Genomic DNA, 50,711 nt, shown 5'->3' with positions numbered 1-50,711 from the left:
GTGCGGCCTGAGCCGGCTTCGGGCTCACCGCCGCGCCGATCTGGGCGCGCTGCAGGCCCGAGGTGATGACCCGGTCGCCTGCCGCCAGACCCGAATCGACGATCCAGTTGCCGCCGTCGGCGCGCACCAGATTGATGTCCTTGCGCACGACCTTGTCGTCGGGACCGGCGACGAGCACGAAGGCGCTGGTCGCGTCGCGTTGCACCGCGGCCTGAGGCACCACGTAGATGCCGTCCTGGCGGCCCATGTCGGCGACCAGGGTCACGTAGGTGCCCGGCAGCAGGCGGCGGTCGGGATTGGGCACGGTGGCGCGCAGCGCGATGGCGCCGGTCGCCGGGTCGACGACGTCGGCCGAGAAGTCCAGGCTGCCGGTGTGCTCGTAGACCGTGCCATCCTGCAACCGCACCTGCACCGAGGCCTGCTCGCTGCGGTCGACCTGCTTGGCGCGCAGCGCCTCCATGTCCGACACGCTCATCGAGAAGTTCACGTACAGCGGGTCGATCTGGTCGACGGTGGTCAGCAGCGTCACATCGCCCTGTCCGACCAGCGCACCCTCGGTGACCTGCTGCTTGCCGGCGCGGCCCGAGATCGGCGCGCGCACGGTGGCGTAACCTAGGTTGATCTGCGCACTGCGCACCGACGCCCGCGCCGCTTCCAGCGAGGCCTGCGCGCTGCGCTCGGTCGCCAGCGCGTTGTCGAGGTCGGACTTGGAGATGAAGTCGGTGGGCGCCAGCTGACGTGCGCGGTCGGCGGCGGTCTTGGCGTTGGTGTACTGCGCCTGCGCCTGCGCTTCGGCGGCCTGGGCGTTACCGAGCGCGGCTTGCAGTTGCGCCGGATCGATCACGAACAGCACGTCGCCTTCCTTTACGTCGCTGCCTTCGGTATAGACACGACGCTCGAGCACGCCGGGGACACGGGCGCGCACATCGGCGCTGCGGAACGGCGCGAGCCGGCCGACCAGATCCTGGCGCAGCGGCTGCGCGCCCGGCTGGACAGTCAGCACCTCGACTTCGGGTGGCGGCGGCGCCGCCTGTTCCTGTTGATTGCCACAGGCGGAAAGCGCCGCGGCGAGCACGGCAATGGACAGGATTCGGCGCATGGGAGGACCTGGGGGAGGAGTCGAACGGGATTTACTATACCGGCCAGTATAGCTAATTAGGCAACCGATCTGCACCGTGCAGGAAGTCATTCCGCCACTCGGTCCCCCGAAGCGGACGTGAACCTTGCTCACAAAATGAACTTGATTCACAATGCGCCGCCGTTCGTGTTCAGGTTCCTCATGTCCGTCACCAGCACCACTGTCGCCCGGCGTCAGCGCGAGATCGCCGAGCGCGAGATCGCCTTGCTCGATGTCGCCCAGGCGCAGATCCAGCGCGACGGGCTGATGTCGTTGCAGATGGCGCGCGTCGCCGAGGAGTGCGGCTATGCGATCGGCACGCTGTACCGGCATTTCGCCAGCAAGGAAGATCTGCTGGTGGCCCTGGCGACACGCAACTGCATGAGCCGGGTGGAGCTGTTCGAGCGCGCGGCGCATTGGCAAGGCCCCACGCGTGAGCGGATGCTGGCCGTGGTTCTGGCCGACCTGCTGATCATGCGTGAGCAGCCGGAGCATTTCCGCCTGGCGCAGTTCGTCTGGACCGACATGGTCTGGGGCGCTGCGTCGGCGGAGAGCCGGCGCCGGGCGCTGGCGGCATTCGAGCCGCTGGGCGACCTGATCGACGGCATCGCGGCCGAAGCCCGCGCGAACGGCGAGCTGCCGTCGTCCACGCTCCCGATCCCGGCACTGACGATGGGCCCATGGATGATGTCGGTCGGGCTGCAGGCGCTGGTGCAGCAGCGCGATCTGATCGACACGGCCGTGATCGGCCACCCCTATCGACTGCTGATCCGCCATCTGCAGTACCTGTTCAACGGCTACGGCTGGCAGCCGCTGGTCGATGCCGGCGACGACGCCGCGCTCGACGCGCTGATCGACCGCGTCAGCCGCGACGTCTTCGGGACCGACTGGTCCAGCATCGCTCCCGCACTGCCCTGCCCTCCTTCCTACGCCTGACGGAACCCCCTATGTCCAGGACCGAGCCCCGACGCGCCCCGCGTCCCCGCCTCCGCATGTTCGTCGTGCTGCTGATCACCGTTCTGGTGTTCGGCGGCGTGTTCCTCGCCAAGTTTCTGTCGGGACGTGCGGTCAACGCCTTCTTCGACGACATGCCGCAGCCACCGGTGGCGATCACCACGTTCGATGCGGTCGAGCAGGCATGGACGACGCCGCTCGAAGCGGTCGGCACCCTGGTCGCGGTCAACGGCACCGATGTCACCACCGAGGCCGGCGGCGTGGTCCGCCGGCTGTCGTTCGAGCCCGGCCAGCCAGTCAAGGCCGGCACGGTGCTGGTTGAGCTCAACACCGACAACGAGCTGGCGGTGCTGCGCTCGAGCGAGGCGGCCGCCAAGCTGGCGGCGGTACAGCGCGACCGCTGGCGCGAACTCGGCAGCGATCAGCTCGTCTCGCAGGCCGAGGTCGAGCAGCGTGCCACCGAGGCGGCAACGGCGCAGGCCCAGGTCGATGCGCAGCGGGCGCTGATCGCGCAGAAGACCATCCGCGCACCGTTCGACGGCGTGCTGGGCATCCGCAAGGTCAACCTCGGCCAGTACCTCGCGCCGGGGGCTGCGATCGTCAGCCTGCAACAGCTCGACCCGATCTTCCTGAACTTCACCCTGCCCGAGCAGCAGCTCCCCCGCATCCAGGAAGGCGCGACCATCGAGGCGCGGGTCGACGCGCTGCCGGACGCGCGCTTCGAGGGCACCATCACCGCAGTCGAGCCCGCGGTCGACCCGAACACCCGCAACTTCCAGGTGCAGGCGACGCTGGCCAACCCGGATGGCAGGCTGCGTCCAGGCGCGTTCGCACGCGTCGGCCTTGCGGTCGGCGGTGCGCAGAATGTGGTCGTGATCCCGCAGACGGCGGTCAGCTTCAATCCCTACGGCAATGCGGTCTACGTGGTGTCGGAGCAGCGCGGCGACGAGAAGGCCGACGCACCCAAGGACGGTGCACAGGGCCCGACGCTGACGGTGCGCCAGCGCTTCATCACCACCGGCCCCACGCGTGGCGACCTGATCGCGGTGACCGACGGCCTCAAGCCCGGCGAGCGCGTGGCCACCAGCGGCCTGCTGAAACTACGCAACGACGCGGTGGTGACGATCAACAACCGCGTCCAGCCGTCCGCAGACGACGCGCCGACGCCCGAGAACCGCTGACGCCGCGCGGGCTCCGGCCCGCCCCGCTCCCTGACCCGCGCTGCGATGCGCGGGGGAGAACGAGATGACATTCACAGACATCTTCATCCGCAAACCGGTGCTGGCGATGGTCGTCAGCCTGTTCATCCTGCTGTTCGGCCTGCGCGCGTTCTCCGAACTCAATGTGCGTCAGTACCCCGAGCTGCAGAATGCGGTCGTCAACATCAGCACCACGTACTTCGGCGCCGACGCCGACCTGATCCAGGGCTTCATCACCACGCCGCTCGAGCGCGAAGTCGCCAGTGCCGAAGGCATCGATTACATCACCTCGACCAGTTCGGCCGGCGTGAGCGTGATCCAGGCCTACATCCGCCTGGACTACGATCCCAACCAGGCCCTCACCCAGATCGCGGCCAAGGTCAACAAGCTGCGCAGCGAACTGCCGGCCGAGTCCGAGAATCCGGTCATCGACCTGCAGCAGGGCCAGCAGGTCGCGGCGATGTATGTCTCGTTCGCCAGCGACACGCTCGACGACAACCAGATCACCGACTACCTCACGCGCGCGGTGGAGCCGAAGATCGCAACGATCCCAGGCGTGCAGCGTGCCGAGATCATGGGCCCGGGCGCATTTGCAATGCGGGTGTGGCTCAAGCCCGACCGGATGACCGCGCTGGGCGTCACCGCCAGCGATGTCCACGCCGCGCTGCAGGCCAACAACGTGCTCTCGGCCCTGGGCTCGACCAAGGGCCAGATGGTGGCGGTCGATCTCACCGCGCGCACCGATCTGCGCACGCCCGATGAGTTCCGCGCGCTGGTGGTGCGCGAGGCAGACGGCGCGATCGTGCGCCTGGGCGATATCGCCGATGTGGTGCTGGGCTCGGAGAACTACGGCTCGTCGGTGCGCATCAACGGGGCCTCGGCCACGTTCATGGGTATCTATGTCTCGCCCGACGCCAACGCGCTGGACGTGATCGCGGACGTGCGCCGCGCCTGGGACAACGAGATCGTGCCGCAGTTGCCCGAGGGCATCGAGGCGACGATCCCCTACGACAGCACCGAGTCGATCCAGGACGGCATCAACGAGGTCATCCGCACGATCATCGAAGCGGTGATCATCGTGATCGTGGTCATCTACCTGTTCCTGGGGTCGCTGCGCAGCGTGCTGATCCCGGCGATCACCGTGCCCCTGTCGCTGGTCGGCGCGCTGTTCCTGATGCTGCTGATGGGCTTCACGATCAACCTGCTCACATTGCTGGCGATGGTGCTGGCGATCGGCATCGTGGTCGACGACGCGATCATCGTGCTGGAAAACATCCACCGCCACATCGAGGAGGGCATGACGCCGTTCGATGCGTCGATCCGTGGCGCGCGCGAACTGGCGTGGCCGGTTGTGGCGATGACCACGACCCTGATCGCGGTGTATCTGCCGATCGGCTTCCAGGGCGGACTGACCGGAGTGCTGTTCACCGAATTCGCGTTCACGCTGGCCGGCTCGGTGCTGCTGTCGGGCGTGATCGCGCTGACGCTTACGCCGATGATGTGCGCCAAGATCCTCAAGCCGCATGGTCAGGGCAGCGGCAAAAGCCGCCTGGAAGCGTGGCTGGACCGCCGCTTCGACGCCCTGCAGCACGGCTATCAGCGACGCCTGCACGGCGCGCTGCAGACCCGCGGCGTGATCCTGGCCTTCGGCGCGGTCGTGCTGGTCTCGTGCGCATTCCTGTACATCGGCGCGCCCAAGGAACCGGCGCCGATGGAGGACGAGGGCTTCGTGTTCGCGATCGGCAGCGCGGATGCGGCAAGCACGCTGGACTATGTCGAGCGCTACACCGAAGAGATGTCCGACATCGTGGAGCAGATCCCCGAGATCAACGACTTCTTCCTGTTCAACGGCGGCTTCGGCGGCATGGGGGGCAGCAACAGCGCGATGGGCGGCTTCGTGCTCAAGCCCTGGAGCCAGCGCGACCGTTCGACCAACCAGGTGCTGCAGCAGGACCTGCAGCCCAAGCTTGCCGAGATCACCGGCTTGAACATCTTCGCGCTGGTGCCGCCGTCGCTGCCCTCGGCCGGCGGCGACGGCGGCGGCGAGTTCCTGATCGGCGGCATCGGTTCGCTGGCGCAGCTGTCGGAGATCGCCGACGAGGTCGTCGCGCGCGCGCAGCAGAGCCGGCGCTTCATCTTCCTGGACAAGGACCTGAAGATCGACAAGCCGCGCGTGGAGGTGCAGATCGATCGGGACAAGGCGGCGCTGCTGGGCATCGACATGCGCACGTTGGCGGCCGACATGAGCGCGCTGCTCGCCGGCGGCTACGTCAATCGCTTCGCGATGCAGAACCGCTCCTACCGGGTGATCCCGCAGGTGCAGCGCGCCGACCGGCTCAATGCCGAGCAACTCGGCAACTACTACACCCGTACCCGTAGCGGCGAGCTGATCCCGCTCTCGACGGTGGTCTCGTTCAAGGAAAGCGCGCAGCCGCAGTCGCTCAAGCGCTTCCAGCAGCTCAATGCGGTGGGCATCACCTTCGCGCCGCGACCGGGCGTGACCAAGGGCGAGGCGCTGCGGGTCCTCGACGAGATCGCCGCCGACGTGCTGCCGCAGGGCTACAGCGTGGACTACGCCGGCGAGTCGCGGCAGTTCAAGCAGGAAGGCACCACGATGCTGATCACGCTGGCGTTCGCGCTGGTGATCATCTTCCTGGTGCTGGCCGCGCAGTTCGAGAGCTTCCGCGATGCGCTGATCATGCTGATCACCGTGCCGATGGCGATCAGCGGCGCACTGCTGGTGCTCAACGCGCTGGGCCTGGTGTCGGGCATCCTGCAGTTCGCCGGCATCGAGGCCTTCCCCGGCATGTCGATCAACATCTACACGCAGGTGGGCCTGGTCACCCTGGTGGGTGTGATCTCCAAGCACGGCATTCTGATCGTGGAGTTCGCCAACAAGCTGCAGATCAACGAAGGTCTGAGCAAGGCCGAGGCGATCGAGCAGGCCGCCGCGATCCGCCTGCGACCGGTGCTGATGACGACGGCCGCGCTGGTGTTCGCGATGGTGCCGCTGCTGATCGCCAGCGGTCCGGGCGCGGCGGCGCGCTTCTCGATGGGCCTGGTGATCGCCGCCGGCATGTCGATCGGCACCGCGTTCACACTGTTCGTGCTGCCGGCGTTCTACCTGCTGCTGGCGCGTGACCACAGCCACGACCGGGGCGCGGTGGCCGCCACGGACGCCGACGGGCACGACGGCAACCCAGCGACGCCGGTGCCCCAGGGGCACTGAGCACGTCGGGCCTCCCCCGCGCCAGCCGCCGCTGCCCCCCCCCCCCAAAGCGCCGGCGCGGCCGCGCGGCGGGCCCGGCCCGCGCCAGCCCCCCGGCGTCCCCCGCCGCGCCCCCGGGGCCCCTGCCCGGCCCCCCCACGCCCCCGATCAGAGCCGGCGCGGCAGCGCGTCGATCCAGGCCGGATCGAGCACCAGGGCGCCCGCGTCGGCGCTGCCCCCGTCGCCGACGAACGGCAGCACGCCCAGGCACGGCGCCGGCAGCGCATCGGCAAGCAGGCCGAGATAGTCGTCTGCGCGCGAGAACTCTGGATCGATCCGGTTACCGACCCAACCCACAAGCCGACAGCCGTCGGCCGCGATCGCGCGTGCGCTCAGCCGGGCATGGCTCAGGCAGCCGAGCCGGAGCCCGACCACCAGCACCACTGCGCCGCCCAGCCACCGCGCCAGGTCCGCATGTTCGATGCCCTCGGCCAGCGGCGCGGCCCAGCCGCCGGCGCCTTCGACCAGCACCACATCGGCCGCCGCGGCGAGCCGCGCGTGCGCCGCGTGCAGATCGGCGGCATTGACGATCACGCCGGCTGCGCGTGCGGCCAGGGTCGGCGCGGTCGCTTCGGGCAGGGCCACCGGGTTGACGTCGGCGTACACCGGCCGGGGCCGGCTGGCGGCCTGCAGCGCCAGCGCATCCTCATTGCGCCAGCCACCGTCCTGCCAATCGCAGCCGCTGGCGATCGGCTTCATGCCGACCGCGCGGCGACCATCGGCACGCAAGGCCTGCAACAGCGCCACGCTGGCGTGGGTCTTGCCGATGCCGGTATCGGTCCCGGTGACCAGGCACGTGCGCGCGCTCATACCGGCGCGCCGATCGGGACGCCAGCGACGGCGCGGCCGGGCGGGTGCGACCCCGCTGCTACACTGCGCGACATGTTCACCTCCACACCTCTGAGCGGCAGCAAGGCCGACCAGTATGCCGCGCTCGCGGCACAGGCCCGCGCTCTGCTGCACGGCGAATCCGACCCCATCGCCAATGCCGCGAACCTCTCGGCACTGGTCTACCACGCCCTGCCCGACCTCAACTGGGTCGGCTTCTACTTCTACGACGGGACCGAACTGGTCGTCGGCCCGTTCCAGGGCCTGCCGGCCTGTGTGCGCATTCCGCTCGACAAGGGCGTGTGCGGCGCCGCAGCGCGCACCCGGCAGACCCAGCGGGTCGACGACGTGCACGCCTTTGCAGGCCATATCGCCTGCGATGCTGCGTCGCGGTCTGAAGTCGTCGTGCCACTGGTCGACGGCGACCGCCTGATCGGCGTCTTCGATCTCGACAGTCCGCTGCCGGCCCGGTTCGACGCCGACGATCAGGCCGGGCTGGAGGCGCTCGCACGGCTCTACGTCGAGCACGCGCGTTGAGCGCGCCGAAGCTGCGCAACCTCGGGCCGAAGTCGGCGGCGTGGCTGCGACAGGTGGGGCTGCGCACGCGCGAGGACCTCGAAGCGGCGGGCGCGGTCGAGGCCTTCGTGCGCGTGCGCCGGGCCGGCTTCCGACCCAGCCTCAACCTGCTGTACTCGATCGAGGGCGCGCTGCTGGACTGCCACTGGCAGGAGGTCCCCGAAGCACGGCGTCTGCAGCTGACCGAGGCCGCCGAAGCGGCGACCGCACAACTGCCCGACCCGCGCGCACGGACCGCGGGCGGCCCGGTCACCACGATCGTGCACGACGCGGCCGATCGCGACGACGCGATGCCGGGCGACCCCGACGCACGCTGAACCGGACGAGCGCTGGCGTACAATCGCGCCTGCTTCGCGGTGACCCGGCCTGCCTGGGTTGAAACGGGAAGCCGGTGCGGGCGCCGCGAGGCAACCCCATTCCGGCACTGCCCCCGCAACGGTAAGCGTGTGCAAGCGTCGCTTCTCGCCACTGTGCCCTGTGCACGGGAAGGCGCGACGCCTGGGCTCAGACCGCCCACGCGCAAGTCCGGAGACCGGCCTCGAAGTTCCACCTGATTGCGATGCGGCGGGCATTGCGACGACGTTCCGGGTGCGCCTTGCGCCTGGACGGCGGTCCGTGTGCGCCCGTTCCCGCGATCTTCGCCCGCCCGCCGCGCGTTCGATGCGCGCGCGCAAGGAGACCGCAATGCCGTTCCGCACCTTGACCGTGGCGATCGCCACTGCCCTGCTCGCTCCGTCGGCGCTCGCCGCTCCCGGCGAACTCGACGCCGTGCTCGTCACCGCCAATCGCACCCAGACCGCGCTGGCTGACACCCTCGTGCCGGCGCAGATCATCGACCGCGACGAGATCGAACGCAGCCAGGCGCGCGACCTGCCGGAGCTGCTGCGCGGCCGCGCCGGCATCCAGATCGGCAACAGTGGCGGCCCGGGCAAACTGAGTTCGATCTTCCTGCGCGGCGCCGAATCCGACCACGTACTGGTGCTCGTCGATGGCGTACGCATCGGCAGCGCGACCGCCGGCATGCCGGCGATCCAGGACCTGCCGGTCGACCAGATCGAGCGCGTGGAAATCGTACGCGGCCCGCGTTCGAGCCTCTACGGCTCGGAAGCGATCGGCGGCGTCATCCAGATCTTCACCCGCCGCCACGACGGCGCGATTGCGCCACACGCACGAATCGGCGCCGGCAGCCACGGCTTGCGCGAAGCCAGCGCCGGCATCGGCGGCCGCAGCGGCCGGGGCTGGTTCGGTGTCGATGCAGCGTTCCAGCGCACCGACGGCATCGATGCCTGCCGCGGCTCGTCGGCGTTGTTCCAGGGGTGCTTCGTCGAAGAGCCCGACCGCGACGGCTACCGCAACCGTTCGCTGAACCTGCGCGCCGGCGTGCAGCTCACCGACGCGCTGCGGCTGGAAGGTCATGCCTTGCATGCCGACGCGTTCAATCAGTTCGACGGCAGCCTCTTCGGCGGTAACGAGGCCGACATCGTGCAGCAGGTGGCAGGCGGAACACTGACCTACGCGCCCTCGGACGTCGTGCGCCTGACCGCGCAGGCCGGCCGCGCCTACGACAAGTCGAGCACCTCCTTCCGCGATGCCGACACCGGCACGCGCAGTCATGTCGGCCGCATCGACACCCGCCGCGACACCGCCTCGGTGCAGGCCGACTTCGGCCTGGCGCCGACCCAGGGCCTGAGCCTGGGCTTCGACTGGCAGGCCGACCAAGTCGACAGCGACACCCGCTACGCGGTGACGGCGCGTGACAACTACGCCACGTTCGTTGAGTACCGCGGTCGCTTCGGCGCGCATCGCCTGCAGGCGAGCCTGCGCCACGACGACAACGAGCAGTTCGGCGGCCACGGCACCGGCAGCCTGGGCTGGGGCATGGAGCTGGCCCACGGCCTTCGCGTGACCGCCAGCGCCGGGACCGGCTTCAAGGCCCCGACCTTCAACGACCTGTACTTCCCCGGTTCGCAGAGCCCGGACCTCAAACCGGAACGCTCCAAAAGCATGAACCTCGGCATCTCGCAGCAGGCGGCCCAGTGGCGCTGGTCGTTCGACGTGTTCGAGAGCCGCATCGACGACCTGATTGTGTTCGTCTACCCGCCGCCGGACTATGTCGGTCGCGGCAGCAACATCGACGAGGCCCGCATCCGTGGCGCCGAGCTGACGTTCGCGACCACCCTCGCCGGCTGGGACCTGTCGACCGAGTTGAGTCACGTCGACCCGCGCGACCGCAGCCAGGGCACCTACCGCGACAACCTGCTCGCCCGACGCGCGCGCAGCAGCGGCCGGCTCGACATCGATCGCAGCTTTGGCGACCTGCGCATCGGCACTACGCTGCGCGGCGCCGGCGGCCGCTACGACAACCCCGCCAACACGCTGCGCGTCGGCGGCTACGGCACCCTCGACCTGCGTGCGGCGTGGGCGTTCGCACCCGCGTGGACGCTCGAGGCGCGGGCGACCAACCTGCTCGACAAGGACTACGAGACGGTGGCGTGGTACCGCCAGCCCGGGCGCGAGTACGGGCTGGCGTTGCGCTGGCAGCCGCTCGCGCGCTGACGCGGTGGGGGGCGGGGGGGGGGGGGCCCCTTGGGCCCCCCCCCCCCCCCCGGCCGCATCGCCCGGCATCTGCGAGACTGTCGGCCGGCACCGGCTTGGCAGGGACAGCAATGCGCGTATTCGTCATGGGCGCGTCGGGCGGCGTGGGCACACGGCTGGTCGCGCAGGCGGTGGCGCGCGGCCACCGGGTCACGGCGCAAACGCGGTCGGCAGATCGGCTCACCGCCACAGCGGGCGTCGACATCGTTGTCGGCCGCCCCGACGACGCCCGCTTCCTGGCGCAACGCATGCCCGCGCACGACGCGGTCGTGATGAGCTTGGGCGTCGCCAGCCCGAGGCCGACGACGGTGTTCTCTGATGCGACCCGTGCAGCGATCGCCGCGATGCGCGACACCGGCGTGCGGCGCCTGATCGCAATCACCGGCGTGGGCGCGGGCGAGACGCGCGGGCACGGCGGCTGGCTGTACAACCGCATCGTCTTTCCGCTGGTCACTCGCCACCGCTATGCCGACAAGGAGCGCCAGGAGGCGCTGATCCAGGACTCAGGGCTGGACTGGACGCTGGTGCGGCCCGCGCCGTTCACCGCGCGCCGTGGACGCGGCGACTGGCAGGTCGCCCTGTCCGTCCCGCCGTCGCTGCAACTGCGCACGGTCACCCGGGACGAGGTGGCTGGCTTCGTGATCGATTGCCTAGAATCAGGCGACTTCCTCCACTGCACGCCGTTCATCGGGCGTCCGCGCTGAGGTCACGGCGCGGGGGGCGACGCTGCCCAGCCGGACGGGCACGGCCCGCCGCAGGTCAGCATCCCGCTTGGGCATCCGAATCGGCGATATGCGCCATCAACCCGCTTCGACCGGGCGCGACCTCCGCGGCCAGCACGTGGCGGTCGGGGTAATCGCCACCGTTCTGCGCCCGGAACGCGATCGGCGCCTGCTCGAACAGCCCCGCCAGCCGCGCCCGCCACGCCTGGGATGCCGACGCGAGGCCCTGCGCGTCGAGCGCACCCGCGCCGTAGACCGCGAAAGTGGGCAGCACCTGCATGCCCGGAAAGAACAAAGCACCGTGGGTGATCGGAAACAGCAACTGTTCCAGCGGGCCATTGATGCCGCGGGGCGAGTAGTCCACCTCGGGACCGCCGACCGACACCGCGAGCAATGCACGCTTGCCCGCAAACCCGCCCTCCCCGTACCGGTGGGCGTTGCCGGCATCGCCGTAGCCATAGGCCAGCCCGTAGGTCCAGACCCGGTCGATCCAGCCCTTCATGATCGCCGGCATGCCGAACCACCACAGCGCAAAATGCAGGATCACCGCATCGGCCGCCATCAGCTTGCGCTGTTCGGCCACCACGTCCGGCGTCTGACCATCATGAGCGAAGGCATGGCGCGACTCGGCCACGAACGACAAGCGCTCGGGGTCGAGGCGATGGGGAAAGTCGTCGGCGTCGAACACCGCCTTCCAGCGCGCCGCGTACAGATCGGATTGCGTCACCATGTGACCCTGCGCGGACAGGACGTCGGTCGAGATGTCGACCAGACGACGGGTCATCGAGGTCGGCTCTGGATGGGCGTGGACCAGCAGGACATGCATCGGCGCGGCTCGCAAGGACGATGCACACAAGGTAGCGATGGGAATCCTATAGTTGAAATGGATTCTCACCATTCCAGGTATCGTCATGCGCAATACCTTGCGGGGACTCGATCTCAACCTGCTGCGCACACTCGACGCGTTGCTGATCGAGCACAACGTGACCCGCGCCGCGCAGCGTCTGCATCTGGCGCAGCCGACCATCAGTGCCCAGCTCGCACGGCTGCGGGATTTCTTCGACGACCCGCTGCTGCTGCCAGGACCGCGCGGCATGCGCCCGACGGCACGCGCCGATGCGCTGCGCGAGCCGCTGCGGCAGTCGCTGGCGGCGCTGGCCCAGGCGGTCGCGCCTGCCCCGCCCTTCGCGCCCGCCCAGGCCCGCCAGACGTGGCGCGTCGCCGCCTTCGACTACAGCGTACTGACGGTCCTGCGCCCGGCCTTGGCCACGTTGCGGATCGCCGCGCCAGGGATGCGCCTGGCGGTCGTGCAACGGCCACCGGGGCAGATGGCCGCCAGTACGGCGCAAGATGAGGTCGACCTCGCGTTCCTGACCAACGCCGAGGCACCGCCCACGTTGCGCTGGCGCCGCATGTTCACCGAGCGCTACCTGCTGGTCGGGCGCGCGGGACATCCTGGATTGAAGCGTCGCCCGACACTGGCGCAGTTTTGCAAGCTCGACCATGCGATCGTCTCGCCGGACGGCGGCGGCTTCGATGGGGCTACCGACCGCGCACTCGCCGAGCGCGGCATGGCCCGTCGCGTCGTGCTGTCGGTGCCGCAGTTTCTGGCGATGCCGGCGTTGCTGGAAACCAGCGACTTGGTGGCGATGCTGCCCTCGCGCCTGGTCCAGGCGAACCCGGCGTTGCGGGTGGTCGCACCGCCGATCGCCATTCCCGGCTTCGACCTGCTGATGCTCTGGCCCGAGCGCGTCCATCGCGACCCGGCCCACCAGTGGCTGCGTGCGCACATCGCCGGTATGGAATGAGGCGACCAGCCGCGCCCCGGTGCGTGGCGGCCGCCCTCTGCCGCCGCATAGGCCGAGACCTTCGACGCGCATCTGCGCGACGGTGTGGCGCGCACCGGCTGCGAACATCAGCGCTCCTCACATTGGTATGACCACATATCTGCGACCTTGGTCGCGTTGACGTTGAACCCGCTCAGTTCGCTAAGATTGCCCGGTGTTGAGCGCGCCCTGCCTTCGAATCGGTCATACCAATCGGCCGTGGCGCGCCGGATGCGGTCCATAGATCCGCGCTTGCCGGGCGCGAATCGGACCCGCCTCGGTTCACCGCCCCGCCTCCGCGCCGATGATCGTCATCGCTGCAGGCGAATTGACATGGATGGATTCCCGGATGCGCCTTCCCGCCCCAGCGACCCGCCCCGACACGATCGGCGCGCGCCGATTGCGTCTGTCCGACCAGGTGGTCGACCGCGTGCTGGCACTGATCGACGCGCGCGAGCTGAGGCCCGGTGATCGCCTGCCGGCCGAACGCGCGCTCGCGCTCGAACTGCGCGTGTCGCGCACCGTCTTGCGCGAGGCGATCGCCCACCTGGCGAGTCAGGGCGTGCTGCGTGCACGCCAGGGCGGCGGCACCTACCTGTGTGCGCACGACGCACCCGCAGCCTCGCGCATCGCGCCGCTGCAACCATTCATCAGCGTGTTCCGGAGCGATCCGGAGTACCGCTACGACGTCCTGGAGATCCGCCACGGACTGGAGGGCATGGCTGCCTGGCACGCCGCGCTGCGCGCGACCGACGAGGACCGCGCGCGGATCGCCGATGCCTTCGACGCAATGACGGCCCTGCATGGCCGCAACGATCCCGCCGGCGAGGCGCGCGCCGATGCCGCATTCCACCTGTCCATCGCCGAGGCCTCGCATAATCTGGTGCTGCTGCAGGTCATGCGCGGGATGTTCGACCTGCTGCAGACCAATATCTCGCAGAGCCGCGAAACGCTCTATGTCTCGCGAGCCGCTGTTGATGCAGCACCGGGCGATGCGCGACGCCGTCCTGTCGGGTGACCCGGAGGGCGCACGCGCCGCCGCGCACACCCACCTGGCGTTCGTGCACTGCTCGCTACGCGAACTCGATGACAACGAAGCGCGCCGCGCCCGCGCTTCGCGCCTGCCGCCGTCGCACAGCTGAAGGCGAGCGCCATGATCATCGCCGCCTCGACCGACTACCGCGCCGCCGCCCAGCGGCGGCTGCCGCCGTTCCTGTTCCACTACATCGACGGCGGCGCGTACGCAGAACAGACCCTGCGTCGCAACGTCGCCGACCTGGAGGGCATCGCCCTGCGCCAGCGGGTGCTGCGCGATGTCGCCGACCTGGACCTGTCGACCGAACTGTTCGGCGAGCGCCTGGCCTTCCCCGCGGCGCTCGCGCCGGTCGGGCTGAGCGGCATGTATGCGCGCCGCGGCGAGGTCCAGGCGGCCCGCGCGGCGGCTTCGCGCGGCATCCCGTTCACGCTGTCGACGGTGTCGGTCTGCGCGATCGAGGAAGTCGCACCCGCGATCGACCGGCCGATGTGGTTCCAGTTGTACGTGCTGCGCGACCGCGGCTTCATGCGCGCCGCGCTCGAACGCGCACAGGCCGCCGGCTGCAGCACGCTGGTGTTCACGGTCGACATGCCCACGCCCGGCGCGCGCTACCGCGACGCGCACTCGGGTATGAGCGGCCCCAACGCCGCGCTGCGCCGCCTGTGGCAGGCAGCCACGCATCCGCGCTGGGCCTGGGACGTGGGTCTGCGCGGGCGCCCGCACGATCTGGGCAACATCTCCGCCTACCGCGGCGCTGTGACCGGACTGGCCGACTACATCGGCTGGCTGGGCGCGAACTTCGACCCGTCGATTGCGTGGAAGGATCTGGAATGGATCCGCGCATTCTGGCGCGGACCGATGGTCATCAAAGGCATCCTCGACCCGGACGATGCCCGCGATGCGGTGCGCTTCGGCGCCGACGGCATCGTCGTCTCCAACCACGGCGGGCGTCAGCTCGACGGCGTATTGTCGACCGCGCATGCGCTGCCCGCGATCGCAGACGCCGTCGGCGGGTCGCTGAAGATCCTCGCCGATTCGGGCGTGCGCAGCGGGCTGGACATCGTGCGGATGCTGGCGCTGGGCGCCGATGCGGTGCTGCTGGGCCGTGCGTTCGTCTATGCGCTGGCCGCGGCCGGCCAGGCGGGGGTGGCACACCTGCTCGACCTGCTGCAACAGGAAATGCGCGTGGCGATGACGCTGACCGGCGCGCGCACCGTCGCCGACATCGGCGGCGATACCCTGGTTGCGCCACCGCGATGACACCGGGGCTGGTCGAGCGGCTACGCGGTATCGTCGGCCGCCGTCATGTGCTGACCGGCATGCGTGCGACACGGCGCTACCGCAAGGGGTATCGCTCCGGCGACGGGCCGGTGCTCGCGGTCGTCCGTCCGGGCAGTCTGGTGGCGCTGTGGCAGGTGCTGCAGGCGGTGCTCGACGCTGGCGCGATCGTGCTGATGCAGGCGGCCAACACCGGCCTGACCGGTGGGTCGACGCCTGACGGCAACGGTTATGACCGCGGCATCGTACTGGTCAGCACGCGGCGGCTGCTGGGCATCCAGTTGCTCGACGGCGGCCGGCAAGTGGTGTGCCTGCCGGGGGCAACGCTCGACCGGCTGGAAAAAGCCCTCGCGCCGTTGGATCGCGAGCCGCATTCGGTGATCGGTGCGTCGTGCATCGGCGCCTCAGTGCTCGGCGGCGTGTGCAACAACTCCGGCGGCGCGCTGGTGCGCCGCGGTCCGGCCTACACCGAGCTGGCGCTGTTTGCGCAGCGCGACGCCGACGGTACGCTGCGGTTGGTGAACCACCTGGGCATCGAACTGGGCGACGACCCCGAGATGATGCTCGCGCGATTGGAGGCCGGCGACTACCGCACCCGCGATGTCCGCGACCCGCCCGATCGCGTCGCCTCGGACCGCCGCTACGCGCAGGACGTGCGCGACGTCGATGCGCCCACGCCGGCACGCTACAACGCCGACCCCTCGCGACTGCACGAGGCCTCCGGTTCGGCAGGCCGGCTGGCGGTGTTCGCGGTGCGGCTCGACACCTTCCCGCGCGCGCCGGCGACCGTGCTCTACATCGGCAGCAACGAGCCCGACGACCTCACCGCGATCCGCCGTCACCTGTTGCGCGCATCCGACGACTTGCCGATCGCCGGCGAGTACGTGCACCGCGACGCGTTCGACATCGGCGCTCAGTACGGCAAGGACGTGTTCCTGCTGATCGACCGCTTCGGCACCGACAAGGTCCCGGCAGCGTTCGCGCTCAAGAGCCGGATCGACGGCGTGCTTGAGCGTATCGGCCTGCGCGGCGCGAGCGACCGGGCGCTGCAGGCGCTCGTCTCGCTGTTACCCGACCACCTGCCGCGCCGGTTGCGCGACTTCCGCGAGCGCTATGCGCACCATCTGTTGCTCAAGGTCGGCACCCCGCAGGCGGCCGCGACCGGGGCGTTTCTGGATCGCCATTTCGCCGCAGCCACATCGGGCAGCTGGTTCCGCTGCACCGCCGACGAGGGCCGCAAGGCCTTCCTGCATCGCTTCGCCATCGCCGGCGCGGCGGTCCGCTACCGCGAGGTGCACCGGCGCCAGGTCGCCGACATCGTCGCGCTCGACATCGCGCTGCGCCGCAACGATCGCGACTGGGTCGAGACGTTGCCGCCGTCGATCGCATCCGCGCTCGCCGGCAGGCTGTGCCACGGACACTTCCTGTGCCACGTCTTTCACCAGGACTACATCGTCAAGGCCGGCCACGACCCTCTGGCGATCGAGCATGCGATGTGGGCCCTGCTCGACGCACGTGGCGCCGAGTACCCGGCCGAGCACAATGTCGGCCATCTCTACACCGCCAAGCCGGCGCTGGCCGCGTTCTATCGCGCGCTCGACCCGACCAACAGCTTCAACCCAGGCATCGGCCACACCCCAAAAGGTGCGCACTAGCGCGACGGCGACTGTCCGCGATGATCGCGCGCGCTTATCGGCCCGCCATCGCACAGTGTCCAGCGCCTGCCGAGTGCCGCGACCACCCAGCGGAATCGGGCCGCGACTGGGCGCGGTACCCGGCAGGCGCCCACGACGGACGACCGGCTCCTGGCTGGCACGTCCCTGCCCATCCAAAGTGGAACGCCCGTTCCCGCATCTGGGTGAAGAACCACAAGAAAGCCCCGCTCACGCGGGGCTTTCTTGTGGCTGCGCGCGCGGTCAGGCGACCGGCGCCACACCCGAGGCCTGCGCCCCCTTCGGTCCCTGCGTCACCTCGTAGCTCACCCGCTGCCCCTCCTGCAGCGAGCGGAAACCACTCGAGTTGATCGCCGAGAAATGGACGAATACGTCCGCACTGCCGTCCTCGGGCGCAATGAACCCGAATCCCTTCGCATCGTTGAACCACTTCACTGTGCCGTATTGCATGAACGTCTGACCTCGTCTGGATACGTGATACCGGCCCGCCTGCAAGGAGCGACCGGCGGCCCGAGTATGCAAAGCAAGCTACCGCCGTGGCAATCAGGCCGCGAGCAGCGCCCGCAGCAGGGCCGGAATGCCGGACGACGCCGCGGTGACGTTGGCGAGCACGTCCTCGAAGGTGATGACCTCATCGACCTGGGGGCCGGCCCCGGCCGCCCAGTTGGCGACGATGGCCAGGCACGCGTAATCCAGACCGAGCTCCCGTGCCAGGCCCGCCTCGGGCATGCCGGTCATGCCGACCAGGTCGCAGCCATCGCGGCGCATGCGCGCGATCTCGGCCCGGGTCTCCAGTCGCGGGCCCTGGGTCGCGCCATAGCAGCCGCCGTCGACCAGCGCCACGCCGGCGCGCCCGGCCGCATCGACGACCGCCCGCCGCAGCGCAGGCGTATAGGGATCGCCGAAATCGACGTGCAGCACCTCGCTGCCCTCCTCCTCGCAGTACGTCGACACCCGGCCCCAGGTGTAGTCGATCAACTGATCGGGGCAGGCCAGTACGCACGGGCCGAAACGGTCGGTGATGCCGCCCACGGTGTTGAGCGCGAGCACCCGCGAGGCGCCGAGCGCCTGCAGCGCGGCGAGATTGGCGCGGTAGTTGATCCGGTGCGGCGGCAGCGAATGGCCCTCGCCGTGGCGCGCCAGGAATGCCACGCGGCGGCCGTCGAGCGTGCCGATCCGCACAGGGCCCGACAGGCCGCCATAGCGCGTCACCGGCTGGTGCGCCTCGACATCCTGCAGCTCGGCCAGTGCGTACAGCCCGGTACCGCCGATCACGGCCAGGTCGATGGATGCGGTCATCGCGAAGTCTCGTCAGGCGCCGGGCGACGCGGGACCGGGATGATAGCGCCTGGCCGCCGTCGTCCCGCTACCGCACAGGCGTGCGGACCCGGCCGCGCCGGTCCGACGTGTTCAGTCGGCCAGCGCGTAGATCCCCGGCAGGTTGCGTCCCTGCTCGTGGAAATCCATGCCGTAGCCGAACACGTAGCGGTCGGGCACCTCGACGCCCACGTAGTCGGCTTCCACGCCCTCGACGCAGCGGTCGTGCACCTTGACCGCGAGCACCGCGACCCGGACCTCGCTCGCGCCCTGGTCCTCGCACCAGTGCCGCACGGCCTTGAGCGTGTGGCCTTCGTCGAGAATGTCGTCGACCAGCAGCACGCGCCGGCCCTGCAGCGGTGTGGCCGGACGGTGCAGCCAGGCCAGGCCCGAGCCGGTGGTCGCGCCGCGGTAGCGGGTGGCGTGCAGATAGTCGAACTGCAGGTCCAGTTCGCGCTCGCCCAGCGCGAACGCCAGTTGCGCGGCAAATGGCATGCCGCCGTGCATCACCGTGATGAACAGCGGCGGCACCTCGTCGTCGCCGTAGTCGTCGGCGATGCCGTCGGCCATCGCCTCGATCGCCTCGTCGAGCACATCGCGATCAAACAGCAGGTCCGCGCTATCGAGCACGTCGTCGAGCCGGGGGATGTTCATGCGATGTCTCCGTTGCGCGTGGCGGTCGCGGCGAATGCGCCGTCCCAACCGAGGGGGCCGCGACCGATCAGGCCGGTCAACGCCATGGTGTTGAGGGCGCGGCCTTCGACGGCGGCGAGCGATTCGGCGACGAGTTCGGGATGACAGACCAGCACCACGTCGCAGCCGGCATCGAGGTGCGCATCGACGCGCGCCTTGATGCCGCCGGCCGAGAATGCGGCGGCCATGCCGATGTCGTCGGAGAACACGACGCCGCGAAAGCCCAGCTCACCGCGCAGGATGGTCTCGATCCAGCGCGGCGAGTACCCCGCCGGCTCCGGCGCGACCTGCGGATAGGTCACGTGCGCGAGCATCACGGCATCGGCACCGGCGTCGATGCCGGCGACGAACGGCACCAGGTCGTGCGCGCGGATCTCCTCGAGGCTGCGGCGATCCACCGCCTGATCGAAATGCGTGTCCTCGCGGACCGAGCCGTGGCCGGGGAAATGCTTGAGCGTGGCCGCCATGCCCGCCTCGTGCATCCCTTCGACGTAGGCGCGCGTGAGCGCAGCGACGATCTGCGGATCGTCCGAGAACGCCCGGTCGCCAATCGCGAGGTTGCCGTGGCCGACATCGACCACCGGCGCGAAACTCAAGTCGACGCCGCTGCCGTGCACCTCCTCGGCCATGCGTCGCGCATGCGCGCGCGCCTGGGCGAGCGCCGCATCGGGATCGCTCAAGTACTGCACGCCGAAGCCGGCCAGCGGCGGCAGCGCCGTGTAGCCGTCCACGAAGCGCTGTACGCGGCCGCCTTCCTGGTCGACGCAGACCAACTGCGGGCGCGGCGCGGCCTCGCGGATCGCGGCGGCCAGTTCGGCGATCTGCGCGCGCGAGGCGACGTTACGCTTGAACAGGATCACACCGGCGCAGGCATCGTGCTGCAGCCAGTCGCGCTCCTGCGCGGTGAGTTCGGTGCCGGCCACGCCGATCACGAGCATTGCGGACATCTCCATCGAGCGCGCCGGGCGGCGCAGACGGGCATTGTCGCAGATGCACGCATCGCGCCGAGCGTGCGCAGCCCGGTGTTCAGGCGCAGCCGTCCGGGCCGCAAGCGGCACCGGTTGCCGACGCAGGTGCTGCGGCGGCCAGCGCCTGGCGCAAGGTCTGGGCCAGTTGCTCGGGCGGCTGCGCGCCCTGCACCGCCAGCCGCCCGTCGATGATGAAGGTCGGCACGGCGCGGATACCGATCGCCTGCGCCTGCGCAATCTGCGCCTGCACCTCCGCCTCGCCTTCATCGCTGGCCAGCAGCGCCCGCACGCGCGCCGCGTCGAGCCCACCCGCTGCGCCCGCCTCCACCAGCACCTCGACATCGGCCAGATTGCGGCCTTGCGCGAAGTGCGCATGGAACAGCGCCTCGCCAACCGCGTCGGCGTCGCCCTCACGCGCAGCCAGCGCCAGCAGCCGGTGCGCCGGCAACGTGGTCACGCGGACCTGGCCGCGGTCGAAGTCGAACGGCAGGCCCTCGGCGCGGGCAGTGGCCTGGGTCTGCGCCAGCAGCTGCGCGGTGCGCTCGGCGCCGCCGAACTTGCGGGCATAGGCCTCGCGCAGCGGCACCGGCGTGGCATCCGCGTCGGGGTCGAGCAGAAAGGGATGCCAATGGATGTCGATCGCCGGCGCATCCTCGCCCAGCAGCGCGATGGCGCGCTGCAATCGGCGCTTGCCGATCCAGCACCAGGGACAGACCACGTCGGACCAGATGTCGATTCTCATGTGTGCATCATGCGCCGGTTGCTGGCGCTGCGCTCGCCTCAGCCCCGTTCCGCAGCGTCCCAGCGGGAGAACGGATACGCGGCGAGTGCCAGGTTGTAGTAGCGCTTGTGGTCGGTGACCTCCTCGCCCAGCCAGCCGGGGCGCGCGAAGGCCTCGTCGGCGTGGTCCAGCTCGATCTCGGCCACGACCAGCCCGGCGTTATCGCCGAGAAACTCATCGACCTCCCACAGATGGTCGCCGTGGTGCACCAGATGCCGGCGTTTTTCGACCCGGCCGCCGACGCACAGCGTCAGCAGCGCGTGCGCATCGGCGATCGGCAGCGGCAACTCGAACTCCTGCCGGGTATGGCCGAGCGCGCGCGACTTGATGTTCACGAACGCCGCTTCGCCCTCGATGCGCACGCGCACCGAGGCCTTCTGCGCGCCGCTGTCGAGCGCAGCCATGTCGTTGAGATAGCCCTGCGCCATCGGCACCACCGCATGCGCCGCATCGCGCCACGCCTCGGACGTCAGCAGGAACTTGCGTTCGATCTCGATCGCCATGGCGCTACTTCTTCCTCTCGAACACCGCGATCGACTCCACGTGCGCGGTCTGCGGGAACATGTCCATCACGCCGGCGTCGACCAGCCGCCAGCCGCGCTCGTTCACCAAGTAGCCGGCATCGCGCGCCAGCGACGCGGGGTGGCAGCTGACGTAGACGATGCGGGCGAACCGTTCGAGTGGCAGTTGGCGCAACACATCGATCGCGCCCGAGCGCGGCGGGTCGAGCAGCAGTTTGTCGAAGCCCTGGCGCATCCAGGGCGCACCGCGCTGGTCCTGGGTCAGGTCGGCGGCATGGAACTGCGCATTGTCCAGGCCGTTGTGCGCGGCATTCTCCCGCGCACGCGCGACCAGCCCGGCCTCGCCCTCCACACCGACAACCTCGCGCACGCGGCGCGCCAGCGGCAGCGTGAAGTTGCCCAGGCCGCAGAACAGGTCGAGCACGCGGTCGTCGGGCTGCACGTCGAGCAGGTCGAGCGTGCGCGCGATCATCGTGCCGTTGAGGCCGGCGTTGACCTGAATGAAATCCAGCGGCCGGAACTTCAGCTCCACATCCCAGGCCTCGAGCCGGAACGACAGCGCCGGCGCCTGCGGCCACAGCGGGTGCACGCTGTCGTTGCCGCCCGGCTGCAGGAAGATCGCCATCCGCTGCTGCTGGCCGAACGTGGTCAGCGCCGCGAGATCGCGCTCGCCCAACGGCTGCAGGTGCCGGAACACCAGCGCCACGCCGTCGAACTCGGGGGTCGGGTCGCCGGCAATGAACTCGATCTGCGGAATATCGGCGCGGGCGTCCAGGCCATCGACCAGCGCGCACAGCGCCGGGATCGCCGCGCCGATCGGCGGGATCACCGTGTGGCATTCGTGCAGGTCGGCGACGAAGCGTGGATCGCGCTCGCGAAAGCCCACCAGCGTCTTGTCCTTCTTCTCCACGCGCCGCACCGAGAAGCGGCCCTTGCGGCGGTAGCCCCAGGCGCGGTCGACCAGCGGCGCCATCCAGCGCTGCGGCGTGACGTGACCGATGCGCTCGAAGTTCTCGCGCAGCACGCGCTGCTTGGCCTGGATCTGCTGGTCGGCATCCAGATGCTGCAACACGCAGCCACCGCAGACGCCGAAATGCGCACAGCGTGGTGCGACCCGGTGCTCGGACGCACGCAGCACCTCGAGCGTCACCGCCTCGTCGAAGCTGCGCGAGCGGGCGGTGCGCTGGGCGACGACCTGCTCGCCCGGCAGCGCCCCGGCGACGAACACGGCCTTGCCGTCGGGCAACCGCGCGACGCCGCGGCCATCGTGGGTCAGGTCGAGGATGTCGACCTGGAAGGGAGTCTGATCGAGGCGTTTGCGGGCCACGTGGCGAAGGCTGCGGGCGGAAAGGCCGCGTATTGTCGCAGAACCTAACGCGACATCGGACCGGGTGCCCGCGTCAAGCACGTCATGGGCAAGCCCGCGCCGCCTCCGGGAAAGCTGCGGTAAACCGGGGTCAGAGTGCAATTTCGCTTCACGAAATTGCACTCTGACCCCGGTTTTGATCGAGAATCGCGCGTTCGAAGAAGCCGCGAACTTCGAGCCGCAGCGCGTTGTGGCGGCTGGGGGGTGCGGAGAGCGGGCCATGGATGGCCCGCGGCGGCGAGTCGGCCATGGGTGAGTGTGGGCTGCTCGCGCGGCATGTCGCGCAGCCTGCACGAACGCACGGCGTGCTTCGCCGGGCCGGACCGCGGAGCGGGCTGCCGAGCCGAGTAGCACTCCCCGGCCGGCGCGATGCCCGTTCCAGCGGGCGACCTCGACTCCACCCGAAGTCGGGTTGCTGACGTCCGCAGCAGCGGACTGGCGGTCGGTGGCCGCGTCGAGCGCGCCATGGGTGAGCCCGCTCTGCCTGCGCGGCATGCCGCGCGAGCGGGCAAACGCCCGGCGCGCTGCGCCGGGCAGGACCGATCCGCGAAGCGGAGCGGGCGCGCGCCCGAGTCAGGCAGGGTGAGCATGGATGGCGTGCGCGGCACTGCCGCGCATCCATGCGAACGCCACGCGTGCTTCGCGTGGCCGGACCGCGAAGCGGCCCTGCCGAGGGAAAAGCGGCTTCCGGCCGGCAGGCCGCTGCCCATCCGAAGTGAAGCCCATTCCCGTACTCGACAAAGACCCTACTTCTGCGTCCAGCTCCCGCCCTGCTGATACCACCAGCCCGGACGCGCGCTCTGGATCCACTGGCGCGCGAACACATCGCGGATCTGCGACTCCCATTCGGGATGACCATTGGCGACCGCGATCTCGCGGTACACCGCCTGGCGGTCGCGGTTGTCGTCGGCGACCGCGGTGTTGACCGCGACCCGGTCCTTGATCGGCAACTGCGAGGCATCGCGGACCACGATCAGGCCATTGCTGCCGAAGCCGAGCGCGCCCGAATCGAAGTGCGGCCGCAGCGTGCCGTTGAAACGCTGCTCCATGCGCGACTGGATTGCCTGGATCGCCGGCGTGCGGATCGTGACGTCCGGGGTCTGGGCCTGGGCGGTACCGATGCCCAGCAGCATCCAAGGATCGAAGCGCATGCCGCGCTGGGCCATGCCGCCACCGGGCGTCGTCGACGGCGCAGGCGGCTGTGCGGCCGGCGTGTCGCCGATCACGTTCTCGACGAACTCGCGCGCCGCTTCCTTGGCCTCGGCGGCGGGAAAATAGACGTTGATCGTCACGCATGCGGTAAGTGCGAGCGCGGCCACGGCCGGCAGTCCCATCCAACGCGCCATCGGGTGTTCTCCTGTATCGATACGGGGCGTGGCGCTCAGTCGATGACCGGGGCCACATCGCCGCCAGCGGCGGCAGCCAGACGCTCGACCAGCGTCGGCCAGTCGACGTCGCGGTTGTAGCCGACGACGTCCAGCCGCGGCAGGCCCGCGCCGTCGACGATAGTAAAGGCGTTGCCCGCTGAATGCAGACCCCCCATTCGGCACACCTGGTTGCGCAGCCGGCAGGAGATGCCGATGCCGCGATAGCCGAAGTCGTCGAACAGCGCGATCGCCCTGCCCTGCAGGCTGGTGACGAACGACGCATCGCCGACACTGGAGATGTCCTGCACCGCGCGCTGGCTGATGCGCTGGCGCACGCCAGGCGTGCGTTCGGTATGCAGTTCGGCATCGAACGCGGTCGCGCCCCAATCGACCAGGCGCAACCCATCGATCCGTCCGTGCAGCCGCCCCTCGATGCTGCCGAAGCCGAACACGCCGGTCAGCGCCTGCAGGTCCAGCCCCTGCAGCGCCAGGTCGCTGGTGACCGTCGGCGCGACGCCGAACGGGCGCTCGATCGACAGCGACGACACATCGACGCGTCCGTCGAAGAGCTGCATCGCCAATCCGCCGTCGAAGTCGATCCGGTTGTCCGCATAGCGCACTGTCGGAATGCGACCGCTCAGGCGGCCTTCGAACGCGGGCCAGGCCAGCGCCTGCGCCAGTCGACCGATATCCAGACCGTCGAGCCGCAGCGCGGTACGCATCCGCAGGCCGTCGCCATCGCTCTGCGCATGCCCTGGCAATTGCAGCGCCAACGCGTCGAACCCGACCTCGCCGCCGAGGAACGACAGCGCGACCGGCTCGCGCAGCCGCATACGGCCCGCCGCGCTTTCCAGGCTCCAGGCCGCTGCATCGAACGGCATGCCGTACAGCGCCCCACCCCGCCAGGCGAACGTACTGTGCACGGGCGCGGTGGCGGAGTAGCGGAGCGCGCCGTCCATGCGGTCGAAGCGGAACCGCGCCTGCGCATCGCCGACATCCAGGCCGCGCAGGCGCAGGTCCGCCGTCCGCAGGACGCCCCCCGCCACCTCCAACGACGCCTCGAACCCGCCCTGCAGCGACAGCCCCGACAGGCCGGCCGGGCCGAGCCAGCCGGAGAGGTAGCGTGCCGGCAGCGCATGGGCGTCCCGGCTCGTCGCATCGAGCGACAAGGCCTGCAACGTGCCATCGGCCGACAGTGCCGCAGTGCCGCCGAGTTGCAACGCATCGCTGTCGCGCCAGGCCAGGCGCGGCAGTGCCCAGCCGCCATCGGCGCTGCGCTGGAGGTCGAGCCCGATCCCGATCGGCGCAGCAGGCAAGGCCAGATACGCCGCACCGAACAGCCATTCCCCGCCGTGCAGCGTGCCGTCCAGCCGCAGCGTGGGGCCGGCATCGGGCAGACGCAGGTCGAGCCGCAGATCGGCGGCGACCCCCTCGGTCGCGATCGCGCCGTCCGCAGTCTCAAGCGCAAGGTCGTGCACGGCCAGGGGACCGGCGACGCGCAACGGCTGCGCGTCCGGCGCGTCGATCTGCAGTGCGCCGTCCAGCCGTCCCTTGCGCAATTGCGCGGCCTCCCAAGCGGTGCGCACCAGCGCCTGCGCCCAGGCCGCCGGGACGCGCTTGAGGTCGATCGTCGTGCGCTCGGGCGTGGCCGCCCGGCGCGTCAGCGTCAGCGTGCCCCCCTCGCCCGACAGGCGGGCATCGAGGTCCTGCGCATCGAGTTCGAGCGCCAGCCGCAGCACCGACCCCGAGCCGTCGCGGACCGGACCATCGCAGCGCCAGCGCACCCGCCCCTCGTTCACGATCCGTTGCAGCGGGCACTGCCAATCGACATCGCGCAGCCGCCACCCCAATGCCCCGGCGTCGACGTCCGCAGCGCGCAGCCGGAGCCGGCCATCGGGCGCATCGGCCGGCCAGTCGAGCGCCAGCCGGACCTGCGTCATCGCCGCGACCGGGGTGTCGACATGCGCGATTCGCGCCGCCATCGTCCGCGCCTGCGCGACCGGCACACAGGCCAGCAACAGCGGTAGGATCGGCAGCAGGCGGCGAGGCATCGCCGCAGGATACCTTCATCGCATGGAGCGACCGATGCCCAGATTGCTGCTGGTCGAAGACGACCCCACGAGCCGCAGTTTCCTGCTCGCCGCAGCGGCGGCGTTGCCGGCCGAGGTGGACGTGGCCGGCACGGTCGCCGATGCCCTGGCACTGGCCGCCGACGACACCCACGATGCCTGGCTCATCGACGCCAACCTGCCCGACGGCAGCGGCATCGAGCTGCTCGCCCGCCTGCGCGCCCAGGGGCTGGACACGCCGGCCCTGGCGCACACCGCCGAGCGCGAACGCGAATCGCTCGATGCCCTGCGCGCGGCCGGCTTCCTGCTCGCGCTGAGCAAGCCGGTGACGGCCGCCAACTGGCGCGCCGCGATCCGCACCCTGGTGGCAGCGCCGGTCGTCGCCCCGCCGCCACCGCCGCGACCGACCCCGGCCGACGACGACCTCGAACCCAGCGCCTCCGCACGTCCCCCCGTCTGGAACACCCGGGCCGCGCTGGCCGCGGTCGGCGGCAACGTCGGCAACGCCGATGCGTTGCGCGGGCTGTTCATCGGCGAACTGCCGCAGGCCCGCGATGGGATCGTGCTGGCGGCACGACGCGGCGATGCCGCGGTCATGCGCAGCCTGCTGCACAAGCTGCGGGCTGGCTGCGGGTTCGTCGGCGCCGACCGCCTGTGCGCAGCCGCCGCCAGCCTGCACGCCGCCCCGGAGTCGGAGCCGGCGCTGCATCGGTTTCTCGCCGCCATCGACGCGACGCTCGCGGCGGCGTGAGCGCGCGGGCGGCTAACGGTCGCCCGGCGTTCCGCGCCGCGCGAACTGGGACGCAAGTTCCCAGGACTTGAGGCCCCGCGGCCCCAGGTGATGCGCCAGGACCGCGCGCAGTGCGCGCCGCAGATTGGCGAGGTCCGCGCTGTCGGGCGCCGCACCATCGGCGGCCAGCGCGAGCAATGCGCGCCCGGTCGCCGCCGCGCTGCGCGAGGCCGCGCCGCCGTCGAGATGCAGACGGCGCGGGCCATGCTCGGGATCGAGCAGGTAGCGCGCCGCGGGGTCGATCGCCCGGCCATCGCCATCGGTATCGAGCGGCAGACCCACGCCAAGCGCATCGAGCAAGTCGCGTTCGAACCGGCGCAGGCTCCAGGCCAACTCGCCCGGCAACGCCAGACGCCCACGCACGCGCGCATAGGCCTCGTACAACTCGGGCAGCGGATCCTGGCGCGGCGCCAACCGCAACACCAGCTCGTTGAGGTAGAAGCCGGCAAGCATCGCATCGCCGAGCAGCCGGGGCGCCGCGTCGAGCGCCTCGGCGCTGCGCAACTGCGCCAGCTCCCCGCGCAGTTGCGCGTCCAGCCGCACATGTTGCAGCGGTTGCAGCGCCGCGCGCAGTACGTGCTTCTTCGGGCCCTGGACGCCACGCGCCACCAGGCCCAGGCGTCCGTATTCGCGGCTCAGGACCTCGACCAGCAGGCTCGTCTCCCGCCATGGTCGGGCATGCAGGACGAACGCGGGCTCGTTGTCGATGCGCACAGGCGCCGGGCGCCGCGCTCAGCCCGCGCCGATGCGGGCGAAGAACGCCTCGCCGGTCAGCCGCTCGTCCGGATCGGCCAGGCTGTACCAATCGGGCTTGGCGTCGATGAAGATCTCGAGCGCGAAATGCGCATCGGGGATCGCATCGAACAGCCCCGCGGCGACGTAATGGTGGCCGTCGCCGGTGGTCGCGAAGAACAGGCTGCTGCCACAGGTCGCACAGAACGCGCGTTCGGCCCAGTCGGAGGATGCGAACCTGCGCACCAGCGACGCACCGGCCTCGATCCGCAACGACGTGGCGACCGGCAGCAGCATCGCCGGGCTGCCATGGAAACGGCGACAGGCCCCACAGTGGCAGGCATGCACCTCGTGCGTCCCGGCAGGCACACTCAGCACCACCCCGCCGCACAGACACCGGCCTTGCAGCCGCGCCGCCTCGTCCTGATCGTGCACGGCCACAGCCTCGGTCATTCGCCGTAGCCCAGCGCCTTCAGCGCGGCCTCGTCGTCGGACCAGCCCTGGCGCACCCGCACCCAGGTCTCCAGGAACACCTTGGCGTCGAACAGCCGCTCCATCTGCAGGCGCGCCTTGGTGCTGATGTCCTTGAGCCGCGCGCCGCCCTTGCCGATGACGATCGCCTTCTGGCCGTCGCGCTCGACCCAGATCACCGCGCCGATGCGCAGCATCGCGCCGTCGACCGTGAAGCTCTCGATCTCGACCGTCGTGGCATACGGCAGTTCGGCACCAAGCTGGCGCATCAGTTGCTCGCGCACGAGTTCACCGGCCAGGAAGCGCTGGCTCTTGTCGGTGATTTCGTCCTCGCCATACAGCGGCGGCTGCTCGGGCAGCAACGGCAGCACGGTCGACACCAGTTGCTGCAGGCCATTGCGCTTGAGCGCCGACAGCGGCACCACGCCGGCGAATTCGCGTCCGTCTGCGACCTGCTGCAAGTACGGCAGCAACGCGGTCTTGTCCTTCATCCGGTCGATCTGGTTGACCACCAGCACCACCGGTACGCCGGCACCGCGCAGCGCATCGAACGCCAGCGTGTCCTCCTCCTCCCAGCGGCCGGCCACCACGACCAGCAGGGCGACATCCACGCCTTCGAGCGCACCGCGCGCGGCGCGATTCATGACCCGGTTCATCGCGCGCTTCTGCTCGCGATGGATGCCCGGGGTGTCGACCAGCAACAGCTGGCCTTCGGGCAGGGTCGCGATGCCCAGCAGACGGTGCCGGGTGGTCTGGGGCCGGTTGGAGACGATGCTGACCTTGGCGCCCACGAGCGCGTTGACCAGGGTGGACTTGCCGACATTGGGTCGACCGATGACGGCAACGAAGCCGGCGCGATGGGACGCGGAATGGGGATCTGTCATGCCGGCATTCTACGGAAAAACCCGCATCGCTCGGCGGCGGCGGGCCGCCGCGCTCAGGCACGGGCGTCGAGCAGCGCGACCACGCCCTCGGCGGCCTGCTGTTCGGCCGCTCGGCGGGAACTGCCTTGCCCCTCGGCGGCGATGTCGGCATCGCCCAGCACGCAGCGCACGATGAAGGTCCGTGCGTGCTCCTCGCCCGTCTCGGCCAGCAGTTCGTAGACCGGCAACGCGCGCTGCCGCGCCTGCAGCCATTCCTGCAGCCGGGTCTTGGCATCCTTGGCGATCCGGCCGCTGGCCAGGGCGGCCAGCGCGCGCTCGAACAGCGGCAGCACCACCGCGCGGCAGGTGTCCAGGCCGGCATCGAGGTAGACGGCCGCGATCACCGCCTCGAGCGCGTCGGACAGGATCGAGTCGCGACGATGGCCACCGGACTTCATCTCGCCCGGGCCCAGTACCAGACGCGATCCCAGATCGAGTTCGCGCGCGACCGCGGCGAGCGAGGACTCGCGCACCAGTTCGGCCCGTGCCCGCGTCAGCGTGCCTTCGTCGGCACTGGGGCAGCGCGCAAACAGCGCCTCGGCGATCAGCGCACCCAGCACCGCGTCGCCGAGGAACTCGAGCCGCTCGTTATGGGGCGCACCGGCGCTGCGATGGGTCAGCGCCTGCGCCAGCAACCCCGGATCGCGGAACACATGCCCTGCGAACCGGCCCTGCTGGCGGTCAACCGCGCCCGCCATCGCCTGCGAACGTCTGGGTGGCCTGGAAGCGGCCGACCACGTCGAGATTGCCGATCAATGCCTTGCGGGCCTCGTAGTTCACGTCCATGCGCAGGCCTTCAGGCACGCGGGTGATCGTGACGTCCTGGGGCTTGACGGTCTCCGCGTAGCTGATCTGCAGCCGACGGAAGAACAGTTCGCGAATCCGCGCGGTGTCGGCGCTGGCGATGCCCGGCTCGGCGGCCAGGCCCTTGAGCGCGGAGCGGACGCTGTAGTACTCCGAATACATCGGAAACAGCTTCATGCCTACGTAGGCGAAGAAGCCGACGAGCGCCAGCACAACGACGAAGCCCAGCAAGGTGATGCCGCGTTGCGTACGTTTCATGGTGTCCCCCTCAGGTCGCGTCCGCCGGCTCAGCGGATGCTGCTGCCGATCCGGCCCCAGTCGACCCAGCCCGGCGCCTGCGAATCGACGTTCATCCAGATCAGGAACGCCTTGCCGCGCAGTTGGGTCTCGGGCAGCGTACCCCAGAAGCGGCCGTCGTCGCTGCGGTCGCGGTTGTCGCCCATGACGAAGTAATGGCCCTGCGGGACTTCGTAGCGCCCCTCGCCCATGTGGAACGGCGCGGCCTCGTCGATGTGCAGGATCTCATGGCTGCGACCGGGCATCGTCTCTTCGTAGAGCGAGGCACCAGTCATCTCCGCGCCGCGCCCCACGCCCTCGTAGGTGCCCAGCCGCTGGTAGCCGAACGGGGTGCCGTTGACGAAGACCTGGTTGTCGCGGAACTCGACCGTGTCGCCCGGCAGGCCGATCACCCGCTTGATCCAGTCCTGGTCGGGGTGCTGCGGCGGACGGAACACCACCACGTCGCCACGCGCCGGCTCGCCGATGTCGATGACCTTCTTGTTGGTGATCGGCAGCCGGATGCCGTAACTGAACTTGTTGACCAGGATGAAGTCGCCGATCAGCAGCGTCGGCATCATCGAGCTCGACGGGATGCGAAAGGGTTCGGCGACGAAACTGCGCAGGATCAGCACCACGAACAGGACCGGGAAGAAGGCCTTGGCGTAATCCACCGCGACCGGCTCCTTCTCCTCGATCAGCCCGCTGCGGCGCGCGCGCCGTTTGGCCAGCACCAGCTTGTCGAGCAACCAGATGACGCCGGTCAGCAGCGTCAGGAGGACCAATGCAGTCTCAAACCATTTCATGCGAGCTCCTCGGGAGCGGTGGTGCCTGATGGGCGATCGATGATCGGAAAAACGGGGCGTTCACGTTGCGCACGCCGCTCACCGACACGCGATCACGAATCGCGGCTGTTGCTGAGCACCGCCAGGAACGCTTCCTGCGGGATCTCGACGCGGCCGACCTGCTTCATGCGCTTCTTGCCTTCCTTCTGCTTCTCGAGCAGCTTCTTCTTGCGCGAGATGTCGCCGCCGTAGCACTTGGCCAGCACGTTCTTGCGCATCGCCTTGACCGTGGTCCGGGCGATGATCTGCGAGCCGACCGCAGCCTGGATCGCCACGTCGAACATCTGCCGCGGGATCAGGTCCTTCATCTTCTCGGTCAGCTCGCGCCCGCGGCGGTCGGCGTGCTGGCGATGGACGATCAACGACAGCGCATCGACCTTGTCGCCGTTGATCAGCGTGTCCACGCGCACGAACGGACCGGCCTGGAACCGCAGGAAGTGGTAGTCGAGCGAGGCATAGCCGCGGCTGACCGACTTGAGCTTGTCGAAGAAATCGAGGACGACCTCCGCCATCGGCAGCTCGTAGCTGATCTGCACCTGGCTGCCCAGGTAGCTGATACCGATCTGCGTGCCGCGCTTCTCCTCGCACAGCGTGATCACGTTGCCGACATAGTCGGGCGGGGTCAGCACGTTGGCGCGGATGATCGGCTCGCGGATCTCCTCGATCTGGTTGACCGGCGGCAGCTTGGCCGGGTTGTCGAGGCTGAGGATCTCACCGTCCGTGCGCAACACCTCGTAGATCACCGTCGGCGCGGTGCTGATCAGGTCGAGGTTGTACTCGCGCTCCAGCCGCTCCTGCACGATCTCCATGTGCAGCATGCCGAGGAATCCGCAGCGGAAGCCGAAGCCCATCGCCTCCGAACTCTCGGGCTCGAAGCGCAGCGCGGCGTCGTTGAGGCGCAGCTTCTCGAGCGCCTCGCGCAGCGCCGGATAATCCTCGGCGTCGATCGGAAACAGGCCCGCGAACACGCGCGGCTGCATCTCCTGGAAGCCGGGCAGCGGGCTGGGCGCCGGATCGCCGGCCAGGGTCAGGGTGTCGCCGACCGGCGCGCCGTGCACGTCCTTGATCGATGCGGTGATCCAGCCGACCTCACCGGCCCGCAGTTGCGGCAACGGCTTGCGCTTGGGCGTGAACACGCCGACGTTGTCGACCTGGTGGCTGCGCCCGGTCGACATCACCAGCAGCTTGGCACCGGGCTTGATCTCGCCCTGCATCACGCGCACCAGCGAAACCACGCCCAGGTAGTTGTCGAACCACGAATCGATGATCAGCGCCTGCAGCTTGTCGGTGTCGCGCGGCTTCGGCGGCGGGATCCGGTGCACGATCGCCTCGAGCACCTCCTCGACGTTCAGGCCGGTCTTGGCGCTGACCGCGACCGCATCGGCGGCATCGATGCCGATGACCGCCTCGATCTCGCTCTTCGCCCGCTCGATGTCCGCCGTGGGCAGGTCGATCTTGTTGAGCACCGGCACCACTTCGAGCCCCTGCTCGACCGCGGTATAGCAGTTGGCGACCGACTGCGCCTCCACGCCCTGGGCCGCGTCGACCACCAGCAGGGCGCCTTCGCAGGCGGCCAGCGAACGGCTGACCTCGTAGCTGAAGTCGACGTGTCCGGGCGTGTCGATGAAGTTCAGATGGTAGGTCTGGCCATCGCGCGCGGTGTACGGCAGCGACACCGACTGCGCCTTGATCGTGATGCCGCGCTCGCGCTCGATCGGGTTCGAGTCGAGCACCTGCGCTTCCATCTCGCGCGCCTGGAGGCCGCCGCAGAGCTGGATGATGCGGTCGGCCAGGGTCGACTTGCCGTGGTCGACGTGGGCGATGATGGAAAAGTTGCGGATGTTCCGCATGGGATCGTGGGTCATGTGCGGCGGCCGGGCCGTCGTCGGGATAACGGGCGATTATCGCATAGCGCCGCCGCCCCGCCGCGCTCGCCGTGCCTCCTGCCAGCGCGACGCCTGGGCGCCCGGAGACGCGAAGGCCCGCGGCGTCGGCCGCGGGCCTTGCATGAACGCAGTGCGGGCGCCTGCGCTCAAGGCGCGTCGGGCACCGAAACTGCGCGGTACTGGGTCGCGCCACCGCGGCCGCGCACCAGCAGCATCACCGTATCGCCCGGCTTGACGTCGCGCAGCGCACGGTCCAGCGCGGCCGCACTGGCGACCGGGGTCCGGCCCACGCGCAGGATCACATCGCCCGCGGCGATGCCCGCGGTCGCCGCGGCACCACGGCCGACGCCGGTCACCAGCACGCCTTCATCGTTCGATAGCCCGTACTGCCGGCGCTGCGCGGCATCGAGGTCGCGACCGGCCAGTTCGAGCGGATTGCCCTGCGTCGACGGCGTGGTCCCGCGCTCGGGCGCGGTGCGCGGCGCGCCGGCCGACGCCTGGCCGTCGAGCTGCATCAGCGTCACGTCGAAATTGCGGCTGCGGCCGTCACGGAACACGTCGAGCTTGACCCGGGTCCCAGGCGCCTTGCTGCCGACCAGCGGCGGCAAGTCGCTGAAGGTGTTGATCGGCGTGCCGTCGACGGCGCGGATCACGTCGCCCGGCTCCAGCCCGGCCTTCTCGGCCGGACTGCCCGGCGCGACCACGGTCACCAGCGCGCCGCGCGCATCGGGCAACTTGAAGCCGGCGACCTCGTCAGCGCCGACCAGCCCGATCTGCACGCCGAGCTGCCCGCGCTGCACGCTGCCGGTCCGCTTGATCTGGTCGGCGACGTTGGAGGCCACGTCGATCGGGATCGCGAAGCTCACGCCCATGTAGCCGCCGGAGTTGCTGAAGATCTGCGAATTGATCCCGATCACCTCGCCGGCGACGTTGAGCAGCGGGCCGCCCGAATTGCCGCGATTGATCGGCACGTCGGTCTGGATGAAGGGCACGTACTGCTGGTTGGCGTAGGGATTGGAGCGCTGCACGGCACTGATGATGCCGGCCGTCACCGACTGCTCGAAGCCGAACGGCGAGCCGATCGCGACCGCCCACTGCCCGGGCTTGACCGCCGCGGCGTTGCCCATGCGCAGCATCGGCAGACCGCTGGCATTGATCTTGAGCACGGCGACGTCGGATTCGGGATCGCTACCGACGACTTCGGCCTGAAACTCGCGCCGGTCCGACAGCCGCACCTTGACCTCGTCGGCGCCCTCGATGACGTGATGGTTGGTCAGCAGATAGCCGTCGGACGAGATCAGAAATCCGGTGCCCATCGAGGCACGCGGCATGCTCTGCCCGGGGCCACCCGGCCCGCCCGGGAAGTCGAAACCAGGACCGAAGAAACGTCGGAAGATTTCCGGGATCTGCGCGTCGTCGGGCATCTGCTGCCCGCGCGTCTGGCGGGTGCCGGCGGTCGATTCGATGCTGACTACGGCCGGACCGACGCGCTCGACCAGCCGGGTGAAGTCCGGCAGCCCGCTGACCAGCGGCGCCTGGGGCGTGGCGGAGACGGTGTTGGCGGTATCGGCCGCCGACGGGGCGGCGCTCGACTGCGCGGTCGCATTGGGCAGCACCAACGCCGTGGTCGCCGCCGACAGCACCGCGACCAGGGACACGGCCAGCAAGGATTTCTTCATCGAGGTCATGGGGGAGTCCGGAAGTTCAAGACAGAGGGATCGGTCGCCGCTGGGCGGCGACATGCCGGAACGGCTGCGGCGCGATGCTCAGGGCTGCGCGGCGGACGCCTGATCAGGGACCTGGCGTGCGTCGCCGGGCTCGACCGGGAAACTCGGCAGCACGTCGCTGGCCGGCGCGTCGCTGCGTGCCCAGGAGGGCGCATCGAAGCCGCCGCCGTAGCGCACCGAGAAGCGGGCATCCGGCGCCAGGTCGCTCGCCTTCGGCCAGGGCCGCGCGACCGAAGGCGCAGCCGGCAGCCCGGCGTTGGTCGCGGCGGCCGCGAATGCCGCCTCGACCTGCGAGGCGGCGGCCGGCGCTGGGGCCAGGGCATCGGGGGCGACCTCCAGAGGCGTCGCCGCAGCGGCCACCTGTACCGGTGCCGCATCGCGCGTGCGGCGCGCCGCCGGGGGCGCGACCGTGCGGTCGGCGCGGCTGCGCCGGGGGACTTCGGCGATCGCGATCGCCGCCGCACCTGCGGCCGCAGCCACCTGGACCGGCGCTGCGGGTTCATGCGCAAACGCCGACGCATCGGCCGCGGCATCGGTGGCCAGCGGCTCGCTGGTCGCGGCGACCTGCGCGGCCGGCAGTGCGACCTTGTCTTCCGCGCCCGGCACGCCACCCGGGCGGCCGACGAACAAGGCGGCCAGCGCGACCGAAGCCGCCAGCGCAGCGCCGCCCCCGCCCCAGCGCAGCAGGCGCGGACGGCGCCCGGCCGAGGCCGGCGCGACGGTGACGCCGTCGTTGGCAATGCCACGGGCGACGCGATCGGCGAAATCGGGCGGCAGCAGCGAGACGTGGCGGCCGCGCAGCACGTCGCCACAGACCTGCCAGCGCTCGAAGCACGCCGACAGCTCGGCGTCGTGCTGCAGCCGGCGGCGCAGGAAGCGCGCCTGGTCCTGGGGCAGCGCGTCGTCGAGCATGGCCGACAGCTGCTGGCGGTGGTACAGCTCGAGCTTGTCCGGATCGGGACCGAGCTGCAGGGCATCGATGTCGTCGGAAGGGCTCATCGGGTCACGCGCTCCACTTGTCTCTCGTTGTCCATCAGGGGCCTGAGTTCGCGATCGATCGCATCGCGCGCCCGGAAGATCCGCGAACGCACCGTGCCGATCGGGCACCCCATGCGTTCGGCGATCTCTTCGTAGCTCAGGCCATCGACCTCACGCAGGTTGATCGCGACGCGCAGTTCCTCGGGCAAGGCTTCGACCGCGCGCACCACCGTTTGTTCCAGTTGCTGACGCATCAGTTCACGTTCCGGCGTATCGCCGTCGCGCAGACGGATCGCCGAATCGAAATGCTCGGCGTCATCGACGTCCACATCGTCGGTCGGCGGCCGCCGGTTGTGCGCGACCAGATGGTTCTTGGCGGTGTTGACGGCGATGCGGTGCAGCCAGGTGTAGAACTGCGCATCGCCACGGAAGCTGGCGATCGCGCGGTAGGCGCGGATGAAGGTCTCCTGGGCGACGTCCTGGCATTCGCTCCAGTCGGCCACGTAACGCCCGATCAGCGCGGCGATGCGGTGCTGGTACTTGCGCACCAACAGGTCGAACGCCGCGGTGTCGCCGCGCTGTACCCGCTTGACCAGTTCCTCGTCCAGATTTCCGTACTCCGGGCTGTCGCGTTGTTCGGCCATCAGCCGGACCTCCTTCGGGGCCCGGCCTGGCACGGGCAATGAGACAGGCGGTCGCGCGAAAAGTTCCGTCACGACGGGTATGGCATCGTCGCCGCACCAAAGAATGCATGTCCTGGGGCCACGACCGACGTTCCGCAAGCCGGCCGCACGATTTGACGGCACGGAAGCGACCTCGGGATCATAGGACCCACCTCCGTACTCTAAAGAATGGTGCCGTATGCTTGCAGGCCTCGACGGGCTTCGCTTCAGCCACTGGCAAGCGCAATCGCGCGATGACGGTGTCCTGGTGCTCGCGTTCGACCGCGCAGGCGAGTCGGTCAACACCTTCGCCCAGGATGTGCTCATCGAGTTGGACACGCTGCTCGAACGCCTGGCGCTCGACCCGCCCAAGGCCCTGGTGATCCGCTCGGCCAAGGCCAAGGGCTTCATCGCAGGGGCCGACATCCGCGAATTCCAGGCATTCGATGCCAAGGGCACGATCGGCGACTCGATCCGCCGCGGCCAGTCCACGTTCCAGCGCCTGGCCGAGCTGCCCTGCCCGACCGTCGCCGCGATCCACGGCTTTTGCATGGGCGGCGGCACCGAGATCGCGCTGGCCTGCGACTATCGCGTCGCCAGCAACGATTCCTCGACCAAGATCGGCCTGCCCGAGGTCAAACTCGGGATCTATCCCGGCTGGGGCGGCAGCGTACGCCTGCCGCGGCTGGTCGGTGCACCGGCCGCGTTCGACATGATGCTCACCGGACGCGCGTTGTCGGCCAAGGCCGCGCGCGGGATCGGCCTGGTCGACAAGGTCGTCGAGCCGGCGCTGCTGGTGGATGCAGCCGCGGCGCTCGCGCTCAAGGGCACCACGCGGCCGCTCAAGCAGCGCGCGCTGGCGCGGCTGACCAATCTGTGGCCGGTGCGCCAGGCGCTGGCCCCGGTGCTGCTCAAGCAGGTCGCACGCAAGGCAAGGAAGGCGCACTACCCCGCTCCCTACGCGCTGGTCGAGACCTGGAAGCGCGCGTCCGGCGATACCCGCGCCCTGCTCTCGGCCGAACGCCGCTCGGTGGTCAAGCTCGCCGGCACCTCGACCGCGCGCAACCTCACGCGCGTGTTCTTCCTGATGGAACGGCTCAAGGGCCTGAGCGGCAAGGCCGGCGCGCAGCAGGCCCCGATCCGCCGCGTGCACGTGGTCGGCGCCGGCGTGATGGGCGGAGACATCGCCGCGTGGTCGGCCTACAAGGGCCTGGAGGTCACGCTGCAGGACCGCGAGCAGGGATTCATCGACAAGGCGCAGGCGCGCGCGGCCAAGCTGTTCGAGAAGAAGGTCCGCGACGAAGCCAAGCGTCCCGAAGTCGCCGCCCGGCTGCGCTCGGATCTGGCCGGTGACGGGATCGCCGAGGCCGACCTGGTCATCGAGGCGATCATCGAGAACGCCGAGGCCAAGCGCGCCTTGTACGCGACGGTCGAACCCAAGCTCGGCCCCGATGCGCTGCTGACCACCAACACCTCGTCGATCCCGCTCGACGAGCTGCGCGCCCACGTGCAACGCCCGGCGCAGTTCGCCGGCCTGCACTACTTCAACCCGGTGGCGTCGATGCCGCTGGTGGAGATCGTCCACCACGACGGCGTCGCCGAAGCGACGATCCAGCGGCTGGCGGCGTTCTGCAAGGCGATCGACAAGTTGCCGGTGCCGGTCGCCGGCACGCCGGGCTTCCTGGTCAACCGGCTGCTGTTTCCGTACATGCTCGAGGCCGCGACCGCGTACGCCGAAGGCATCCCGGGGGCGGCAATCGACCGCGCAGCGGTGGCGTTCGGTATGCCGATGGGGCCGATCGAGCTCATCGACACCGTCGGCCTGGACATCGCCTCGGGCGTGGGACAGGAACTGGCGCCGTTCCTCGGCCTGCAGATTCCCGCTTCGCTGGCGACGCCGCCCGAGGCCGGCAAGCGCGGCAAGAAGGACGGCCAGGGCCTGTACACGTGGGAAGACGGCAAGCCGAAGAAGCCCGACCTGCCGAAGGACTATCGCGCGCCCGAGGATCTGCAGGACCGGTTGGTGCTGCCGCTGCTCAACGAGGCAGTCGCCGCGCTGCACGACGGCGTCGTCGCCGATGCCGACCTGCTCGATGCCGGCGTGATCTTCGGCACCGGCTTCGCCCCGTTCCGCGGTGGCCCGATCCAGTACATCCGCGAGACTGGGGTCGATGCGGTGCTCGAACGCCTGCGGACGCTGCAGGCGCGCCACGGCGACCGCTTCGCGCCGCGACCGGGCTGGGACGCCGCGGCGCTACGCGCCGGCTGAGCCTGCCGGACCGATCGAGACCGGGCCGAGCGCCTGGTCGGCGTCACGCGCCGTCGGCGGCTGCCGCGATCGCTGCGGCGCGATCGGCGATCGCCTGCACGACCGCTTCGCGCTCGGATGGCGTCAAGGCGAGCATCTCGAAGGTCTCGCCGAAAAACAGCCCGTCGAAGGCGAGCATGACCATCATGGCCTCGGGAAACCGCGGTCCGAGCCGCCGCAGCTGATCGATCTGTTCGCCCGAGAACCGCCGCGGCTCCTCCATGAGCTCGGGCGTGTTGACCGCCGCGGCAATGAACGAGCGGGTGGCGTGCGGCTCGTGCAAGCCTTCCTTGCGTTCTGCGCGATGTGCCTGCACCAGTGCCTGCAGGTAGCCACCAGGCGTGGCCGGTTGCTCCGCGATCGCCGCCTTGAGCGTCGTGCGGTGCTCGTCGAGGTGATGTTCGACCATCGCGCGCAACAGCGCGTCCTTGCTGGCGAAGTGATACAGCAGGCCGCCCTTGCTGACGCCCGCTTCGGCCGCCACGGCATCGAGCGTGAGATGGGCCGCGCCCACCTGTTGGGACACGGCCAGGGCCGCGTCGAGAATGCGGGCGCGGGCATCGCTGCGGGGTTTTCGGGTCATGGCTGCCGGGCTTGACGACGAGCCCACAAGTCTAGACGATACCGTCCAGCCGGTACAGTCAAGGATTCAACGTGATGACCTCCCTTCATCCGCGACCTGCGCTTGTCGACAGCGCCAACGTCACTGCCGCAGATGCCTACGCGGCGCTGTCTTGGGTCGAGCAGTTCGTCGAACTCGCGCGCCTGGCGATCGACGAGGACGACGACGAAGCGCTGCGGCGCCGTTATGAGGACGAGCTGCTGCGCCGCGCGGTCTATCTGCGCGCCGCCGGTCTGTTCGATGTCATGCAGATCCGCCACCCCGCCCTGCGCGCGCTGGTCGCCGACGCGCGCTGAAGGCGGCCACGCCGCACGCCCAGCGCCATCGCACTACATCGTGTGGGTCGGCTTCTCCGACGTCAGCACGCCGGCCAGCAAGGTCTCGATCCGCCCTTTGAGCGCTTCGCCCTCGGGGGTGTCGGCGAACTGGACGCCGACCCCGGCCGCGCGGTTGCCCTGGGCGCCAGCCGGCGTGACCCACACCACCTTGCCTGCGGTGGGCAGGCGTTCGCTCGACTCGGGCAGCGTCAGCAGCAGGAAGACCTCATCGCCGATGAAGTAGCGCTTGGTCGTGGGCACGAAGACCCCGCCCTGCTTGAGATAGGACATGTAGGCGTTGTACAGCGCCGCCTTGTCCTTGATGGTCAGCGACAGGATGCCCTGGCGCGCGGCGGCTCCGGTAGCGCTCATCGATTCGATTCCCCGGTTGTGGTCATGGACGGCCAGCGGCGCTGCGCCATCCCTGGAGCAGTTCGGCGATCGCCAGGTCCGCGCGGACGGTGGTCCTGAGCAGATCGCGCGTGCGGTTGGCCGCGTCGAACCACGCCGCGAGCTTCGCGATTCCCGTCGGGTCGGTCAAGGCGGCCGCGCGCGCAAGCGCAAGATCGGCCGCATGGCGCAGCCGGTCCACGGCCTGCTCGTCGCCGGCCCAGCGCTGCGCGGTCGCAACGGCCGGCAGCTCGCCCTTGGCCAGCCCGGCCAGATCGCGATGGACCTCGCGGCGCAACTGCATGCCACCGCCAGCGAGCCAGTCGGCCGCCAGGCCCGGGTGTCCCTTCGCCGCATCGAGCGCCTCGACCACGTCGTCCTGCGCGTAGCCCTTGCCCGCCAACCACGCCAGCGCCTCGTCGCGCGGCGGCAGGCGGAACTCGATGCGCTGGCAACGGCTGCGGATTGTCGCCGGCAACCGCGCCGGGTTGGCCGCGACCAGCCACAGATGGCGACCGGGCTGCGGCTCCTCGAGGGTCTTGAGCAGCGCGTTGCAGGCCGCGTGATTGATCGCGTCGGCCGGATCGACGATCGCGACCTGCGCCTGCCCGTACTGCGGCGTCAGCGACAACTTGTCCGACAGGCCCCGGATCTGTTCGATGACGATCTCGGTGCGCAGCTTGGTGCCGTCCTTGGTCGGCACGAACGACACTGGATGGAAATCGGGATGGCTGCCCGCGGCCAGCAACTGCGCGACGCGCGGCTCGCGGTCGGCCCCGAGCACATGCGCGGCCAGCGCGTCGGCGACTGCGCGCTTGCCCAGCAGCGCAGGCCCGCAGAACAGCAGCGCATGGCCCAGCCGCTGCGCATCGAGCGTGGCGAGGGTGTGCGCATAGATGCGCTGCTGCCAGGGGGCGAAGTCGGCCACGCCGGCGCTCATGCCGACACCTGCAGGACCTGGAGCGCGTGCACGGCGTCGGCGGCGACCGCATCGGCCGGCCGGGCGGCATCGATCACCCGGAACCGCGCCGGATGCGTTTGCGCGCGGTGCAGGAACGTCGCGCGTACCCGCTCGAAGAACGCGTCCTGCTCGGACTCGATGCGGTCCGGACTCGGGTCGCGACTGCGCGCACGCGCGCGGCCCTGTGCCACGCCCAGGTCGAGCAGCAGGGTCAGGGCCGGCTCGATGCCGACATAGTCGCGCTCGAGCGCGGCGATCCGCGCAACCTCCAATCCGCGCCCGCCGCCCTGGTAGGCGTAGCTCGAATCGGTGAACCGATCGCTGATCACCCAGGCGCCGCGCTCGAGCGCCGGCACGATGGTCTCGGCCACGTGTTGGGCGCGCGCGGCGAACACCAGCAGCAGTTCGGTGTCCGGGCGTGCGGGCTCGTGCCCCGGATCGAGCAGCAGGCCACGGATCATCTCGGCCAGCGGCGTCCCGCCGGGTTCGCGCGTACACACGACCTCGCTGCCGTCGGCCTGCAACGCTGCGCACAGCGCGCGCAACACCGTGGTCTTGCCCGCGCCTTCGCCGCCTTCGATCGTGACGAAACGCGGATACGACCGCAGCCCGCTCACGGCCGCACCTCCTCGCCGGTCGCGGCTTCGACCTCCGCCTCGTTCGGCGGCAGGGTCTCGTCGCCGGCGGCGGCCTGGGCGGCGCTGCCGGCGCTCGCATCGCCGCCACCGAAGCGCGCCCGATAGCGCCGCACGTACTCGCGGACCGCGGCGTTGTGCTCGGCGTAGCTGCGCGAGAACACATGGCGGCCACTGCCATCGCCGACCGCGACGAAGTACAGCGTGTCGCCCGGCGCCGGGTGCGTGGCCGCCTCGATCGCGGCCTGGCCGGGCATCGCGATCGGCGTGGGCGGCAGGCCGTCGCGGGTGTAGGTGTTGTAGGGCGTATCGGTCTGCAGATCGCGGCGCCGGATATTGCCGGTGTACGCGGTGCCCATGCCGTAGATCACCGTGGGATCGGTCTGCAGGCGCATGCCCAGTTGCAGCCGGCGGTTGAAGACGCCGGAGATCTGCGGGCGCTCTTCGGGCACGCCGGTCTCTTTTTCGATGATCGAAGCCAGCACCAGCGCCTGCTCGCGGTCCTCGAGCGCCAGGCCCGGGTCGCGCGTCTCCCAGGCGCGGTCGAGCGCAGCCTCGAGCGCGGCATTGGCCCGCGCCAGCACGTCCAGGTCGGTGTCCCCGCGGGTGTAGAGATAGGTCTCGGGCAGGAAGCGGCCTTCGGGATGCACGCCTTCTAGGCCGAGTTCGGCCATCAGGCGCGCGTCGTCGAGCTCGGGCACGCGCTGCGCCAGCAGTTCGGCGCGCGCGAGGGCAGCGCGCAGTTCGCGCATGTTCCAGCCTTCGACGATCGTGAAACGGTGGTGGATGACCTTGCCGTCGCGCATCCGCAGCAGCAGCGTGCGCGGGGTCGTCTTGGCGTCGAGCGGATACTCGCCGACTTGGATCTTGGCGTCGGCGCCGAGCTGGCGCGCGAGCATGCGCCATTCCAGCGCATGCCCTTCGACCACGCCGGTCTCGCGCAGCCGCGCGAGCACGCGCTGGAACGAATCGCCGCGCTCGACGGTGAACGTGCGACCGTCCTCGATGCCAGACAGCGGGGTGTCGGCAAAGCCGGTGTAGCGGTCGTAGAGCAGATAGGCGCCGGCACCGGCCAGCAGCGCCGAGAGCACGAACAGCAGGCCGAGGCCGCGCCAGCGGCGTTTCACAGGTGGGGTCATGGGCGGCGAAGGCCGTCGGTTCCGAATCGGGACGTCAGGATACCGTGGCGCCCGTGCAGGGCGTGACCTGCGGCCGCGATCGGCCGCGCAGGACGGCCATGGCGCGGCAGCGACGCGACTTCTGCGATCCTAGCCGGCCTTCCCGCCGCCATCCCTCGATGAAGAAGCGCGTCAAGAGAATCCTCGCCTGGGGTGTGTTCACGCTGCTGGTCATGGCGGTCAGCAGTGTGTTCGTCGCCGACCGGCTGATGCCGCCAGCGACCGGGGTGCCGAGCACGACGCTGCCGCTGTCGGAGGATGCGACCGCACTGGACCGCGAACTGACGCCGCTGCTCGCCCGCCACCCGGGCCAGACCGGCGCGATCATGCTGCCCGACGGCATCGATGCCTACGCCGCGCGTGCGATCTCTGCACGCCAGGCCGGACGCAGCCTCGACCTGCAGTACTACATCTGGCACGACGACCTGACCGGCCGCATGCTCGCCAACGAGGCCTGGGAAGCGGCCGAGCGCGGCGTCCGGGTCCGGATCCTGCTCGACGATGTGGGTGTGGGCGACATGGACGCCACGCTGCTGGCGATGGACGCCCATCCGCGCATCGAGCTGCGCGTGTACAACCCGTTCCGCAATCGGAGCGGGCCGCTGCGGGTGCTGGAAATGATCCAGCGCGCCTGGGGTGTGAACCATCGCATGCACAACAAGGCGTGGATCGCCGACGGGCGACTGGCGGTGGTCGGCGGGCGCAACATCGGCGTGGAGTACTTCAGCGCCGCCGAAGCATTCAACTTCCACGACCTCGACGTCGCCGTGTTTGGTCCCGCAGTCGCCGAGGCCAGCGCGATCTTCGACGACTTCTGGAACAGCGAGGCCGCGGTGCCGATCGCTGCGCTCAATCGCAAGCCGCCGCACACGCTGCGCGCGGTGCTCGCGCGGATCCGCGACGAGGCCGGCAGCCCCGAGGCACGCCGTTTCCTCGATGCGATGGACATCTCGCCCAGCGTACGCCGTTACTTCTCGCAGGAGCTGACGCCAATCTGGAGCGAGGACATCCGGATCCTCTCCGATCCGCCGATCAAGTGGCGCGGCGATGAACGCGGCAACTGGCTGGTCGAGCATCTGGTCGGCCAGATCGGCGCAGCCAAGCGCAGTGCGTTGTTGATCTCGCCGTACTTCGTCCCCGGCGGGAATGGTACCGAGGGCCTGGTCGCGCTGGCCGACCGCGGCGTCCATGTGTCGGTGGTCACCAACTCACTGGCCGCCAACGACGTCGTGGCCGTGCACGGCGGCTACGCGCGCTATCGCAAGCCGTTGCTCGAAGGCGGCGTGCATCTGTTGGAGACCCGCAGCCAGGCCTACGCCAAGGCCGCCAGCAGCCTGTTCGGCAGCAGCGGGGCGAGCCTGCACACCAAGGCGGTGCTGATCGATGGCCATCGCGGCTTCGTAGGCTCGTTCAACCTCGACCCGCGCTCGGCCAATCTCAACACCGAAATGGGCGTGCTGTTCGACGACCCGGACCTGGGCGCGGCGCTGCGCGACGAGTACCTGCACTTCGCCGACCCGGACATGAGCTATTGGGTCTATCTCGACAGCAAGGGCCGGCTGCGCTGGCTCGACCGCACGCGCGACCCGCCAGCCGCCCTGGACAGCGAGCCCGACGCCACCCGGCGACAGCGCGCGATCGCAGCGCTGGTGCGCTGGCTGCCGATCGAATCGCAGCTGTGACCGTGCGCGGTCGGCGAGCGCGCCAGCGCTGCGCCCACACGCCGGCCGCGTGGTGCACTGCAACACCTGCGGCAACCCGATGACGCAGACGCAAGCGCTTGATACCGCGGTGTTTTCCGCCTCGCGCGGGTGGGCGCGACCCTTTCCGGGGAGGAGGTGCGTAAAATGCGGCGTTCCCGGACAGACGGCGTCCGCGGACGTCCGCAGACGGACGTACGGGCCCACCTGCTGGCCCCATGCCGCCTCCAGCCAACCATGCGTCGGGCGATCGCCCGCGACGGAGCATTGAATGATTTTCGAGCACCTCGACACCACCGGTCACGAGCAGATCGTGTTCTGCCACAACAAGGACGTCGGCCTGAAGGCGATCATCGCGATCCACAACACGGTGCTGGGCCCGGCGCTGGGCGGCACGCGCATGTGGCCGTACGAATCCGAGCAGGACGCGCTCAATGACGTGCTGCGCCTGTCGCGCGGCATGACCTACAAGAACGCGGTCGCCGGCCTGAACATCGGCGGCGGCAAGGCGGTGATCATCGGCGACCCGGCCACCGACAAGTCCGAGGGTCTGTTCCGCGCATTCGGCCAGTTCGTCGAGTCGCTCGGCGGCCGCTACATCACCGCCGAGGACGTCGGCATCGATGTCAACGACATGGAGTTCGTCTACCGCGAGACCCAGTACGTCACCGGCGTGCACCAGGTCCATGGCGGCTCGGGCGACCCGTCGCCGTTCACCGCCTACGGCACGCTGCAGGGCCTGCTGGCGTCGTTGAACCGCAAGTTCGGCAACGAGGAAGTCGGCAACTACAGCTATGCGGTCCAGGGCCTGGGCCATGTCGGCCTGGAGTTCGTGAAGCTGCTCAAGGAGCGCGGCGCGAAGATCTTCGTCACCGACATCAACAAGGAGCGGGTCGAACGCGCGGTCAGCGAGTACGGTGCCGAGGCCGTGGGCCTGGACGAGATCTACGATGTCGATGCCGATGTCTATTCGCCATGCGCACTCGGCGGCACGGTCAACGAAAAGACCCTGCCCCGCCTGAAGGCCAAGATCATCTGCGGCGCGGCGAACAACCAGTTGGCCAACAATGCGATCGGCGACGAAGTCGAGCAGCGCGGCATCCTCTACGCGCCCGATTACGCGGTCAACGCGGGCGGCGTGATGAACGTGTCGCTGGAGATCGACGGCTACAACCGCGAGCGTGCGATGCGCATGATGCGCACGATCTACCACAACCTCACGCGCATCTTCGAGATCGCCGAGCGCGACGGCATTCCGACCTACCGGGCCGCCGACCGCCTGGCCGAGGAGCGCATCGAGGTCATCGGCAAGCTCAAGCTGCCGCTCGGTCGCGCCGCCCCGCGTTTCCAGGGCCGCGTCCGCGGCGCCTGAGGCGGTTGAAGTAGAGCAAAGCGCTTCAGAAATGGGAGTTCCACTTCGGCTGGGCAGCGGCCTGCCGGCCGGAAGCCGCTCTTCCCTCGGCCAGGCCGCTTCGCGGTCCGGCCACGCGAAGCACGCGTGGCGTTCACCTGGATGCGCGGCAATGCCGCGCAAGCCATCCAGGCTCACCCTGTCCTGACTCGGCCGCGCGCCCGCTCCGCTGTGCGGATCGGTCCGGCCCGGCGCAGCGCGCCGTGCGTTCGTCCACTCGCGCGGCATGCCACGCAAGCAGAGCGGACTCACCCATGGCGCGCTTAACGCGGCCACCGACCGGCAGTCCGCTCTGTGCGGAGCGCTTCTGATGACTTCGGCAAAGAACCCGGTACAAGACGATGGGGCTTCGGCCCCATCGTCGTATCCGGCGATCCGAAAGAACGGGGCCGAATGCAATCGCGCGCGCCGCCCCGATCCGGTCAGAAGCCGTAGGCGTAGCGCAGCGACAGCATGCGGTCGGCGCCGCGCGGGCCGAAGCGCTGGTCCAGGCCCAGCCCCAGCAGCGAGCGGCGCGTCAGCCGGCTGTCGAGTCCGACGCCGAACAGGCCGCCCGAGCGTGCCGGATCCAGCCCCGCGATCGGCGCCCAGGCCTCGATGCCGGTGAAGCTCGCCTGCAGGTCGAAGCCGCTGGCCGACAGCGTCTGCTGCCATTCGCCGTAGCCGTGCAGCGAGAACCCGGGTCCGTCCCAGCGCGCACGCACGCCGGCGATCGCCTGGGTGCGCTGCGCCGACCAGCCGGCGCTGCGCAGGCCGAAGCCGTCGCCGCCGAGTTCGTCGAAGCCGTCGCTGCGCAGCCGCACCTGCTCGGCGCCGGCATACGGTCCGATCTCGGCCGCACCGATCCGCCAGTGACGGCCGGCCTCGATCGCCGCCTGGGTGTAATGACCCGCGTATCGGGTCGAGACCCCCTGCGGCATCGCGCCAGTCAACAGCGTGCGCTGCAGGTCGCGATCGAAGCGGCCGCTGCCCAGTTGCATCATCGCGTAGCCGGCGCCGAGGGTCCGCGCGAGATAGGCCTGGGCCTGCGTCTGGCGATCGCGGCTGCGATCGCCGCGACTGCGTGCGATGCCGTCGCCGCGCAGCTCGCCGAACGCGAATCCCGCCACCAGGCCGTCACCGAGCGCGTGATCGCGCCCCAGGCTCCAACCGTCGACGGTGAAGCCGTCCCGGGCGAATCCGCCGCGGCCGCCCTGTCCCAGGGCGTCCTTCCACACCCCGATACTTGCCGCATTGGCCGCCAGCGCACCGACGCGGTCGGCGACCAGGCGGCGTGTCATGTCGACATTGTCGAACGTCGCCGACAGCGCCGCAGCGTGCTGCGTACCGGACAGACTGTCGAGCGCGGCGAGCGCGCGCGCCTCGTCCTGCACCTGTTGCAACGCCCCCGCCGCGCGCACGAAGCCTTCGGCGACCGGCACGCCGGCGGCGTTCTGCGCATCGATGCGCGAGAACGCGCCTTCGACGCGGACCGCCGCGCCCTGCCCCTGCGCCGTGATGCCGGCCATCGACATCGCCGTTGCGCTGACGTCGAGCCGAGCGATGTCGAGCCAGGCCCGGTTGGCGTCGTAACCGAGCGTGGCGTCGAGGAACACGCCCGGGCCGCGGGTCAAGCTGCCGAAGGTCCCGGTGACCCCGTCCATCGCCTGGATCACGATCTCGCGCGCCGAGTGGACGTAGCCGCCGACGATGCCGGTCACCTGCAGTTCGCCGGCCAGCCAGGCGCTCCCGGTCACCTGCAAGGGCGCACCGATCTGCCACGCCAGCCGCCCGCCCGCGCCTTGCTGGAAATCGCCGACGATCGTCCGCCTGCCGAAGTTGCCGGCGACTGCGACCGTGCCGTTGTTGACCAGCGTGCCGCCGATGCGCACGCCACCCAAGCGCAGCGCGGCGCCAGGCGACACGGTCGCCGCCCCCGGCACCGTGCCGGCAAACGACAGCGTACCGCCGTCGACACGCGTCGCGCCGCGATAGTCCATGAGCCCGTCCAGTTGCAGCGTGCCGCTGCCGCGCTTGACCAGCCCGCCGGCACCGGTGACGGCGTTGCGCCAGGTCGAGGTGCCAGTGAAGTTCACGGTCACATCGCCCCAGTCGAACTTCGCGGGGCCGCCCACGGCCTTGGCGACGTTCAACGCGCCGTAGCCGAACACCGGATCGACACCCGGCGCGCCGATGTCGGTGGCGGTGCCGAGGATCGTCTGGCGCACCAGGTCGTTGTCGAAATACGGGAAGGCTTCCCAGACCAGCGCCGCGGCGCCCGAGACCAGCGGGGCGGCCAGCGAGGTGCCGCTGTACTTCCAGTACTCGGGGCGGTTGGGCGCGTCGTCGGTGCCGGTGACGACGACGGTACCGGGCGCGACCAGGCAATAGCGCATCGCGATGCCGCAGGCGTTGGAGTAATCGGCCAACTGCGTGGTGCTGTTCTCGGCGAGCGCCGACACGGTCAGCCAGCCGCGTTCGAGATCGGCGCCGGGCGTGCTGCCGTTGGCGCCGCGCTGACTCGGCAGTGCGGCAAGATCCGAGGGATCAGCGCGCTTCGAGTTGCCCGAGGCGAAGACCACCAGCCCGCCGTGGCCGATCACGAATGGGCGGTACTCGCTGGCGATCTCGCGCGCTGCATTGTCGCCGCTGATGTACAGCCCGCCCCAGGAGTTGTTCATGACCCGCACATCGCGGCGGATCAGGTCGGCATGGATCGCCTCGACGCCGATGCGCCCGGTCACCGGGTTGCCATTGCCCGAACCGTCGTCGACCGGTGGCTTGTCGTTGATGATGCGCGCCGAGACGATCTCGGCATTGGGCGCCACGCCGCCCGGCCAGGCGCCGAACGGCCGCCCCGCCGCAGCCTGCGCGACGGCTGTGCCATGCCCGGCGACATCGTCGACCGACAGGTTGTTGTCCCGACCGACGTAGACCAGGTTGGCGACCACCCGATCACGCAACGCCGGATGCTTGCGGTTGACGCCGCTATCGAGGAAGCCGATACGCACACCACGGCCGGTATAGCCGGCGTCGTGCGCGGTCCAGGCGCCGGTGTCGGCCAGATGCCGGCTATAGGCCGGCTCAGGCGGCTCGACCACCGTCGGCGGCGGATTGGGCGAGATCACCGGCGGCGGTGGTGTCGGCAGCACGATCCCGCCACCCGACCCGCCGCCGCAGGCCGCCAGCGCGCTGCCCAGTGCCATGGCGAGCACGGCGCGACGCATGGTCTGCGGCGCCCGCACGATCCTCGAATCCGACATCCTGCACCCCTCTCCCGTTGATCGATCGTCGCGCGCGGCCACGCCGGCGCCTGCTTCCCCTGCGCATGCTTCTATACGCGCAAATGTCCAATCCCGCCATCGGGGCCAATCCCAGTCGGCCGGGTGCCGATTCCCGTGGCCGGATGCGATAATCGCCCGATCGCATGCTACGGAGTTTCGCCTCATGACCGAGATCGTCATCGTCGGTGCCAAGCGCACCGCCATCGGGTCCATGCTCGGCCAGTTCACTGGCGTTCCCACGCCGACGCTGGGCGCAGCGGCCATCCGCGCCGCGCTCGAGCAGGCCGGCGTGGCGCCCGAGCAGGTCGACGAGACCGTCGTCGGCTGCGTGCTGCCGGCCGGCCTGGGCCAGGCCCCCGCGCGTCAGGCCTCGCGCGCGGCTGGCATCCCCGACGCGGCCGGGTGCGTGACCATCAACAAGGTCTGCGGCTCGGGCATGCAGGCGGTGATGTACGGCCACGACATGATCAAGGCCGGGACCGCCAAGGTCGTCGTCGCCGGCGGCATGGAATCGATGACCAATGCGCCGCATCTGCTGCCCGGCGCACGCACCGGCATCCGCTATGGCAGCGCCGAGTTCCTCGACCACATGGCCTGGGACGGCCTGACCAACCCGTACGACGGCAAGGCGATGGGCGTGTTCGGCGACATCGCCAGCGAGAAGTACGGCTTCAGCCGCGAGGACCTCGACGCCTATGCGGTCGAGAGCGCGACCCGGGCCAAGCATGCGATCGCGTCGGGCGCCTTCAAGGACGAGATCGTTCCGGTCGTGGTGAAGACCCGCAAGGGCGAGGCGAGCTTCGACACCGACGAGCAGCCCGGACGCATCCAGGTCGACAAGATCCCGACCCTGCGCGCGGCCTTCGGCAAGGACGGCCTGCTCACCGCGGCGAGCTCGTCGAGCATTTCCGACGGCGCCGCCGCACTGGTGCTGACCTCGGCCGACGAGGCCGCCGCGCGAGGCCTGACCCCACTGGCGCGCATCGTCGCCCACGGCCGCCATTCGCAGGCGCCCGAATGGTTCACCACCGCGCCGGTGACCGCGATCCGCAATGTTCTCGACAAGGCGGGCTGGAAGGTCGAAGATGTCGACCTGTTCGAGGTCAACGAGGCGTTTGCCAACGTCGCGATGGCGCCGATGAAGGATCTGGGCATCCCCCACGACCGCCTCAATGTGAATGGGGGCGCACTGGCGCTCGGCCATCCGATCGGCGCAAGCGGCGCGCGGTTGATCGTGACGCTGGTCCACGCGCTCAAGGCGCGCGGCCTAAGTCGCGGAGTCGCTTCACTTTGTATTGGTGGCGGCGAAGCGACCGCAATTGCCGTCGAAATGGCGTGAACTTCGGTTAACGTGATTTTTACGAAAAAACCACGAACTCCCGCTTGACAGCTGTTCGCGGCTTGTCATGATGTTGCCGGCGCGCATTTAGCGCGTTGCCCACACTTTCAGACGAGGAAGACACAATGACGATCAACAAGGCTCTGCTTGCCCTGGCTATGGGTTTTGCGCTGGCTGCCTGCAGCAACGCCGATCAGGCCAACAGCTCGGCCGAAGGCGCTGCTGACGCGGCTGCCGACGCGCAGGCCGCTGCCAACGAGACGACCGATCCGGCCGTCGCTGGCACCGCGCAGACCGCCGCTGACGACGCCGCCGCTGCTGCCGACGCCGCTGCCGAGG

The 50,711-nt window shown here is 70.0% G+C and carries 46 protein-coding genes, 1 pseudogene and 1 riboswitch (1 of these 48 cut by a window edge); of the genes and pseudogenes, 18 read left to right on the top strand and 29 right to left on the bottom strand.

Annotated elements, in window-relative coordinates:
* A partial coding sequence (locus tag ABE505_RS10455; RefSeq protein ID WP_346458278.1) for an efflux RND transporter periplasmic adaptor subunit occupies positions 1 to 1,099 on the bottom strand: 1,099 nt, incomplete at its 3' end.
* A 180-nt stretch (positions 1,100 to 1,279) separates the two neighbouring features.
* Here ABE505_RS10455 and ABE505_RS10450 point away from each other — a divergent pair.
* The 3 genes from ABE505_RS10450 (at position 1,280) to ABE505_RS10440 (ending at position 6,499) form a co-directional block, all read left to right on the top strand.
* The gene (locus tag ABE505_RS10450) at positions 1,280 to 2,053 is read left to right on the top strand and encodes a helix-turn-helix domain-containing protein (RefSeq protein WP_346445503.1); all 774 of its coding nucleotides are present in this window, start codon (positions 1,280 to 1,282) and stop codon (positions 2,051 to 2,053) included.
* A 56-nt stretch (positions 2,054 to 2,109) separates the two neighbouring features.
* A complete protein-coding gene (locus ABE505_RS10445) occupies positions 2,110 to 3,252 on the top strand; it encodes an efflux RND transporter periplasmic adaptor subunit (protein ID WP_346446223.1) in 1,143 nt (380 codons plus the stop codon).
* Positions 3,253 to 3,316: 64 nt separating this feature from the next.
* A complete protein-coding gene (locus ABE505_RS10440) occupies positions 3,317 to 6,499 on the top strand; it encodes an efflux RND transporter permease subunit (protein WP_346445501.1) in 3,183 nt (1,060 codons plus the stop codon).
* Positions 6,500 to 6,646: 147 nt separating this feature from the next.
* Here ABE505_RS10440 and bioD read toward each other — a convergent pair whose 3' ends face one another.
* Positions 6,647 to 7,348 (bottom strand): dethiobiotin synthase, encoded by a 702-nt coding sequence (gene bioD / locus ABE505_RS10435; RefSeq protein ID WP_346445831.1) that lies wholly within the window; start codon positions 7,346 to 7,348, stop codon positions 6,647 to 6,649.
* Between the two features lie 72 nt (positions 7,349 to 7,420).
* Here bioD and ABE505_RS10430 point away from each other — a divergent pair, with 72 nt between their 5' ends.
* The 4 genes from ABE505_RS10430 to ABE505_RS10415 all read left to right on the top strand — a co-directional run bounded on the left by ABE505_RS10430 (position 7,421) and on the right by ABE505_RS10415 (position 11,241).
* Positions 7,421 to 7,903: a GAF domain-containing protein gene (locus ABE505_RS10430; RefSeq protein ID WP_346445829.1), complete on the top strand. Its 483-nt coding sequence runs from the start codon at positions 7,421 to 7,423 to the stop codon at positions 7,901 to 7,903.
* Positions 7,900 to 8,259: a TfoX/Sxy family protein gene (locus ABE505_RS10425; RefSeq protein WP_346445828.1), complete on the top strand. Its 360-nt coding sequence runs from the start codon at positions 7,900 to 7,902 to the stop codon at positions 8,257 to 8,259. The genes ABE505_RS10430 and ABE505_RS10425 overlap by 4 nt, the downstream gene beginning before the upstream one ends.
* 20 nt (positions 8,260 to 8,279) lie before the next feature.
* Positions 8,280 to 8,498, top strand: a riboswitch (cobalamin riboswitch).
* A gap of 128 nt (positions 8,499 to 8,626) precedes the next feature.
* Positions 8,627 to 10,498, top strand: coding sequence for a TonB-dependent vitamin B12 receptor (gene btuB / locus ABE505_RS10420; RefSeq protein ID WP_346445827.1), 1,872 nt, complete (start codon positions 8,627 to 8,629; stop codon positions 10,496 to 10,498).
* A gap of 110 nt (positions 10,499 to 10,608) precedes the next feature.
* On the top strand, positions 10,609 to 11,241 hold the full coding sequence (locus ABE505_RS10415) for an NAD(P)H-binding protein (protein ID WP_346445820.1): 633 nt from the start codon (positions 10,609 to 10,611) through the stop codon (positions 11,239 to 11,241).
* A gap of 55 nt (positions 11,242 to 11,296) precedes the next feature.
* On the opposite strand, the gene ABE505_RS10410 is transcribed toward ABE505_RS10415, so the two are convergent.
* Entirely contained in the window at positions 11,297 to 12,085 is a 789-nt protein-coding gene (locus ABE505_RS10410; RefSeq protein ID WP_346445819.1) for an NAD(P)H-dependent oxidoreductase, read from the bottom strand.
* An 85-nt stretch (positions 12,086 to 12,170) separates the two neighbouring features.
* On the opposite strand from ABE505_RS10410, the gene ABE505_RS10405 reads away from it, so the two are divergent.
* The 4 genes and pseudogenes from ABE505_RS10405 (at position 12,171) to dld (ending at position 17,054) form a co-directional block, all read left to right on the top strand.
* Entirely contained in the window at positions 12,171 to 13,067 is an 897-nt protein-coding gene (locus ABE505_RS10405) for a LysR family transcriptional regulator (RefSeq protein WP_346458277.1), read from the top strand.
* A 367-nt stretch (positions 13,068 to 13,434) separates the two neighbouring features.
* Positions 13,435 to 14,227, top strand: a pseudogene (locus ABE505_RS10400) (FCD domain-containing protein).
* An 11-nt stretch (positions 14,228 to 14,238) separates the two neighbouring features.
* Positions 14,239 to 15,381 (top strand): FMN-dependent L-lactate dehydrogenase LldD, encoded by a 1,143-nt coding sequence (gene lldD / locus ABE505_RS10395; protein ID WP_346445816.1) that lies wholly within the window; start codon positions 14,239 to 14,241, stop codon positions 15,379 to 15,381.
* Positions 15,378 to 17,054: a D-lactate dehydrogenase gene (gene dld / locus ABE505_RS10390; protein WP_346445814.1), complete on the top strand. Its 1,677-nt coding sequence runs from the start codon at positions 15,378 to 15,380 to the stop codon at positions 17,052 to 17,054. Before lldD ends, dld begins: the two co-directional genes overlap by 4 nt.
* A 261-nt stretch (positions 17,055 to 17,315) precedes the next feature.
* Here dld and ABE505_RS10385 read toward each other — a convergent pair whose 3' ends face one another.
* The 10 genes from ABE505_RS10385 to ABE505_RS10340 all read right to left on the bottom strand — a co-directional run bounded on the left by ABE505_RS10385 (position 17,316) and on the right by ABE505_RS10340 (position 26,136).
* Complete coding sequence (locus tag ABE505_RS10385; protein WP_241946029.1) at positions 17,316 to 17,522, bottom strand: cold-shock protein; 207 nt, start codon at positions 17,520 to 17,522, stop codon at positions 17,316 to 17,318.
* A gap of 93 nt (positions 17,523 to 17,615) precedes the next feature.
* The gene (locus ABE505_RS10380; protein ID WP_346445812.1) at positions 17,616 to 18,371 is read right to left on the bottom strand and encodes an S-methyl-5'-thioinosine phosphorylase; all 756 of its coding nucleotides are present in this window, start codon (positions 18,369 to 18,371) and stop codon (positions 17,616 to 17,618) included.
* Positions 18,372 to 18,482: 111 nt separating this feature from the next.
* Positions 18,483 to 19,043 (bottom strand): hypoxanthine-guanine phosphoribosyltransferase, encoded by a 561-nt coding sequence (locus ABE505_RS10375; RefSeq protein WP_183426326.1) that lies wholly within the window; start codon positions 19,041 to 19,043, stop codon positions 18,483 to 18,485.
* The gene (gene nagZ / locus ABE505_RS10370; RefSeq protein WP_346445821.1) at positions 19,040 to 20,020 is read right to left on the bottom strand and encodes a beta-N-acetylhexosaminidase; all 981 of its coding nucleotides are present in this window, start codon (positions 20,018 to 20,020) and stop codon (positions 19,040 to 19,042) included. The genes ABE505_RS10375 and nagZ overlap by 4 nt, the downstream gene beginning before the upstream one ends.
* Before the next feature lie 88 nt (positions 20,021 to 20,108).
* Positions 20,109 to 20,792 carry a DsbA family oxidoreductase gene (locus ABE505_RS10365; RefSeq protein ID WP_346445810.1) on the bottom strand — a complete coding sequence of 228 codons (684 nt, stop codon included), beginning with the start codon at positions 20,790 to 20,792 and terminating at the stop codon, positions 20,109 to 20,111.
* Between the two features lie 38 nt (positions 20,793 to 20,830).
* A complete protein-coding gene (locus ABE505_RS10360) occupies positions 20,831 to 21,334 on the bottom strand; it encodes a CYTH domain-containing protein (RefSeq protein ID WP_346445809.1) in 504 nt (167 codons plus the stop codon).
* 4 nt (positions 21,335 to 21,338) lie between these two features.
* Complete coding sequence (rlmD, locus tag ABE505_RS10355) at positions 21,339 to 22,679, bottom strand: 23S rRNA (uracil(1939)-C(5))-methyltransferase RlmD (protein WP_346445808.1); 1,341 nt, start codon at positions 22,677 to 22,679, stop codon at positions 21,339 to 21,341.
* A gap of 148 nt (positions 22,680 to 22,827) precedes the next feature.
* Entirely contained in the window at positions 22,828 to 22,968 is a 141-nt protein-coding gene (locus ABE505_RS10350) for a hypothetical protein (protein WP_346458276.1), read from the bottom strand.
* A 496-nt stretch (positions 22,969 to 23,464) separates the two neighbouring features.
* Positions 23,465 to 24,064 carry a YdbL family protein gene (locus ABE505_RS10345; protein WP_346444411.1) on the bottom strand — a complete coding sequence of 200 codons (600 nt, stop codon included), beginning with the start codon at positions 24,062 to 24,064 and terminating at the stop codon, positions 23,465 to 23,467.
* Between the two features lie 35 nt (positions 24,065 to 24,099).
* Entirely contained in the window at positions 24,100 to 26,136 is a 2,037-nt protein-coding gene (locus ABE505_RS10340) for a hypothetical protein (protein ID WP_346444410.1), read from the bottom strand.
* Positions 26,137 to 26,170: 34 nt separating this feature from the next.
* On the opposite strand from ABE505_RS10340, the gene ABE505_RS10335 reads away from it, so the two are divergent.
* Positions 26,171 to 26,905 carry a response regulator gene (locus tag ABE505_RS10335; protein WP_346444408.1) on the top strand — a complete coding sequence of 245 codons (735 nt, stop codon included), beginning with the start codon at positions 26,171 to 26,173 and terminating at the stop codon, positions 26,903 to 26,905.
* Between the two features lie 12 nt (positions 26,906 to 26,917).
* Here the strand turns inward: ABE505_RS10335 and recO are convergent, their stop codons facing one another.
* The 10 genes from recO to rpoE form a co-directional block, all read right to left on the bottom strand.
* Positions 26,918 to 27,658: a DNA repair protein RecO gene (recO, locus tag ABE505_RS10330; RefSeq protein ID WP_346444406.1), complete on the bottom strand. Its 741-nt coding sequence runs from the start codon at positions 27,656 to 27,658 to the stop codon at positions 26,918 to 26,920.
* A gap of 18 nt (positions 27,659 to 27,676) precedes the next feature.
* A complete protein-coding gene (locus tag ABE505_RS10325) occupies positions 27,677 to 28,129 on the bottom strand; it encodes a GFA family protein (protein WP_346444405.1) in 453 nt (150 codons plus the stop codon).
* Positions 28,126 to 29,031, bottom strand: coding sequence for a GTPase Era (era, locus tag ABE505_RS10320; protein WP_346444403.1), 906 nt, complete (start codon positions 29,029 to 29,031; stop codon positions 28,126 to 28,128). The genes ABE505_RS10325 and era overlap by 4 nt, the downstream gene beginning before the upstream one ends.
* A 53-nt stretch (positions 29,032 to 29,084) precedes the next feature.
* Positions 29,085 to 29,768 (bottom strand): ribonuclease III, encoded by a 684-nt coding sequence (gene rnc / locus ABE505_RS10315; RefSeq protein WP_346444402.1) that lies wholly within the window; start codon positions 29,766 to 29,768, stop codon positions 29,085 to 29,087.
* A complete protein-coding gene (locus ABE505_RS10310; protein WP_346444400.1) occupies positions 29,752 to 30,132 on the bottom strand; it encodes a DUF4845 domain-containing protein in 381 nt (126 codons plus the stop codon). Before ABE505_RS10310 ends, rnc begins: the two co-directional genes overlap by 17 nt.
* A gap of 29 nt (positions 30,133 to 30,161) precedes the next feature.
* Positions 30,162 to 30,956 carry a signal peptidase I gene (gene lepB / locus ABE505_RS10305; protein ID WP_346444398.1) on the bottom strand — a complete coding sequence of 265 codons (795 nt, stop codon included), beginning with the start codon at positions 30,954 to 30,956 and terminating at the stop codon, positions 30,162 to 30,164.
* Between the two features lie 92 nt (positions 30,957 to 31,048).
* Positions 31,049 to 32,860 carry a translation elongation factor 4 gene (lepA, locus tag ABE505_RS10300; RefSeq protein WP_346444396.1) on the bottom strand — a complete coding sequence of 604 codons (1,812 nt, stop codon included), beginning with the start codon at positions 32,858 to 32,860 and terminating at the stop codon, positions 31,049 to 31,051.
* A gap of 167 nt (positions 32,861 to 33,027) precedes the next feature.
* Positions 33,028 to 34,569 (bottom strand): Do family serine endopeptidase, encoded by a 1,542-nt coding sequence (locus tag ABE505_RS10295; protein WP_346444395.1) that lies wholly within the window; start codon positions 34,567 to 34,569, stop codon positions 33,028 to 33,030.
* Positions 34,570 to 34,647: 78 nt separating this feature from the next.
* Complete coding sequence (locus ABE505_RS10290) at positions 34,648 to 35,607, bottom strand: sigma-E factor negative regulatory protein (protein WP_346444393.1); 960 nt, start codon at positions 35,605 to 35,607, stop codon at positions 34,648 to 34,650.
* On the bottom strand, positions 35,604 to 36,230 hold the full coding sequence (gene rpoE, locus ABE505_RS10285) for an RNA polymerase sigma factor RpoE (protein ID WP_346444391.1): 627 nt from the start codon (positions 36,228 to 36,230) through the stop codon (positions 35,604 to 35,606). The genes ABE505_RS10290 and rpoE overlap by 4 nt, the downstream gene beginning before the upstream one ends.
* A gap of 217 nt (positions 36,231 to 36,447) precedes the next feature.
* On the opposite strand from rpoE, the gene ABE505_RS10280 reads away from it, so the two are divergent.
* Positions 36,448 to 38,517, top strand: coding sequence for a 3-hydroxyacyl-CoA dehydrogenase NAD-binding domain-containing protein (locus tag ABE505_RS10280; protein ID WP_346444390.1), 2,070 nt, complete (start codon positions 36,448 to 36,450; stop codon positions 38,515 to 38,517).
* Positions 38,518 to 38,560: 43 nt separating this feature from the next.
* On the opposite strand, the gene ABE505_RS10275 is transcribed toward ABE505_RS10280, so the two are convergent.
* On the bottom strand, positions 38,561 to 39,139 hold the full coding sequence (locus ABE505_RS10275; protein WP_346444388.1) for a TetR/AcrR family transcriptional regulator: 579 nt from the start codon (positions 39,137 to 39,139) through the stop codon (positions 38,561 to 38,563).
* A 74-nt stretch (positions 39,140 to 39,213) separates the two neighbouring features.
* Between ABE505_RS10275 and ABE505_RS10270 the strand changes: the two genes are divergently transcribed.
* Positions 39,214 to 39,474 carry a hypothetical protein gene (locus tag ABE505_RS10270; protein WP_346444386.1) on the top strand — a complete coding sequence of 87 codons (261 nt, stop codon included), beginning with the start codon at positions 39,214 to 39,216 and terminating at the stop codon, positions 39,472 to 39,474.
* Between the two features lie 33 nt (positions 39,475 to 39,507).
* Here the strand turns inward: ABE505_RS10270 and ABE505_RS10265 are convergent, their stop codons facing one another.
* Genes ABE505_RS10265 through mltG form a run of 4 tightly spaced genes read right to left on the bottom strand, consistent with a single transcriptional unit; the run spans position 39,508 to position 42,620 of the window.
* Positions 39,508 to 39,867, bottom strand: coding sequence for a PilZ domain-containing protein (locus ABE505_RS10265; protein ID WP_183426345.1), 360 nt, complete (start codon positions 39,865 to 39,867; stop codon positions 39,508 to 39,510).
* A 22-nt stretch (positions 39,868 to 39,889) separates the two neighbouring features.
* Complete coding sequence (locus ABE505_RS10260; protein ID WP_346444384.1) at positions 39,890 to 40,825, bottom strand: DNA polymerase III subunit delta'; 936 nt, start codon at positions 40,823 to 40,825, stop codon at positions 39,890 to 39,892.
* Positions 40,822 to 41,463, bottom strand: a complete 642-nt coding sequence (tmk, locus tag ABE505_RS10255; protein ID WP_346444382.1) for a dTMP kinase — start codon at positions 41,461 to 41,463, stop codon at positions 40,822 to 40,824. The genes ABE505_RS10260 and tmk overlap by 4 nt, the downstream gene beginning before the upstream one ends.
* Positions 41,460 to 42,620 carry an endolytic transglycosylase MltG gene (mltG, locus tag ABE505_RS10250; RefSeq protein WP_346444380.1) on the bottom strand — a complete coding sequence of 387 codons (1,161 nt, stop codon included), beginning with the start codon at positions 42,618 to 42,620 and terminating at the stop codon, positions 41,460 to 41,462. The genes tmk and mltG overlap by 4 nt, the downstream gene beginning before the upstream one ends.
* Before the next feature lie 158 nt (positions 42,621 to 42,778).
* Between mltG and ABE505_RS10245 the strand changes: the two genes are divergently transcribed.
* Complete coding sequence (locus tag ABE505_RS10245) at positions 42,779 to 44,341, top strand: phospholipase D family protein (protein WP_346444378.1); 1,563 nt, start codon at positions 42,779 to 42,781, stop codon at positions 44,339 to 44,341.
* 289 nt (positions 44,342 to 44,630) lie between these two features.
* On the top strand, positions 44,631 to 45,731 hold the full coding sequence (locus tag ABE505_RS10240; protein WP_183426350.1) for a Glu/Leu/Phe/Val dehydrogenase: 1,101 nt from the start codon (positions 44,631 to 44,633) through the stop codon (positions 45,729 to 45,731).
* Between the two features lie 461 nt (positions 45,732 to 46,192).
* Here the strand turns inward: ABE505_RS10240 and ABE505_RS10235 are convergent, their stop codons facing one another.
* Positions 46,193 to 49,012 carry a S8 family serine peptidase gene (locus ABE505_RS10235; RefSeq protein WP_346444375.1) on the bottom strand — a complete coding sequence of 940 codons (2,820 nt, stop codon included), beginning with the start codon at positions 49,010 to 49,012 and terminating at the stop codon, positions 46,193 to 46,195.
* A 184-nt stretch (positions 49,013 to 49,196) separates the two neighbouring features.
* On the opposite strand from ABE505_RS10235, the gene ABE505_RS10230 reads away from it, so the two are divergent.
* Both ABE505_RS10230 and ABE505_RS10225 read left to right on the top strand, forming a co-directional pair.
* The gene (locus ABE505_RS10230; RefSeq protein ID WP_346444373.1) at positions 49,197 to 50,372 is read left to right on the top strand and encodes an acetyl-CoA C-acyltransferase; all 1,176 of its coding nucleotides are present in this window, start codon (positions 49,197 to 49,199) and stop codon (positions 50,370 to 50,372) included.
* 125 nt (positions 50,373 to 50,497) lie between these two features.
* Positions 50,498 to 50,711 carry the 5' portion of a hypothetical protein gene (locus ABE505_RS10225; RefSeq protein WP_183426352.1) on the top strand. Its footprint extends 122 nt past the window's final position, so only the first 214 of its 336 coding nucleotides appear in the window; it begins with the start codon at positions 50,498 to 50,500; the stop codon falls past the right edge of the window.

The organism is Luteimonas sp. TWI382, assembly GCF_039674545.1.
Taxonomy (GTDB): domain Bacteria; phylum Pseudomonadota; class Gammaproteobacteria; order Xanthomonadales; family Xanthomonadaceae; genus Luteimonas.
The sequence above is the reverse complement of the archived record's forward strand: the minus strand, read 5'-3'. Positions and strand labels throughout refer to the sequence as shown.

Excerpts from the sequence above, each read along its gene's own strand:
- ABE505_RS10450 (WP_346445503.1), top strand. The coding sequence starts at position 1,280 with ATGTCCGTCACCAGCACCACTGTCGCCCGGCGTCAGCGCGAGATCGCC.
- ABE505_RS10445 (WP_346446223.1), top strand. The coding sequence starts at position 2,110 with ATGTTCGTCGTGCTGCTGATCACCGTTCTGGTGTTCGGCGGCGTGTTC.
- ABE505_RS10440 (WP_346445501.1), top strand. The coding sequence starts at position 3,317 with ATGACATTCACAGACATCTTCATCCGCAAACCGGTGCTGGCGATGGTC.
- bioD (WP_346445831.1), bottom strand. The coding sequence starts at position 7,348 with ATGAGCGCGCGCACGTGCCTGGTCACCGGGACCGATACCGGCATCGGC.
- ABE505_RS10430 (WP_346445829.1), top strand. The coding sequence starts at position 7,421 with ATGTTCACCTCCACACCTCTGAGCGGCAGCAAGGCCGACCAGTATGCC.
- btuB (WP_346445827.1), top strand. The coding sequence starts at position 8,627 with ATGCCGTTCCGCACCTTGACCGTGGCGATCGCCACTGCCCTGCTCGCT.
- ABE505_RS10415 (WP_346445820.1), top strand. The coding sequence starts at position 10,609 with ATGCGCGTATTCGTCATGGGCGCGTCGGGCGGCGTGGGCACACGGCTG.
- ABE505_RS10410 (WP_346445819.1), bottom strand. The coding sequence starts at position 12,085 with ATGCATGTCCTGCTGGTCCACGCCCATCCAGAGCCGACCTCGATGACC.
- ABE505_RS10405 (WP_346458277.1), top strand. The coding sequence starts at position 12,171 with ATGCGCAATACCTTGCGGGGACTCGATCTCAACCTGCTGCGCACACTC.
- lldD (WP_346445816.1), top strand. The coding sequence starts at position 14,239 with ATGATCATCGCCGCCTCGACCGACTACCGCGCCGCCGCCCAGCGGCGG.
- dld (WP_346445814.1), top strand. The coding sequence starts at position 15,378 with ATGACACCGGGGCTGGTCGAGCGGCTACGCGGTATCGTCGGCCGCCGT.
- ABE505_RS10385 (WP_241946029.1), bottom strand. The coding sequence starts at position 17,522 with ATGCAATACGGCACAGTGAAGTGGTTCAACGATGCGAAGGGATTCGGG.
- ABE505_RS10380 (WP_346445812.1), bottom strand. The coding sequence starts at position 18,371 with ATGACCGCATCCATCGACCTGGCCGTGATCGGCGGTACCGGGCTGTAC.
- ABE505_RS10375 (WP_183426326.1), bottom strand. The coding sequence starts at position 19,043 with ATGAACATCCCCCGGCTCGACGACGTGCTCGATAGCGCGGACCTGCTG.
- nagZ (WP_346445821.1), bottom strand. The coding sequence starts at position 20,020 with ATGCTCGTGATCGGCGTGGCCGGCACCGAACTCACCGCGCAGGAGCGC.
- ABE505_RS10365 (WP_346445810.1), bottom strand. The coding sequence starts at position 20,792 with ATGAGAATCGACATCTGGTCCGACGTGGTCTGTCCCTGGTGCTGGATC.
- ABE505_RS10360 (WP_346445809.1), bottom strand. The coding sequence starts at position 21,334 with ATGGCGATCGAGATCGAACGCAAGTTCCTGCTGACGTCCGAGGCGTGG.
- ABE505_RS10350 (WP_346458276.1), bottom strand. The coding sequence starts at position 22,968 with ATGGCCGACTCGCCGCCGCGGGCCATCCATGGCCCGCTCTCCGCACCC.
- ABE505_RS10345 (WP_346444411.1), bottom strand. The coding sequence starts at position 24,064 with ATGGCGCGTTGGATGGGACTGCCGGCCGTGGCCGCGCTCGCACTTACC.
- ABE505_RS10340 (WP_346444410.1), bottom strand. The coding sequence starts at position 26,136 with ATGCCTCGCCGCCTGCTGCCGATCCTACCGCTGTTGCTGGCCTGTGTG.
- ABE505_RS10335 (WP_346444408.1), top strand. The coding sequence starts at position 26,171 with ATGCCCAGATTGCTGCTGGTCGAAGACGACCCCACGAGCCGCAGTTTC.
- ABE505_RS10325 (WP_346444405.1), bottom strand. The coding sequence starts at position 28,129 with ATGACCGAGGCTGTGGCCGTGCACGATCAGGACGAGGCGGCGCGGCTG.
- era (WP_346444403.1), bottom strand. The coding sequence starts at position 29,031 with ATGACAGATCCCCATTCCGCGTCCCATCGCGCCGGCTTCGTTGCCGTC.
- rnc (WP_346444402.1), bottom strand. The coding sequence starts at position 29,768 with ATGGCGGGCGCGGTTGACCGCCAGCAGGGCCGGTTCGCAGGGCATGTG.
- ABE505_RS10310 (WP_346444400.1), bottom strand. The coding sequence starts at position 30,132 with ATGAAACGTACGCAACGCGGCATCACCTTGCTGGGCTTCGTCGTTGTG.
- lepB (WP_346444398.1), bottom strand. The coding sequence starts at position 30,956 with ATGAAATGGTTTGAGACTGCATTGGTCCTCCTGACGCTGCTGACCGGC.
- lepA (WP_346444396.1), bottom strand. The coding sequence starts at position 32,860 with ATGACCCACGATCCCATGCGGAACATCCGCAACTTTTCCATCATCGCC.
- ABE505_RS10295 (WP_346444395.1), bottom strand. The coding sequence starts at position 34,569 with ATGACCTCGATGAAGAAATCCTTGCTGGCCGTGTCCCTGGTCGCGGTG.
- ABE505_RS10290 (WP_346444393.1), bottom strand. The coding sequence starts at position 35,607 with ATGAGCCCTTCCGACGACATCGATGCCCTGCAGCTCGGTCCCGATCCG.
- rpoE (WP_346444391.1), bottom strand. The coding sequence starts at position 36,230 with ATGGCCGAACAACGCGACAGCCCGGAGTACGGAAATCTGGACGAGGAA.
- ABE505_RS10280 (WP_346444390.1), top strand. The coding sequence starts at position 36,448 with ATGCTTGCAGGCCTCGACGGGCTTCGCTTCAGCCACTGGCAAGCGCAA.
- ABE505_RS10275 (WP_346444388.1), bottom strand. The coding sequence starts at position 39,139 with ATGACCCGAAAACCCCGCAGCGATGCCCGCGCCCGCATTCTCGACGCG.
- ABE505_RS10270 (WP_346444386.1), top strand. The coding sequence starts at position 39,214 with ATGACCTCCCTTCATCCGCGACCTGCGCTTGTCGACAGCGCCAACGTC.
- ABE505_RS10265 (WP_183426345.1), bottom strand. The coding sequence starts at position 39,867 with ATGAGCGCTACCGGAGCCGCCGCGCGCCAGGGCATCCTGTCGCTGACC.
- ABE505_RS10260 (WP_346444384.1), bottom strand. The coding sequence starts at position 40,825 with ATGAGCGCCGGCGTGGCCGACTTCGCCCCCTGGCAGCAGCGCATCTAT.
- mltG (WP_346444380.1), bottom strand. The coding sequence starts at position 42,620 with ATGACCCCACCTGTGAAACGCCGCTGGCGCGGCCTCGGCCTGCTGTTC.
- ABE505_RS10245 (WP_346444378.1), top strand. The coding sequence starts at position 42,779 with ATGAAGAAGCGCGTCAAGAGAATCCTCGCCTGGGGTGTGTTCACGCTG.
- ABE505_RS10240 (WP_183426350.1), top strand. The coding sequence starts at position 44,631 with ATGATTTTCGAGCACCTCGACACCACCGGTCACGAGCAGATCGTGTTC.
- ABE505_RS10235 (WP_346444375.1), bottom strand. The coding sequence starts at position 49,012 with ATGTCGGATTCGAGGATCGTGCGGGCGCCGCAGACCATGCGTCGCGCC.
- ABE505_RS10230 (WP_346444373.1), top strand. The coding sequence starts at position 49,197 with ATGACCGAGATCGTCATCGTCGGTGCCAAGCGCACCGCCATCGGGTCC.